This is a genomic window from Ruegeria sp. CE9 (genome assembly GCF_056537425.1).
The window spans coordinates 280,802-338,472 of the sequence record NZ_JBQFRO010000003.1 but is presented as its reverse complement, the minus strand read 5'-3'; the positions used below and the strand labels follow the sequence as shown (position 1 = coordinate 338,472).

50 protein-coding genes, 1 tRNA gene and 1 pseudogene (1 of these 52 cut by a window edge) are annotated in these 57,671 nt (G+C 56.8%); 34 read left to right on the top strand and 18 right to left on the bottom strand.

Going from position 1 to position 57,671, the window contains the following annotated elements; genetic code table 11:
- Positions 1 to 562 carry the 3' portion of a phosphorylase family protein gene (locus ACR0B3_RS08775; RefSeq protein ID WP_480808722.1) on the top strand. Its footprint begins 200 nt before the window's first position, so the window shows 562 of its 762 coding nt (coding positions 201-762); the start codon falls outside the window, past its left edge; its stop codon occupies positions 560 to 562.
- Between the two features lie 16 nt (positions 563 to 578).
- Here the strand turns inward: ACR0B3_RS08775 and ACR0B3_RS08770 are convergent, their stop codons facing one another.
- Genes ACR0B3_RS08770 through ACR0B3_RS08760 form a run of 3 tightly spaced genes read right to left on the bottom strand, consistent with a single transcriptional unit; the run spans position 579 to position 3,792 of the window.
- Positions 579 to 2,258: an acetate--CoA ligase gene (locus ACR0B3_RS08770; RefSeq protein WP_480808721.1), complete on the bottom strand. Its 1,680-nt coding sequence runs from the start codon at positions 2,256 to 2,258 to the stop codon at positions 579 to 581.
- On the bottom strand, positions 2,255 to 2,626 hold the full coding sequence (locus ACR0B3_RS08765; RefSeq protein WP_480808720.1) for a Zn-ribbon domain-containing OB-fold protein: 372 nt from the start codon (positions 2,624 to 2,626) through the stop codon (positions 2,255 to 2,257). The genes ACR0B3_RS08770 and ACR0B3_RS08765 overlap by 4 nt, the downstream gene beginning before the upstream one ends.
- Entirely contained in the window at positions 2,623 to 3,792 is a 1,170-nt protein-coding gene (locus ACR0B3_RS08760; protein WP_480808719.1) for a thiolase family protein, read from the bottom strand. The genes ACR0B3_RS08765 and ACR0B3_RS08760 overlap by 4 nt, the downstream gene beginning before the upstream one ends.
- An 84-nt stretch (positions 3,793 to 3,876) precedes the next feature.
- Here ACR0B3_RS08760 and ACR0B3_RS08755 point away from each other — a divergent pair, with 84 nt between their 5' ends.
- From ACR0B3_RS08755 to ACR0B3_RS08685, 15 genes and pseudogenes are all read left to right on the top strand, one after another.
- Positions 3,877 to 5,022 (top strand): MFS transporter, encoded by a 1,146-nt coding sequence (locus ACR0B3_RS08755; RefSeq protein WP_480808718.1) that lies wholly within the window; start codon positions 3,877 to 3,879, stop codon positions 5,020 to 5,022.
- Between the two features lie 64 nt (positions 5,023 to 5,086).
- Positions 5,087 to 5,932 carry a sugar phosphate isomerase/epimerase family protein gene (locus ACR0B3_RS08750; RefSeq protein ID WP_480808717.1) on the top strand — a complete coding sequence of 282 codons (846 nt, stop codon included), beginning with the start codon at positions 5,087 to 5,089 and terminating at the stop codon, positions 5,930 to 5,932.
- Positions 5,922 to 6,452 carry a DAK2 domain-containing protein gene (locus ACR0B3_RS08745; protein ID WP_480808716.1) on the top strand — a complete coding sequence of 177 codons (531 nt, stop codon included), beginning with the start codon at positions 5,922 to 5,924 and terminating at the stop codon, positions 6,450 to 6,452. The genes ACR0B3_RS08750 and ACR0B3_RS08745 overlap by 11 nt, the downstream gene beginning before the upstream one ends.
- On the top strand, positions 6,449 to 7,471 hold the full coding sequence (locus ACR0B3_RS08740) for a dihydroxyacetone kinase subunit DhaK (protein WP_480808715.1): 1,023 nt from the start codon (positions 6,449 to 6,451) through the stop codon (positions 7,469 to 7,471). The genes ACR0B3_RS08745 and ACR0B3_RS08740 overlap by 4 nt, the downstream gene beginning before the upstream one ends.
- Complete coding sequence (locus ACR0B3_RS08735) at positions 7,468 to 8,364, top strand: tagatose 1,6-diphosphate aldolase (RefSeq protein WP_480808714.1); 897 nt, start codon at positions 7,468 to 7,470, stop codon at positions 8,362 to 8,364. The genes ACR0B3_RS08740 and ACR0B3_RS08735 overlap by 4 nt, the downstream gene beginning before the upstream one ends.
- A complete protein-coding gene (locus ACR0B3_RS08730; RefSeq protein WP_480808713.1) occupies positions 8,361 to 9,089 on the top strand; it encodes a GntR family transcriptional regulator in 729 nt (242 codons plus the stop codon). The genes ACR0B3_RS08735 and ACR0B3_RS08730 overlap by 4 nt, the downstream gene beginning before the upstream one ends.
- A 16-nt stretch (positions 9,090 to 9,105) precedes the next feature.
- Positions 9,106 to 10,530 carry an L-fucose/L-arabinose isomerase family protein gene (locus ACR0B3_RS08725; protein WP_480808712.1) on the top strand — a complete coding sequence of 475 codons (1,425 nt, stop codon included), beginning with the start codon at positions 9,106 to 9,108 and terminating at the stop codon, positions 10,528 to 10,530.
- Positions 10,527 to 11,570, top strand: coding sequence for an ABC transporter ATP-binding protein (locus ACR0B3_RS08720; protein WP_480808711.1), 1,044 nt, complete (start codon positions 10,527 to 10,529; stop codon positions 11,568 to 11,570). Before ACR0B3_RS08725 ends, ACR0B3_RS08720 begins: the two co-directional genes overlap by 4 nt.
- Positions 11,571 to 11,595: 25 nt before the next feature.
- The gene (locus ACR0B3_RS08715; RefSeq protein WP_480808710.1) at positions 11,596 to 12,939 is read left to right on the top strand and encodes an ABC transporter substrate-binding protein; all 1,344 of its coding nucleotides are present in this window, start codon (positions 11,596 to 11,598) and stop codon (positions 12,937 to 12,939) included.
- Positions 12,940 to 12,990: 51 nt separating this feature from the next.
- Complete coding sequence (locus ACR0B3_RS08710) at positions 12,991 to 13,899, top strand: ABC transporter permease (protein ID WP_480808709.1); 909 nt, start codon at positions 12,991 to 12,993, stop codon at positions 13,897 to 13,899.
- 2 nt (positions 13,900 to 13,901) lie between these two features.
- Positions 13,902 to 14,768 carry an ABC transporter permease gene (locus ACR0B3_RS08705; protein WP_480808708.1) on the top strand — a complete coding sequence of 289 codons (867 nt, stop codon included), beginning with the start codon at positions 13,902 to 13,904 and terminating at the stop codon, positions 14,766 to 14,768.
- 12 nt (positions 14,769 to 14,780) lie between these two features.
- Positions 14,781 to 15,893, top strand: coding sequence for a nucleoside hydrolase (locus ACR0B3_RS08700; RefSeq protein WP_480808707.1), 1,113 nt, complete (start codon positions 14,781 to 14,783; stop codon positions 15,891 to 15,893).
- A 434-nt stretch (positions 15,894 to 16,327) separates the two neighbouring features.
- Positions 16,328 to 16,582 carry a DUF3489 domain-containing protein gene (locus tag ACR0B3_RS08695; RefSeq protein ID WP_480808706.1) on the top strand — a complete coding sequence of 85 codons (255 nt, stop codon included), beginning with the start codon at positions 16,328 to 16,330 and terminating at the stop codon, positions 16,580 to 16,582.
- Positions 16,583 to 16,854: 272 nt separating this feature from the next.
- Complete coding sequence (locus tag ACR0B3_RS08690; RefSeq protein ID WP_480808705.1) at positions 16,855 to 17,004, top strand: DUF2924 domain-containing protein; 150 nt, start codon at positions 16,855 to 16,857, stop codon at positions 17,002 to 17,004.
- Positions 17,004 to 17,624: pseudogene (locus ACR0B3_RS08685) on the top strand (recombinase family protein); the annotation flags it as partial. The gene ACR0B3_RS08690 and the pseudogene ACR0B3_RS08685, both read left to right, overlap by 1 nt.
- A 614-nt stretch (positions 17,625 to 18,238) precedes the next feature.
- On the opposite strand, the gene ACR0B3_RS08680 reads toward ACR0B3_RS08685, so the two are convergent.
- Positions 18,239 to 18,949, bottom strand: a complete 711-nt coding sequence (locus ACR0B3_RS08680) for a class I SAM-dependent methyltransferase (RefSeq protein WP_480808704.1) — start codon at positions 18,947 to 18,949, stop codon at positions 18,239 to 18,241.
- 49 nt (positions 18,950 to 18,998) lie between these two features.
- Here ACR0B3_RS08680 and ACR0B3_RS08675 point away from each other — a divergent pair, with 49 nt between their 5' ends.
- The 3 genes from ACR0B3_RS08675 (at position 18,999) to ACR0B3_RS08665 (ending at position 23,036) form a co-directional block, all read left to right on the top strand.
- A complete protein-coding gene (locus ACR0B3_RS08675; RefSeq protein WP_480808703.1) occupies positions 18,999 to 19,931 on the top strand; it encodes an HTH domain-containing protein in 933 nt (310 codons plus the stop codon).
- The gene (locus tag ACR0B3_RS08670; protein WP_480808702.1) at positions 19,918 to 21,510 is read left to right on the top strand and encodes a hypothetical protein; all 1,593 of its coding nucleotides are present in this window, start codon (positions 19,918 to 19,920) and stop codon (positions 21,508 to 21,510) included. The genes ACR0B3_RS08675 and ACR0B3_RS08670 overlap by 14 nt, the downstream gene beginning before the upstream one ends.
- A 353-nt stretch (positions 21,511 to 21,863) precedes the next feature.
- Positions 21,864 to 23,036: a tyrosine-type recombinase/integrase gene (locus tag ACR0B3_RS08665; RefSeq protein ID WP_480808701.1), complete on the top strand. Its 1,173-nt coding sequence runs from the start codon at positions 21,864 to 21,866 to the stop codon at positions 23,034 to 23,036.
- 208 nt (positions 23,037 to 23,244) lie between these two features.
- On the opposite strand, the gene ACR0B3_RS08660 is transcribed toward ACR0B3_RS08665, so the two are convergent.
- Positions 23,245 to 23,319 (bottom strand) — tRNA-Gln (locus ACR0B3_RS08660).
- Positions 23,320 to 23,679: 360 nt separating this feature from the next.
- On the opposite strand from ACR0B3_RS08660, the gene ACR0B3_RS08655 reads away from it, so the two are divergent.
- On the top strand, positions 23,680 to 24,195 hold the full coding sequence (locus ACR0B3_RS08655; protein ID WP_480808700.1) for a ferritin: 516 nt from the start codon (positions 23,680 to 23,682) through the stop codon (positions 24,193 to 24,195).
- A 22-nt stretch (positions 24,196 to 24,217) separates the two neighbouring features.
- Here the strand turns inward: ACR0B3_RS08655 and ACR0B3_RS08650 are convergent, their stop codons facing one another.
- A complete protein-coding gene (locus ACR0B3_RS08650) occupies positions 24,218 to 24,700 on the bottom strand; it encodes an SH3 domain-containing protein (protein ID WP_480808817.1) in 483 nt (160 codons plus the stop codon).
- Between the two features lie 176 nt (positions 24,701 to 24,876).
- On the opposite strand from ACR0B3_RS08650, the gene ACR0B3_RS08645 reads away from it, so the two are divergent.
- The 4 genes from ACR0B3_RS08645 to ACR0B3_RS08630 all read left to right on the top strand — a co-directional run bounded on the left by ACR0B3_RS08645 (position 24,877) and on the right by ACR0B3_RS08630 (position 31,351).
- Complete coding sequence (locus tag ACR0B3_RS08645; RefSeq protein ID WP_480808699.1) at positions 24,877 to 25,863, top strand: 2-hydroxyacid dehydrogenase; 987 nt, start codon at positions 24,877 to 24,879, stop codon at positions 25,861 to 25,863.
- Between the two features lie 27 nt (positions 25,864 to 25,890).
- Positions 25,891 to 27,288 (top strand): FAD-binding oxidoreductase, encoded by a 1,398-nt coding sequence (locus ACR0B3_RS08640; RefSeq protein WP_480808698.1) that lies wholly within the window; start codon positions 25,891 to 25,893, stop codon positions 27,286 to 27,288.
- An 86-nt stretch (positions 27,289 to 27,374) separates the two neighbouring features.
- A complete protein-coding gene (locus ACR0B3_RS08635) occupies positions 27,375 to 28,703 on the top strand; it encodes a DUF1068 domain-containing protein (protein ID WP_480808697.1) in 1,329 nt (442 codons plus the stop codon).
- Positions 28,704 to 28,843: 140 nt separating this feature from the next.
- A complete protein-coding gene (locus ACR0B3_RS08630) occupies positions 28,844 to 31,351 on the top strand; it encodes a GcvT family protein (protein WP_480808696.1) in 2,508 nt (835 codons plus the stop codon).
- A gap of 127 nt (positions 31,352 to 31,478) precedes the next feature.
- Here ACR0B3_RS08630 and ACR0B3_RS08625 read toward each other — a convergent pair whose 3' ends face one another.
- Both ACR0B3_RS08625 and ACR0B3_RS08620 read right to left on the bottom strand, forming a co-directional pair.
- Positions 31,479 to 32,132 (bottom strand): DUF938 domain-containing protein, encoded by a 654-nt coding sequence (locus ACR0B3_RS08625; RefSeq protein WP_480808695.1) that lies wholly within the window; start codon positions 32,130 to 32,132, stop codon positions 31,479 to 31,481.
- The gene (locus ACR0B3_RS08620; protein ID WP_480808694.1) at positions 32,132 to 33,196 is read right to left on the bottom strand and encodes an NAD(P)/FAD-dependent oxidoreductase; all 1,065 of its coding nucleotides are present in this window, start codon (positions 33,194 to 33,196) and stop codon (positions 32,132 to 32,134) included. The genes ACR0B3_RS08625 and ACR0B3_RS08620 overlap by 1 nt, the downstream gene beginning before the upstream one ends.
- 203 nt (positions 33,197 to 33,399) lie before the next feature.
- Here ACR0B3_RS08620 and ACR0B3_RS08615 point away from each other — a divergent pair, with 203 nt between their 5' ends.
- The 3 genes from ACR0B3_RS08615 to ACR0B3_RS08605 all read left to right on the top strand — a co-directional run bounded on the left by ACR0B3_RS08615 (position 33,400) and on the right by ACR0B3_RS08605 (position 36,429).
- The gene (locus ACR0B3_RS08615) at positions 33,400 to 33,810 is read left to right on the top strand and encodes a hypothetical protein (RefSeq protein WP_480808816.1); all 411 of its coding nucleotides are present in this window, start codon (positions 33,400 to 33,402) and stop codon (positions 33,808 to 33,810) included.
- Positions 33,811 to 33,813: 3 nt separating this feature from the next.
- Positions 33,814 to 35,046 (top strand): HlyD family secretion protein, encoded by a 1,233-nt coding sequence (locus ACR0B3_RS08610; RefSeq protein WP_170723713.1) that lies wholly within the window; start codon positions 33,814 to 33,816, stop codon positions 35,044 to 35,046.
- Positions 35,047 to 35,289: 243 nt separating this feature from the next.
- Positions 35,290 to 36,429 (top strand): serine hydrolase domain-containing protein, encoded by a 1,140-nt coding sequence (locus ACR0B3_RS08605; RefSeq protein WP_480808693.1) that lies wholly within the window; start codon positions 35,290 to 35,292, stop codon positions 36,427 to 36,429.
- A 74-nt stretch (positions 36,430 to 36,503) separates the two neighbouring features.
- Here ACR0B3_RS08605 and ACR0B3_RS08600 read toward each other — a convergent pair whose 3' ends face one another.
- From ACR0B3_RS08600 to xdhA, 7 genes are all read right to left on the bottom strand, one after another.
- Positions 36,504 to 37,577, bottom strand: a complete 1,074-nt coding sequence (locus ACR0B3_RS08600; RefSeq protein ID WP_480808692.1) for a BMP family ABC transporter substrate-binding protein — start codon at positions 37,575 to 37,577, stop codon at positions 36,504 to 36,506.
- 31 nt (positions 37,578 to 37,608) lie between these two features.
- Positions 37,609 to 38,529 (bottom strand): ABC transporter permease, encoded by a 921-nt coding sequence (locus ACR0B3_RS08595; RefSeq protein WP_170686863.1) that lies wholly within the window; start codon positions 38,527 to 38,529, stop codon positions 37,609 to 37,611.
- 1 nt (position 38,530) lies between these two features.
- On the bottom strand, positions 38,531 to 39,613 hold the full coding sequence (locus ACR0B3_RS08590; RefSeq protein WP_480808691.1) for an ABC transporter permease: 1,083 nt from the start codon (positions 39,611 to 39,613) through the stop codon (positions 38,531 to 38,533).
- 63 nt (positions 39,614 to 39,676) lie between these two features.
- Positions 39,677 to 41,194 (bottom strand): ABC transporter ATP-binding protein, encoded by a 1,518-nt coding sequence (locus ACR0B3_RS08585; RefSeq protein WP_480808690.1) that lies wholly within the window; start codon positions 41,192 to 41,194, stop codon positions 39,677 to 39,679.
- Positions 41,191 to 42,126, bottom strand: a complete 936-nt coding sequence (gene xdhC / locus ACR0B3_RS08580; protein WP_480808689.1) for a xanthine dehydrogenase accessory protein XdhC — start codon at positions 42,124 to 42,126, stop codon at positions 41,191 to 41,193. Before xdhC ends, ACR0B3_RS08585 begins: the two co-directional genes overlap by 4 nt.
- Positions 42,126 to 44,528, bottom strand: a complete 2,403-nt coding sequence (xdhB, locus tag ACR0B3_RS08575) for a xanthine dehydrogenase molybdopterin binding subunit (protein ID WP_480808688.1) — start codon at positions 44,526 to 44,528, stop codon at positions 42,126 to 42,128. Before xdhB ends, xdhC begins: the two co-directional genes overlap by 1 nt.
- Positions 44,525 to 45,886 (bottom strand): xanthine dehydrogenase small subunit, encoded by a 1,362-nt coding sequence (gene xdhA, locus ACR0B3_RS08570; protein WP_480808687.1) that lies wholly within the window; start codon positions 45,884 to 45,886, stop codon positions 44,525 to 44,527. Before xdhA ends, xdhB begins: the two co-directional genes overlap by 4 nt.
- Before the next feature lie 342 nt (positions 45,887 to 46,228).
- Here xdhA and dnaE point away from each other — a divergent pair, with 342 nt between their 5' ends.
- From dnaE to ACR0B3_RS08555, 3 genes are all read left to right on the top strand, one after another.
- A complete protein-coding gene (gene dnaE / locus ACR0B3_RS08565; protein ID WP_480808686.1) occupies positions 46,229 to 49,729 on the top strand; it encodes a DNA polymerase III subunit alpha in 3,501 nt (1,166 codons plus the stop codon).
- Between the two features lie 72 nt (positions 49,730 to 49,801).
- Entirely contained in the window at positions 49,802 to 50,014 is a 213-nt protein-coding gene (locus ACR0B3_RS08560) for a YMGG-like glycine zipper-containing protein (RefSeq protein WP_480685424.1), read from the top strand.
- 2 nt (positions 50,015 to 50,016) lie between these two features.
- Positions 50,017 to 50,379, top strand: a complete 363-nt coding sequence (locus ACR0B3_RS08555; protein ID WP_480808685.1) for a hypothetical protein — start codon at positions 50,017 to 50,019, stop codon at positions 50,377 to 50,379.
- Between the two features lie 23 nt (positions 50,380 to 50,402).
- Here ACR0B3_RS08555 and ACR0B3_RS08550 read toward each other — a convergent pair whose 3' ends face one another.
- Positions 50,403 to 51,092 (bottom strand): imm11 family protein, encoded by a 690-nt coding sequence (locus tag ACR0B3_RS08550; protein WP_480808684.1) that lies wholly within the window; start codon positions 51,090 to 51,092, stop codon positions 50,403 to 50,405.
- 7 nt (positions 51,093 to 51,099) lie between these two features.
- The gene (locus tag ACR0B3_RS08545) at positions 51,100 to 51,294 is read right to left on the bottom strand and encodes a SlyX family protein (protein ID WP_480808683.1); all 195 of its coding nucleotides are present in this window, start codon (positions 51,292 to 51,294) and stop codon (positions 51,100 to 51,102) included.
- Positions 51,295 to 51,419: 125 nt separating this feature from the next.
- Here ACR0B3_RS08545 and hisS point away from each other — a divergent pair, with 125 nt between their 5' ends.
- From hisS to hisG, 3 genes are read left to right on the top strand one after another with little or no spacing between them, the layout of a single operon-like run.
- Complete coding sequence (hisS, locus tag ACR0B3_RS08540) at positions 51,420 to 52,907, top strand: histidine--tRNA ligase (RefSeq protein ID WP_480808682.1); 1,488 nt, start codon at positions 51,420 to 51,422, stop codon at positions 52,905 to 52,907.
- A gap of 3 nt (positions 52,908 to 52,910) precedes the next feature.
- Positions 52,911 to 53,999, top strand: a complete 1,089-nt coding sequence (locus ACR0B3_RS08535; RefSeq protein WP_480808681.1) for an ATP phosphoribosyltransferase regulatory subunit — start codon at positions 52,911 to 52,913, stop codon at positions 53,997 to 53,999.
- The gene (gene hisG / locus ACR0B3_RS08530) at positions 53,996 to 54,685 is read left to right on the top strand and encodes an ATP phosphoribosyltransferase (protein ID WP_480808680.1); all 690 of its coding nucleotides are present in this window, start codon (positions 53,996 to 53,998) and stop codon (positions 54,683 to 54,685) included. Before ACR0B3_RS08535 ends, hisG begins: the two co-directional genes overlap by 4 nt.
- Here hisG and ACR0B3_RS08525 read toward each other — a convergent pair.
- Positions 54,682 to 55,113, bottom strand: a complete 432-nt coding sequence (locus tag ACR0B3_RS08525) for a DUF1489 family protein (protein ID WP_480808679.1) — start codon at positions 55,111 to 55,113, stop codon at positions 54,682 to 54,684. The genes hisG and ACR0B3_RS08525 overlap by 4 nt on opposite strands.
- A gap of 129 nt (positions 55,114 to 55,242) precedes the next feature.
- Here ACR0B3_RS08525 and ACR0B3_RS08520 point away from each other — a divergent pair, with 129 nt between their 5' ends.
- Complete coding sequence (locus tag ACR0B3_RS08520) at positions 55,243 to 57,525, top strand: adenosylcobalamin-dependent ribonucleoside-diphosphate reductase (RefSeq protein WP_480808678.1); 2,283 nt, start codon at positions 55,243 to 55,245, stop codon at positions 57,523 to 57,525.
- Positions 57,526 to 57,671: the final 146 nt, after the last annotated feature.

The window sequence follows — 57,671 nt, the reverse complement described above, 5'->3', positions numbered from 1 at the left end:
TTATTGCTGTGCGTACGGTGCCGCTCGGGCTGTCGAACCAAGCCAGATTTTTGCGCAGCTTGGCACCTCCTTGATCATCCAGATCGGTACCTGCGGTGTTATGACGCCTGGAATTCCAGCGGGTGCTGTAACTGTCCCGCGCCACGCGAAGGCGCGCGATGGAGTTTCGCAATATTACGGCGCAGGCGACGAGGTCGAGTTCGATGCGGACTGGTGCACACGGGCTGATGCGATTTTGCGAGAGGCAAATTGCAATGTCCTGAGCACACGCCACGTAACCTGGCCCAGTCTCTTTGCACAAAGCGAAGAGATCTGTTCCGGCTGGGCGCATGAGGGGTTGCAAACGGTGGATATGGAAGCCAGCGCCGTAGCAGCCGTCGCGGCACGGTACGGTTGCGCCAGTTTGGCCCTTCTTTGCACATGGGATCTGCTGTCGGACGGTCGCACCTTTCTGGACCCGCTGCCAGATCACAGTCAGGCAGAACTTAAGCATGCAAACACCGCCACTTTTGACGCAGCTTTGCAGCTTGCCTTGGAGGTCGCACGTAGAGGCCTGAAATAGAGGTGACCAGCGCCTGCTATTCCGACTGAGGGCTAGTGGGATTCCTCCGCGCCTCTTCAGCCTCGCGCAAAGCGCGGCGGCTAATCTTGCCAGAAGACGTCATCTTGAACTCGCTGACGAATTCGACCTCGCGGGGCGCTTTGTAGCCCGCAAGGCGGGTTTTCACGTGCTTCTTCAACGCATCCGCCAACGCCTCATCCGCCGTTACATATACACGGGGCTTAACCACCGCTTTGACAATCGACCCTCGGTCCGCGTCTGGTTTGGCAATCACAGCAACCTCTGCCACGCCGGGATGCGAAAGAAGGCATTCCTCGATTTCCGCAGGTCCGATCCGAAAGCCCGAAGACTTGATCAAATCGTCGGATCGTCCCTTGTACCAGAAATACCCTTCCGCATCGCGCACGGCGAGGTCATGAGTGCGCCAGTAAGATCCCAGTTTCATCTCTTGGGTCTTTTCCGTGTTGTTGAAGTAGCCAAGGAACTGGGTTGGTGAACCCAGAGGCGTCACAACTTCACCCGGTTCGCCATCGGCAACCTCCTGCCCGTCGCCATCCACCAGCAGGACCTGATGGCCGGGATAGGCCCGGCCCATCGATCCCGGCTTGCGCGCAAAAAGCGCGGCGCAATTTCCAATCAGATGGTTGACCTCGGTCATGCCGTAGAACTCGTTACAGACCACACCCAGCCGCGTTTCCGCCCATGTAAGGGTTTCAGACGCCAGTGCCTCGCCCCCGGTGCAGATCACGCGCAGGGCCAGATCAAAGTCGTCCCTTGGGGCCGGATGCTGCGCCAGCCGTTTGATCGCGGTCGGGGCCAGAAAGGTATGCGTGACCTTGTGGCGAGCCATGAAGCCATAGGCATAGTCCGCCGTAAACCGTTCCAATGACGTGGCGACGGGACGCCCGGCCATCCAGGCGGGAAACAGCATATCCAGAAGGCCACCGACCCAGGCCCAATCGGATGGCGACCAGAACACGGCATCAGGGTCGTCCAGCGACAGGTTGAAGAACAGGTTGATCGACGGTGTATAGGCGGCAAGAACCCGATGCCCGTGCATGATCCCCTTGGGCTTGCCGGTCGAACCTGAGGTGTACATCAGCAGCGCGGGATCATCCGCGCCGCCGAACTCTGGTTCAAAAGCGTCGGGCACATTACGCATTGCTGCATCCAGATCGATGTCGCTTGGGCCCGGATCACGCATCAGCACATGGGCCAGATGCGGAAAGGCCTCATCGCGCAAAGGCTCCCATGCGGATCGGCTGGTCAGGATCACCCGGGCCTGACAGTCATTCAACGCATGGGCCAGTGTGTCAGGCCCGTAAAGCTGCGACAGCGTGACCGCGATCGCACCGATTTTGGCAATCGCCATGTGACCGATCGCCGTGTCGGGATGTTGGCCCGTGTGCAATGCCACCGGGTCGCCCTTACCATAGCCAAGCGCGCGCAGAGCGGCGGCAAGACCCGTGGCCGCGACGTCCACCTCGGCAAAGCTTATCCTTAAGGTGATGCCGTCGGGCGCTTCGTAGATGATCGCAGCCTGGTCCCTGTCATTGGGTCCCAGAAACCGGCCGACTGTCGCGCGATAGATGTTGTAATCCGCAGGCCAGGTGATCTTGTGTCCGCCGTCCTTGATTGGTGCCAGATGAAGGGCAGCCAACTGACCCGGGTCCAGGGATTGCAAATAGTCGCTCATATGTCCGGCTCCGGTTCAAGCTGCAGGATAGGCGGGCCCTCGGGGCACGCGCGCAAACGCCCCTGCGTCGCATCGGGTGGCAGTTCCGCGCTTCGCAGCACGGTTGCGCGATGTGCGCCCTCAAATCTGACCATGGCAAAATCACCATCCGTGCCCGAGGTCCGCCATTGGATCACAGCCCGCCCCGACAAAGTGACCCAGCCATCCGACGGCGTTCGGCAATCAGGGCAGACCCGCAGGGGTGGGAATTGCGCAACGCCGCATGCTTTGCAATGCGATGCGACGGCTTTGCCCTGCCGCATCCCGTCGACCCACGGGGCAAGCCATCCTTCGGCCAGGGAATACTCAAGCGACACCTGATGTTTCATGCCTGCCCCCCTGCCTGCAGCACGGTCACGGCGCAAATTGTGCCGACGCCGCCATGCGTGTCGGCCAAGGCATGGCCCGGCGGACGCTCTGGTTGCAGCCCCTTATGATATCGGCCCTCCAACATCAGTGCACATGTGGCGGCTTGTCCGACCCCGGTTGCCCCCACAGGCGCACCTTGCCCTAGCAGCCCGCCGGAAAGGTTAATCGGGCACGCTCCCTCCGCATCAAACCGGCCATCCCACAGATCCGCGATCGGGTTCCCAGACAGGCCAAGCGCCGCAATCGCTTGCAACTCAGCGCCTGCATAGGCGTCATAAACCTCTGCTAGATCAATATCCGAGGCACCGATGCCCGCCATTTGAAACGCACGGTTTGCCGCAAGCGATTTGGCCTCGAACCGACCCGGAGATTTGCGATGGCCCAGACCGGGCAAATCGGATGCGGCCCCGATCCCGATGATCGATGGCGTACGGGTTTGCCGCGCGGCAGGTGCTGCTTCGGGCGCAGACAGGATCAGCACCGCCGCTCCGTCACTGAGAGGCGAGCAATGCAGGCGTTTGTACGGCGATGCTATCACCGCTGAACTTTCAAACTCGTCCGCCGTGTGTTTTCGAGGCAAATGCGCACCGGGATTTTCACAGGCGTTCAGACGGTTCTTTGTAGCGACGCGGTCCAGATCGGCCCCTGCAGCACCATATTCGGCCGCAAAGGCCTGCCAGGACAAGGCATAGAGGCCTGTGGCAGTGACGCCCGAAAGGCCATCGGTCCAGAAATCGAAAGAATAACCATAAAGCTCCCGAATGCTGTCGCCGCTCAACGCACTGGCTGATGGATCCACGCCCAAAACAGCGACCCTCTGCGCCCGTCCGGACAGGATGCGTTCCACACCCGCGTGAACCGCGTATTGACCCGAGCCTCCACCGCCCTCAACCCGCAGCGTCGCCGCGCCGCATAGGCCAAGGTCCTGTATAAGAACAGATGCCGGGTTGAGTTGGAGCGTGAAAAAATCGCTTTCCGAAGAAACGATCAGTGCGTCAATATCGCCTGGCTCCAGCGCGGCCATCTCCAGTGCATCACTGAACGCCTGCGCGGCCCAATCGCGAAAGCCCGACCCGTCGCGCCGCCGGTTGAAGGGCGTCAATGCTGCACCGATGACCAGAACCAATAGGTGATCCTCCCTGGTGGAAGATTGACTCAGTAAATTTGTTCATACAAGTCTGTAATAGCAAATTGTTGAAAGGGCCGCGCGTTGACGACTCGGAATGTCCATTGGCTTAGCCAGGCCCTGCCGGTTTTGGGATGTTTTGGCGGCGGCAGTCTTTATGGCTGGTCCGGCCTGTTGCCCGCCGTTCAAAGCGCGTTTGACGTCGGCAACGCGTCGGCATCCATGGTGTTCTCGTTTGCGCTGGTCAGCTTTACGTTTGGTGTTCTGATCGGCCCGGCCCTGTTGGCCAACCTGCCAACGCGCGCGCACTTGCCTGCTATCGCAGGCTTGGCGGCTGCAAGCCTGACGCTGTCGGTGCAGGCGCAAGCTTTTGAGGCGTTTGTGCTGGGCTATGGCATCGGCTTTGGGTTTGCCGCGGGGGCGCTCTACAATCATGCACTTGCCATTGCGGCAGCTTCGCGACTGCCAAAGCTCCTTGTTCCCGTCAGCGTCGCCTCGTTCGGATTGGGCGGCGTTGTCTTTGGCCCCATGAATGTCTGGCTGACCGGGCTGGGCTGGTCGCTAAACGCGTTGCTGCCTGTGTTGGGGTGCATGGTTCCTGTCGCTGCAGTTTCGTCACTGACAAAACCCGCGTTCAGCGCCAATACGATCCGCACAACCGCGCAGTCAGGAGTCATCAAACCAAACCGCGTGATCCTTATGCTTTGGGCTATCTTCGCCACCAGTTCCTGCGCCGGTCTGATTGTTCTGGGCCTTGCCCCAAAACTGCTGCCATCTGGCGCACAGGGTGCTGGAATGGCGGTTTTCGGTGTTGCAACGGGCAATACGCTGGGGCGTCTTTCGGCCGCCGGTGTTGCAACCCGCTTTGGGCCGCTGCACGGCTTTGTCGGTGCGGTGCTGCTGTCAATGGCGGCTTTGTCGGCTTTGCTGGTGCCTGGCGTTTCAGAGATGCTGATGACGGTGCTGATTTTTCTGGTGGCCCTGTCCTATGGCCAGATCGCCGCACAAATTCCTTTGTTGGTGTCCGCACGGGTTCCAGCCTCGGCGTTTTCGGGTGCATTTGGCTGGGTTTTCACCGGGTGGGGCGTTGCCGGCCTGCTGGGGCCATGGAGCGCGGGCTGGCTGTTCGACCAGACTGGCGATATGCGGCTGACCCTTCTGGCGTGCATCGGTTTTTTGTTTCTCAGCCTGCTGCTGATCACACGACTGGCTGCAACAGACCACGGCTAGCGATCTGTTGACATGATCAATTTGTTACTACTAATGTGACTGCAACACTGGGGGAGGAGTTGGCGTGAAGTTCGGTATCCATTCGGGACTGTGGATGAAGGCCTGGACCGACGATCCGGACCCGATCTTCGAAACTGTTGCGCAAATCGGCTACGACATTGTCGAACTGTCGCTGCTTGGTGTGGGCCTTGATCGTGCCGACACGATCCGGGCAAAGGCCGATGACTGCGGGTTGACCGTGACGTGTTCCACGGGCCTCGGGACGGATGCGGACCCGACCTCGGAAGACCCGGATGTCCGTGACAACGCGGTTACCGTCCTGACCGATGCGATCCGAACGACGGCGCGATTGGGCTCCCAAAGCCTTGCTGGTGTGGTTGCCGCACCTTGGGGCGTTTTCGATCCCGCCAACAAACCCGCCCGCGCGGCCCGGTCAGCGGAAACTCTGGCGCGTGTTGCCCCGGTTCTGCAAGCCGAGGGTGTTTTCCTCGGAATCGAGGCGCTCAACCGGTTCGAAAGCGACCTGACCTCGACCGCGGCAGAGACCTGCGCCATAGCCCGCGCGACAGGATCGGATCACATCGGCGTACTGCTCGACAGTTTCCACATGAATATCGAGGAGAAAGACCCACCCGCCGCCATCCGCGCGGCCGGCGACACGCTGGTGCACTATCATGTGTCGGACAATGACCGGGGCCAGCCGGGGTCGGGCCGCTATGATTTTCCCGCTGATGCGCAGGCGTTGAAAGACATCGGGTACAAGGGCTGTATCGTTGCCGAAATGTTCGTGATGGCCGGACATGCGTCAAGCCGCGATCTCAACATCTGGCGTGATATCGAGCCCGACCCGACCCGCGCCGCGGTGAACACACTGGCCTATCTGAAAAAGGTCTTTGGCGATGTCAGCTGACCGTTTCTTTCAGCTGCTCCAGGCCCGTTATGCCCGTGAAGCCGACCATCTCAACGCGCTGGATGCGGCCATCGGGGACGGCGATCACGGCACGACCATGCTGCGCGGTCTGACAAAGGCAGCGATGGTAGCGGATGGCAAACGCGCCAAAGCTTTCATGCGGGCCTCGGGCGGGGCATCGGGCACACTATTCGGCCTGATCCTGCTTGAGATCGAGGCACATCTGGACACGGGCGCCCCCCTGAACCTGGCGCGGGCATGCGACCGGATTTGTGACTTGGGAGACGTGGCCCCCGGTGACAAAAGCATGGTCGACGCTCTGTCCCCGGCACTTGCCGCGCAAGGCAGCGGAGTGGCGGCAATGATCTCTGCCGCGACAGTGGGACGTGATGCCACTGTGGATATGTCCGCCCGCAGGGGCCGTGCGCAATATGTCGAAAACGCTGGGCGCGGGCATATGGATCCCGGTGCGGCCTCGGTTGTGATTTTTCTGGAGACCCTTGCAGAGGTGTCGGCATGAAAAAATTGTTCAACAGCCCTGAGACGATGGTCGACGATATGCTGGACGGCTTTGTCAGCGCCTTTCCCCAGGTGCAGCGCGGCCAGAGCGATCCGCGCGTGATCATTCGTGGACCGGTAGATCGCAAGAATGCCGATGAAAAGGTTACACTGCTGATCGGCAACGGCTCGGGTCATGAACCGATTGCCATGGGTTTTGTCGGGGCTGGGTTGCTGGATGCCAATGTCGTGGGCGATGTTTTTGCTGCACCGTCTGCGGATCTGATCCTGGATGGGATTTCCGAAGTGACCGGAAAAGCGGGTTCAATCCTGCTGATCTCGCAGCATTCCGGCGACATGATCAACGGGCGCGCCGCCACCATGATGGCCGAGGATTTGGGCATCCGCAGCCTGCCCTTACCGATGTATGACGACATTTCCGCAGCACCGCCCGAGCGCAAACAGGACCGGCGCGGCGCCCCGGGAACGATGTTCATCTACAAAATTCTGGGCGCCGCGGCCGAAGACGGCCAACCGCTCGAAGCGTTGATGGCCCTTGGCAAAGCCGTGCGCGACCGGCTTGTGACGCTGGCTGCGGCGATCACGCCGCCCGTGTCGCCCCTGACGGGGAAACCTATGTTCCAATTGCCCGAGGACGAGATTTTCCTGGGCATGGGCGTTCATGGCGAACCCGGGGTCGGGCGCGTCAAAACCGGCCCTGTGCGCAATCTGGTCCGGCAGATGGTTGACGCTCTGCTGGCCGACCGCCCCATGCAAAAGGACGTGCAGGTCTGCGTGATCGTCAACGGAATGGGCGGCACCACCTTGATGGAACAGCTGACCGTATGGGAGGAAACCCGCACCGCGCTGGCCGAACACGGCATTCGCGTGATTGCGCCGATGATCGGCAGCTATGTCACAACCCAGGAAATGGGCGGATTCTCGATTTCCTTCCTGGAACCCACGGACGAGATGTTGCGGTATTGGCTGGCGCCCTCCGACACGCCATTTTTCCCGCAGATCAGGATGGAGGCCACATGAGTATCTTCGATGGTCCTGTTTTTGGTGTCGCCGTTGATCAGGGCAGTGGGCTCGAGGCTGCCCTGCACGAGGCCCGCGGTGCTGACGCACGTCCTGATGATTTATTGGACTTCAAACGCATCACCGTTGAAACGCTCAGCCCGTTTGCCACAACGATGCTGGTCGATGCCTCGCTGGGCCGAGAGTTATTGCCCTCTTTTGACGCGAACTGCGTCAAGATGCTGGCCTATGAGGCGGACGTGTATCACATCTCGGATGATGACCGGATGACCAAATTGCCGGATAACCTGAGCGTTGCTGAATATCCCACTCTGGGTGCTGAGATATTGAAGTTTTTTCTCTACTACGGACCAAACGATCCGGCAGACCTGAACCAGCGCAAGCAGGATCTGGTGGCGCAGATCGGGGCTGAGTGTCGCGAACACGGGGTGACCTTTCTGTACGAACCGCTCGTTTATGATCGCGACATACCCGACAGCGGCTCTGCCGAATATGCGATTGCCAAACCAAGGCTCGTCGGATCGGCCATCCGAACATTTGCCGCACCGGAATTCAATATCGATGTCCTGAAGGTCGAAATCCCAATCAACATCGCGAAAATCGGCTCCACCATGTCCCAAGCCGAAGCCATGGCAGCCTTCCGCGAAGCCGCCGCAGCGGCGGGTGATATCCCGCTTTTATACCTCAGCGCAGGGGTCACATTTGAGCAATTCCGCGACGCGCTGACCTTGTCACGCAAGGCGGGCGTAAATGCCAAGGGCTTTATGTGCGGGCGCGCAATCTGGAGCGATGCAATCGCCATTTTTGGCGCAGAAGGCCCTGCCGCGATGGCCCGATGGATGCGGTCAACCGGCCGTGAACGTCTGGATGCACTGAAGGACGCGCTGGCATGATGGACGTTGTGAAATACAAGCAGGTCCACGATGAGATCCTGAACCGGCTTCAAACCGGACAATATGCCATCGGCATGCGGCTGCCCACCGAAAGCGAGCTGTCTAACGCCTTTGGCGTCAGTCGGGTCACCATCCGCAAGGCGTTGGAAATTCTGGTTCGTGACGGATACCTCACGTCGCGCCAGGGCAGCGGATACAACGTCGCGACGTTGTCGCCGCCAACCTCGACCTGCCTTGTATCGTTCACCGACAAGGTTCTGCGCGAAGGCCGTGTGCCCGGCGCGCGGCTGCTGCGCCTTGAGGTCCAGGCCGACACCGTGCCGCCTGCCGTCAGAGAATTCTTCAATGAGCCGCTGGCTCTGGTTGAACGGCTGCGTACAATCGATGACGTGCCAGGAATGCTGACCCAGACATGGATACCCAGTCGGCTGGTGCCGCATATCTCGGCCGATCATTTCCCGGAAACCGGGCAGAGCCAGTCCATTCTCAGAATATTGCAGCAGGTTTTTGATCTGGCCTGGACCAGTGCGTGCGAAACGTTGGACAGCCTGCTTGCCGAACCGGCAATTGCCGAGTTGCTGAACATACCCGCCGGTACCCCGATTCTGTCACAGGCCTGTACTGCCTTTGACGCCGACGGGGCCCCGGTTTTCTTTGATCAGGTGTTCCGTCAGGGACCCATCAGTTTTGATCTGGCCGGGGCTGCCCCGCGCCAGACCGCATAGTGGAAGGGCGATACGCATGTCGCTGACAATCGGTCTGATAAACGCCTCATTGCCAAGCTACTTCCCCGTCAAGCACGGCGTGTTCGAGGCTTGCTCTGATTGGCTTAGGAAATTTTCCGCCTCTTACGGTACCTCGGTGGTGGTGGCCGAAACCATCCCTATGAACGGGGTCGAAGCCCGCAAGGCGGTGGATGAGTTGCGCGCGAAAGGCGCGGATTTCCTGCTGCTTTTGCACGGGGGCTTCACTATGGGTGACGTGGTGCGGGAAGTGGCGCGGGAAAACCTGCCCATGGGGGTCTGGGCCACGCCCGAACCCACGCTGACCGAGGACATACAGCTTAACAATTTTGTATCGCTGAACATGTCGATGTCGATCCTGCGCGGTGTGCGGGACACGCGTAAATTCCCGGTGCAATGGTATCTGGGCGCTCCCGACGAAGAACATCTGGAACTGCGTATGGGTCAAACCATCCGCGCGTTGAGTGCGCGCAAGGCTTTAGATGGTGTGCGCATCGGCGTTGTCGGCGGATTGGCCATGACCTTCTACAATATGGAGGTTTCATCCGACACATTGCTCCGCCAGCTTGGCGTCTGGACCGAACATGTGGATATCCACCGCATGACAGATCTGATGGCTACGCAATCCGACGGGGATGTGGCCGCAGAGTTGTCAGCCATGACCAAAGCTGCCGAAGTGCGCGGGGTTTCGGATGATCAGATGACCCTGACCGCCCGGGCGGTGTTGGCCTTACGGCAAATCGCAGCAGAGGGCGGCTATGATGCGCTTACCGTGTCCGACTGGCCCGCCTTGCAGGATCATCCCGGAATGCATCCCGGTGCGACCTTCAGCTGGCTTGAGGAAAATGATGCGCTACCCATCGCGTCGGAGGGCGATGTTCTGGGTGCCGTCACCCAGCTGGTGGTCAAGTCCTTGACTGGTCGGGTGGGTTGTTTGCTGGACATGACCTCACCCGATTTCGACCGCGACCAGATCCTGATGTGGCATGGTGGTGGTGGGCCGCTTTACATGGCGGACAAAGGGGTTGCGTGGATCAACCACCCGATGATCGGGCGCGGCACCGAGGCCGGGCCAATTCACGGTGCCATCGCGGATTACGAGTTTGCCTATGGCGAGTGCACGATCCTGCGCGTTTCGCGCCACGGTACGGCGCGTTTTGCGCTGGAAGGCGCAGTGGCCGAAGGCCCCGCACCGGGCTTTACCGGGTGCCGCGGCTGGATCGGTGATTTTTCTGACGCAAAGGGCACCTGGTCAGCCCGCGACGTGGTGACCACGGTTCTGGAACACGGGCTCGAACATCACTTCATCCTTATCCTCGGTCGTCACCGCGCCGTTTTCGAGGAATTCGCCCAATGGTGCGGCATGACCGCGCTGCCGATAATTCCGTCCCATGACGGCCTGCCGCAAGGAGCTGACGTTTGACGGCCGTTCACCTCAAAGGTGTCCGCAAGGACTATGGCAGTTTCACCGCCATTTCCCATATCGATCTCGATATCTCGTCCGGCGAGCTGGTGGCTCTGCTGGGCCCGTCTGGCTGCGGTAAAACCACGACGCTGCGGATGATTGCAGGGTTGGAAATCCCGACCGCTGGGCAAATATGCTTTGACGGCAAGGATGTCTCCGAAGTGCCGGTGCAAAACCGCAATGTCGGCATGGTTTTCCAGCGCTACGCCCTGTTTCCTCATATGTCCGTGGAAAAGAACATTCTGTTCGGGCTCAAGGTGCGCGGAACCGACAAGGCCGAGGCCGAAGACCGGTTGGAGCAAATTCTGGACGTCGTGCAACTTCAGCAATTCCGCCATCGATTTCCGGCGCAGCTGTCGGGCGGGCAGATGCAGCGCGTGGCCATCGCGCGTACGTTGATTACCAACCCGTCGGTCCTGATGATGGACGAACCGTTGGCAAATCTCGACACCAAGCTGCGTGGCGAAATGCGTCGCTTTATTCGGAACCTGCAGCAGCGGCTGGGAATAACGACAATTTTTGTGACCCATGATCAAATCGAGGCCATGGAACTTGCCGACCGGGTTGCCGTGATCTTCGATGGCAATCTGGCCCAATTTGACGAGCCGGATGCCTTGTACAAGCACCCCAAAAGCGTTGAGGTTGCTGATTTCATGGGGGCCACAAACGTCTTTGCCGCGCAGATCAAGGACAAGACCGCAACGCTGGATTTTGCCGTGCTGAGCTTTGAAGCCCCATCGCAGAATGGCACTAGCACAGTCATGTTACGCAGCGAGGCGATCGACCTGCATCTGGATGAACCAACGGATATGCAAAACGTCTTTCGGGGCACGATCGCGACCCGAGATTTCTTTGGCGCCAATATCACTTACGGGGTCACCTGCGGCCAAGAGACTGTTCAGGTCACCGAACAATCCCGCCGCATTATCGATTTAGGGCAAGACGTCTGGCTGACCATCCCGCCCGAGCGGATCTGGGTCATTCAGGAATGCATTTAAGGGAAAGAAATCAGAGGAGGAGACCATGAAGAAAACACTTCTTACGTTATCCCTGCTTGGAGGGTTGGTAGCCAGTGCATCCTATGCGCAAGATGTCGAGGCGTTCCGTGACGCCGTGACATCCGGCTCTGCGACTTGGGAGGATATTCAGGCCCGCGCCAAGGAAGAGGGTGAAATCAACCTCTACTATTGGGGTGGCAGCGATCAGATCAACATCTGGATGGATCGTTTCGCCGCGCCGGGGCTTGAGGCCGAGGGCGTCAAGCTCAACCCGGTTCGCATCACTGGCACCAAGGACGCGGTTGACCTGGTTCTGGCCGAACTCGGCTCGGGCAAGGGTCTGGGCCAAGGCAGCGTTGATGCGATCTGGGTGAACGGGGAGAACTTTGCCACGCTCAAACGCCAGAACGCCCTGTTCGGGGCCTTTGCGGACAAGCTGCCAAACAGCGCGAATATCGAGTGGAATGCCGATGACCCGCGCGCGTTGCTGAACCTACGCGACTTTGGTGTCGAAACCAACGCGTCCGAGATGCCGTGGTCAGGCCAGCAATATGTGTGCTCGGTCAATACCACGCGGGTCGCGGAAGGTGACATCCCAAGCACGTTTGCGGACCTCAAAGGGTATCTTGAGGCAAATCCCGGCAAGTTCGCCTATGTGAAGCCGCCCCATTTCATCGGCAACACTTTCGTTCAGGCCGCGATCTATGCGCATAACCCGGACGGCAATGGTGCGGTTCCGTTCCAGAATTCGGTTGAAGATCTGGGCGCCGCAGAGCTGGCGCGGCTGATCACGCCGGGCATGGAATACCTCAAGGAACTGGACGGAATGTTGTTGGGGGCGTCAGGAAGCGGCGCAAGATATCCTGAAGACCCGTCGGCCCTGAACGGCTTGTTCCTGAACGGCGAGATCGATTTCTCATGCCAATTCGGCCTTTACGGCGTCGCAATCGGTTTGCGGGACGGTACTTACCCTGAGGGGGCGGAACAGTTTATCTTTCCCGAAGGCAACATGATCAAGAACAAGAACTATCTTGTCATCCCCGCGAACGCGCCAAACCCGGCCGCCGCGCTGGTCATGGCCAACTACATGGCCTCGGTCGAGGCTCAGGCGTCCAAGCTTGAGGTGGCTGGTATGCCTCCTGGCATCGACCCCTGGCGTTTGTCCGATGACGACGTTGCTAAGCTGACCGCAGCCTCACCCGGGTTTGTCGGCATCACGCAGCAGGAGTTGGACGCAAACACCGCGCCCGACACCAATGCAACGCTGGTTGATGTGATCGAGGCCACATGGCTGGAGTACATCGAACGCAAAAGCACGGACTCGATTGATGTGATCGTGGAACGTGCGGTTGCCAACCTGAACCAGTGACACCCAACCAGAGCCCCCGCGCCTTGCGGGGGCTCGAACAAGGATTTGACGATGGGTGGTTCCGCATCAAACGAACTTGCAAGGCTGCGTCGGGAACGACGGCTGATGCTGTTGCAATTGCTGCCGGTTGTGCTGGTCCTGACGGTGCTGTTTGGCGGCGCCCTTGTGCTGGGCGTGATGCAATCGCTGGGCTTTGCGCCCTGGTTCGGTGTGAACACCTTTCCCGATTTTTCCTATTTCGGCGCGCTGTGGAGCCAGGCTTCTTTTTGGCAATCTCTCTGGCTGACGCTGTATTATGCCGTGGCGGCGACCATTCTTTCGCTGGTGCTAGGCATTTTGCTGGCGCTTGCGCTGGTGCGGACCTTTCCGTCCAAAACGCTGTATAAATACCTGTATAAACTACCGCTGATGATCCCCTACACAGTCGGGATTGCGCTGGCCGTAATTATGTTGGGTAACGGCGGAATGCTGTCGCGGCTGATGGCTTTCGCGGGTCTGATCGACGACCCGGCGCAGTTTCCACAGATCCTCAAGACGCATATGGGCTGGGGCATTATCGCCGTCTATGTCTGGAAACAAACCCCGTTTGTTGCCCTGACCATCTATGCCGTTCTGCTGGGCGTCGGGCGCGAGACGGAAGAGGCCGCGGCGATCCTGGGGGCCAACAAGCGGCAGATTTTCTTTTTGGTAACGCTGCCACAGATCCTGCCGGGGATCATTTCATCGACACTCATCATCTTTGCTTTCAACATCGGCGCGTTCGAGGCACCGTTCATCCTTGGCGGTGGCTTCCCTGACACGCTGCCGGTGGTTGCCTGGCGATATTTCAACGACGCGGATTACACGCTGCAGCTGCAGGGGATGGCAACGGTTGTGTCCATCGCCCTGATCGCTGGCGGTATCCTTTACAGCTACCTTGCGATTTACCGGCGCTATGAACGCCGTATCGGGAGGCAATGACAATGGCGCGTCGGAATGCCAAAGCCACAGCCCTAAGCGAACGGCTTTCACCCTTTCAGAAAGTCTATTTATGGCTTATCGCAGGGTTCATTCTGGGCCCCTTCATCCCGCTGATCATCCAGAGTTTTGCGTTCCGCTGGGCCTGGCCTGATCTGTTGCCCAGCACATGGTGGCTGGAGCAACGCGAGAAATCCGTGCTGCCGCTGGCCTGGGACTACGTGATCTCACCCTATAGCCAGGTGTGGGAGGCGACGCTGAACACGGTCTTCATCGGATGCGCGGTAACGGTGATCTGTCTGATTATCTGCCTTCCTGCGGCCCGCGTTCTAGCGCGCGAAAGCTTTCGCGGCAAACCGGCCTTTGAGTTCTTCCTGTCTATGCCCCTGATCGTGCCCGATGCCGCCATAGGCATCGCGCTACTGATGATCTTTATACAGATCGGGCTCGCCGGGACATATACGGGAATCATCATTGTCCACCTCATCCCGACGATCCCTTACATGATCCGCATGCTGACCGCTGTTTATCAGGGACTGGGACGTGACTTCGAAGAACAGGCGATGATCCTTGGCGCATCGCGCTGGCAGATTCTGCGCATGGTAACCTTGCCAATGCTGCTGCCGGGCGTGGTCGCAGGGGCGCTGTTCACGTTTCTGGTCTCCACCAACATCTTCCTTCTGACCTTTTTCATGGGTCAGGGCAAAATCATCACATTGCCAACGCTGCTATTTTCGAAAATCGCTGGCGGGACGCTGGATGCATCTGCGGCGGGCATCACGCTGGTTGTGACCGTGCCCGGTATCATCCTTTTGGTCATAACCGAGCGGTTCATCAAAGAAGAGGCATTTGGCAAAGGCTTCGGCAATTAGAAAGGCAACGACATGATGACTTTGAGAGAGGCCGTAGAACGGTTCACCCCGCTTGATCCTGAGTTGATGAAAGCCCGGCTGGACCGACCGGGCCCAATGCCACGCGTTATCATCGACACCGACACCGCCAACGAGATCGACGATCAATATGCCGTGGCCTGGGCGCTGTTGTCGCAGGACCGCCTGAACCTCGAAGGTGTTACAGCCGCACCCTATTCATTCCTGCACCATCGAGATGGACTTTATGATGCGGTCGCTGCCCTGCAAAAGGGCGGCGGAACAGACCACGACAGCAAGTTTGTGGGCCCTTTCGCAGGATGGGCGCAGCGATTGCTGGCCGATGGGCGAACAGCGGATGACATTGAATTCGTGACACCAGACGTTGGCGAGGCGCGCTCGTACGATGAGATCATTCGCGTATTTGACGCTTGCGGTGCCTCCCACAACGGTCGCGTGTTCCATGGCTCGACACAGCACTTACCGTCCTATGACGCGCCGGTGGATTCCGATGCCGCCCAGTTTATCATCAAACAGGCGCGTAATCGCGAAGATGGGCCGGTTTACGTTCTTGCAATGGGAGCGTTGCCAAACATCGGCTCGGCCTTGCTGATGGCGCCTGACATCATTGACAATATTGTTGTGGTCTGGACCTCTGGCTTTCCCAGCTATGCCCCGTTTTGCAATGAACCCTCACTGAACCTTGTGCAAGACCAGCTATCATCGCGCCTTTTGTTCGAGTGTGGCGTGCCGCATGTGTATCTGCCAGGCTATCATGTCGGCGCGCAGCTGACGATTTCCAAGCCGGAAATGGAGGCATTTGTTAAGGGCCGCGGCGCAATTGGTGACTATCTTTGGCATCTCTACACCAACAATCCGTTGCACGTGAAATACGCGATATCAGAGCCGGATACAAAAACATGGGTGATCTGGGACATTATCAATGTGGCCTGGATGCTTGATGCCGCCTATGTACCGACCCATCTGACAACCTCACCTCATCTGAGCGCCAATCTATACTGGGAAACCGACCCATCCCGCCACCTGATGCGCGAAGCCTATGACGTTGCGCGAGATGCAATTTTCGAGAGTTTTTACCACGCGCTTGCAAAAGGCAGTTCCGATTGATTGCTGCCCACAGGCCGGCTGAGCAATGTTGATCATGTCACACGAACTCGGCCACAAAATACTTCACTACTGAAAGCGTGAGATCCACCTTTCCCGGCTTGTTCAGCGAAGATCGCGATCCTCGTCGCTGGCCAACTGAACTAGGTTTTGGTTCTCCTGAAACAGGAGGCACACATCGGGTGGCTACCGCGTCAAAGACTTAAAGAGCGGTCTTGGTGAATCCAAAAGGGTTAATCGAATGTCCGCTCGGAAGGTTTGTTCAATTGTCTTTAGCATTCGCAGCGAACTTCCGCTTCCCGCCCACTTACAGTAAACAACTGGACTTTGGCTTGTACGGAAGCGGTACTGACGACGGTTGAGATTCGCCCGGGGCACCCGGGCTCCACTCAGTACAGGGCGCAGGATGAGCCTGTGCCCGCAAAGTGGAGAAGAAAATGACCAAGGCAGTCAACCTGGAAATCAAAACAACGCCCGCCAAACCCGCCCGGAACAACCTGACGCGACAGCAACAGTTGCAGAAACTGTTGTCCCGCAAGGCTGGTGCAACCATTGCGCAGTTTCAGAACGCCTTTGGATGGCAACCGCATTCCGCGCGCGCGGCGATTTCGATGTTGCGCAAGGCGGGACATACTGGTGAGCGATCTGGATCTGGCAAAGGTACGCTCTACCGGATAGTGAAGTTGGTGTGATCGCCGTGGATCCTATGCGCGCGGATCGTGACCTTTCGAAGACATTTGACGACATTGAACACCTGGATCGCCCCGGCTGTCTTGACCGATGGCGGGAAGTGTTCGGTCGGTCGCCGCCAAAATACCTGTCCCCGCAGTTCATGAAGCGGGTACTAATCTGGGAACTACAGAACCGGGAATTTGGAGGGTTGTCTGCGAAGGCAGAACGCTGACTGCAGAATATCGCGTTGGGAAAAACGCCGCCTCCTAGTCTGAAGCCGGGGTCACATCTGGTGCGGGAATGGAACGGACGCACCTATCAGATTGACGTGGTTGATCGTGGGTTCGTCATGGACGGCAAAACATGGCGTTCCCTGTCCGCCATAGCAAAGCACATCACCGGAGCGCACTGGTCCGGGCCGCGGTTCTTCGGGGTTCAGTGATGCGACGCATCCGCTGCGCCATTTACACTCGGAAAGGCTCGGAGGAGGGGCTGGAGCAGGATTTCAACTCACTCGATGCCCAGCGGGAAGCCTGCGTAGCATACATCGCGAGCCAGAAGCATGAGGGTTGGGAGTTACTGCCGGATCACTATGACGATGGTGGCATCTCGGGCGGTCATTTGGACCGCCCCGCACTGCAGCGGCTGATGCAGGCCGTTTACCAGAAACGCGTGGTTCAGATTGTTGTCTACAAGATTGACCGGCTGACGCGCTCGCTGGCTGATTTTGCAAAGCTGGTCGAACGTCTCGACGCGGCCGACGCATCGTTTGTGTCCGTTACCCAGTCCTTTAATACGTCGACCAGTATGGGTCGCCTGACACTCAACGTGCTGCTCAGCTTCGCTCAGTTCGAACGGGAAGTCGCCGCTGAGCGTATCCGGGATAAAATTGCTGCCTCAAAATGCAAGGGTCTTTGGATGGGCGGGAACGTTCCACTTGGGTATCAGGCTGACGGCCGGACACTCAAAATCGACGAGGAAGAAGCTGAGATCATCAGGACGCTTTACGATCTCTATCTGGAGCATCACACCATTCTTGACGTGAAAGAGCAGGCGGAAGAGGACATTTCCAAACGCCGCGTTCCGGATGTGGTCGATCTGGCCATGCTGGCGCCTGATGTTCTGGATGCCATCGCTGCAGGCGAGCAACGTGTCGGCCTGACCACGAATTTCCTAATCAAGTCCGGCTTCCCAGCGATCTGGTCAGAACAGCGCCAGCAGTTCGCTGCGCTCTGATCTAAAGACTTTTCAAAACACACTAAACTCGTACCGTCGGTTTCGCGAACTGAGACTGCGGCCGGAAATCGGCTATTGTTGTGCTCACGTTCGCGTCTCAGCTCAAATCGTCAAAAACTAAGTCCCTTAAAATTGGCCACATTCGGCGACCAATTATTCAGTGTGTGATTAAATGGAAAATCATGGCTGGGGTGGTAGGATTCGAACCTACGATACACGGTACCAAAATGTAAGTATACGTGACACGAGGCGAGAATCCCTTGCCTTTTTTTACTTTAAGTTCAGTTCCTTACGATCCACTAACCTGCGACATGTGCGGATTTGCTAACACTTGCGAGCATTGTGCAAGCTTTCTCTTTCCTTGAACATCATGGCGCATCAGAAAGCATCATCTACTGTGGTAAATTTCCACAGTAAATTGAGGTAGGCGACGATCCGAATCATGCGGGATGTCGCTCAGGTTTCCTGCAGCCAATCAGCAGCACCGAAGGTGAGCTTCGGTTTTCAATCCCTCTTACCGAGTTTAGGTGATCTTGAGGCTGCGGTTCGTCCAACTCGAGCAAAGTAAATCCTGCTGAAACTACGGCTGAAATGACCTCCGATATAGTGCGATGGCGATACGGTACTTCGTAGCCAAGCCAACGATAGGTTCTTGGACCGATGTCAAAGTAGCCAGAGACGTTCCAAGACGGCTCTTTACTAGATTCATCGCCGCCGGTGGGATTTGCTGTTCGAATTGGATGCCTTTGGCTAAACAAAAAAACACCACCCGGTTCCAGCCACTCATATACTGAAGCGCACAACCTGTTTAAGTCCGCGACTAAGTGCATCGCCATTCCCGAGACAACCATGTCGGGGCTTACTGTCGGTCGGAAGCTCTCAAATGGCTCACAAAAGAGTTGAACATTGCTTTTATTGATGGCTGCGCGCGTACGAGCAATCATGGCGGGTGATTGGTCAACTGAAACAACTTCAGAACACAACTCGGCCAATGCCGACGTCAGACCACCAGTTCCGCAGCCAAGCTCAACAACACGTCGAGGTGCGAACTTTTGTACTCTCGCTATGATAGCGGGTTCATCTATACAAGAGTTCACGCTATCCTCTTCATTGCGCCTTCTGTTGAAGCGTCCCACGAATGCCTCGTCCATGAAGGGATCATCCGACGTCATTGCTTAATTCAACCTTTCCAAACTGTTAATGTCAGACTCCTATCTAACATTGGCCGAGAAGGCCATCAGACACTCGCGTAGGCCGCTTCATCCGAAAGAAATTCTGGATGTGGCGTCGCAGCAGGGCATTGTGCCTGAGCATCTGTACGGCAAAACGCAGTATAAGACGCTTGCTGCTAGACTGAGTACAGAGATCAGGGAGCGAGCTGCCAAGTCTCCGTTTTATCGGACTGCAGCAAATCGCTTCTTTCTGCGTGATCTGGAGACAGAACAGTATGCAGAATACGAAGCACCTCGACGAGAGAAGACGCTTCACAATGAGCACGTGCTTACGCTTCCGGAGATATTCTTAAGAAAAGAGGAAGCTGATGGGTTGTTGCTGGAAATTGACTCGGTCATCGAAAGTGCAGATAGGGAGGAAGCCTTTCGCTATGTTGTGAGGAAAGACGCCGAACGCCGGTTCGACATCAAACAAATCATATCTTACGCAATCATCTTCCAAGACGGAAAAGTTCTGACCTACCGGCGCGGTGTATTTAATACTGCAGCGGACGAACTGCAGGGGATGAGGAGTATTGGTTTTGGGGGCCATGTTTCCGATCAGGACCTAAATCTGTTTGACTCTTCCGGTCATGGGATCGTTGAGAATGCAAGGCGTGAGCTTCGTGAAGAACTTGTTTTTGATCAAGACGAGACCGAAAGGTTGGAGCGCCCAGATAGTTTCAAAATTCTTTGCGGGATTAATACGTATGAAACATCTGAAGCGCGCAAGCACATTGCTGTAGTGATCGTCTATTTTTGTTCGCGCGAATTCGAGCCAAAAAAGAACGAAATGTCCATCAACGACCTCCGGTGGACTAATCTTTCTAATCCAGAAAATGACCTAAGCTCCTTTGAGCCTTGGTCGAAAACGATTCTATCTGCAATTTACTCAGGTGAGCTGTCTATTGAGAGAAATTAACTCTTCAGAATACACGGATCACCCGATATTCCTTCACATTCTAAATCGAGAACTGCACGATGCAATTGGGAAGCCAATAGACGTCGATGAAATTCTTGCGACTATACAGATATTTTCGGTCGTATCTGCCCAAACCATTTTTTGCAATGCCTCTCAAATCCACGAAGTGCTGTATAATCGTGCGGACATGCTTCAGGAAATCTTACAACTTTCTAAGATTGGACGGTTCGTAGATCACTCGGATTATGGTTCCTACGAGGAGTTTCGAGAAAGCCGCAAGGAGAAGTTTTCTCACTCGGCTCACTTACATCCTGGCTTCTTTTTGGCCCCGCAGCCAGAGCTAAAGAAACTTCTGCATGGTTCGATGGGTAATGCAGTTTCTACGACAGGTCATATAGAGAAGAACCTGAATCTTTGGCTCGAAGATAAGCCGATTAGCGCGTTGAGCAGTACGCTGTCGCAAAACGATGCGCGAATATTAAGGGCTAACGAGGAGTGGATCGGTCGTACTCTAAGGCAGCGCGATCAGAAGGCGTTGACGTTCGATGTATTTGAGCAAACTGCGTCGCGTACAATCGAGCCGAGATCGGAAGGAGCCATACGCCGTTCGTTGACTGAGCTCTACATAGATAGCTACGTCAACTCCTTCGATGCCCGTTGTATTTGGGGTTATCGTGGAAAAAACCATTTCGAGAGAACCAAACTTCTCGCTGGGTTACACATACAATTTGCCGTTACGGTTCTCGAACAGGTTGGGATCACTGAAAACCTGAAGAAAACGGATGCGTTCGGGCGGATTAAGAGGATCACGTCAGATAAAGACGACGCTGCCGCATACTTCCGTCAAGGGTACGCAGAGTATGCTGCCTCAATAGACTCACGTTTCGACGATCCACTGTCTTGGCATAGCTGCAATGCAGTCATTACTGCTTCAATTCATCAAGCCCGGTCCAGTGGAATACTTAGACCACAGCGTACGTCACACTCCTACAAGGACCTGTTGTCTCGAGGTGGAGATATTCTCACAGAAGCTGCCCGCAAAAGTGCTGGCTCTGTTCCCGCGCAAGTGAACCAAACCTATGCTTCTACCGCATTGCCAGAAGTTCAGAATGTAATGCCCAGCACGCAATTCAATGTGAACATACAGGTGTCTGCACCACACCAAAAGGTCTTGCCGCAACAGAACCATCCTTGGTGGCAGAGTTATGTAGTTCTCGTCTTAGTAGGAGGACTTCTTAGCGGGGTCGCGAGCTATTTGGCCTTGCCGATGTTTTTTGAATGGTCGAGTGGCGGGCGCGCGATTGCGTCCATTTTGGCTGCACTGGCCGCAGGAGCAGTTATATTTTGGTTCCACCCCGATAACTACTATCGGAGAATGGCGCTATTAGGTTTGGCTGCCGCCGCTGCAGGTGGTTTGAGTTACCGGCTCGAGTTTCAGAGCTGGCTTGATCAGGTGACTGGTAGCTTTGAGGTTGGAAATCTTCCATCAAATCTGTTGATTGTTGGCGGTCTACTTTTTGCATGTTTGAATATAATAATTGATGCAAAAACTCGTTGGAATCGTGAAGGCGGGCGGTGATCAGGGATGAGCAAAAGTCGTACAGCGTCTCCCGAAAATCCCAAACTCATGCCAAAAATAGCGATTTGAGATTTCATTTTTTCGAGCTGAAGAATCGCCGCATTCTAAAGTCAGTTTGAATTGCTGATTTTTGGCACGTTTCCATTGCCAGATTTTCGCAAATTTTTGTCAATTCTGCACTTGAAGTATCTTTTTTGTGCAAAGTGTAATTCTAAATGACATTGGGCGACGTATTGCATCGAATTCTGGTGTGTTGATATTTGGAATTTTATCATATCCCTTGGGTGTTTAACAGACTTTAAATCTGGATATTTCTCCTCAATGTAGCGCTCCTCAACGACAAGGAGAAACAGATGGCTGCGCTTTATAAGAGGAAAATGGAACAAAGAACGGTTTATCGGGTAGTTGGTAAACCAGTGGGTGGAAAACGGAAAGAAAAAACTTTCCGGTCGCGAAGTGAAGCTAAAAAGTGTTTAGCGTCTCTAATCAGAGCTGAAGAGCGAGGAGAAAGTTGGATTGAGCAAAAAAGTTTCTTGGAATTGGCAGATGAGTATATGCAAGCGTCTGCTGTCGGCCGAGATGGGAAAAGACCGTTAGAGGTTTCGACCCTGCATGCTTATAATCATTATCTCAATGCGTTCATTTTTCCAAAAATTGGAAAAATTCCAATTGGTGATCTGAATCGGGACAAATTAATTGAGTTGATAATTCTGTTGAAAGCTGAATGTAAGTCCGTCAAGACAGCAGAGCACGCACTAAACCTTGTAAAAGCAATTCTTAATTGGGGTGTCGACCGCGACTTGATCCCCAAGCATTTTGCTCGAAACCTAAGCGTTCAACCGAATACTAGAGGGCCAAGGAAAACTCCGGGCGCGTTTTCAGATGATGAAATGCGGAGGATATTTTCCAGCCTTCGCGACCTATGCACATATGGTACTCCGCGCGACGTGGACAGGTGGCGTGGTTACGCGTCGTTGGTTATGCTGCTGGCTACAACAGGAGTCAGAATTTCAGAAGCCTTAGGTCTGCGTTGGGAAGATTTCACAGAGAACTATTCTCACGTGTCAATTTCGCGGCGCGTCGACACCTTGAGAAGAGGGATGACACAAGAAGACCGAATAGGGGACTTGAAGACCGCGAACTCTTACCGAAAACTAGCAGTAGTTCCTGAGCTGCGCGAGTTATTGTTATCAAAGCTGCGAACAAGTCAGAGTCCTTGGGTCTTCGCCTCGAAATCTGGCTATCCAAAGCACTACCATTCGGTCCGCAATCACTGCTGGGTTCCGCTGCTTAGACACGCTCGTGTGGAGCACAGAGGGTTTCATTGTCTTCGGCACTATGTTGCGTCGTCGGTGATGTTGGAAGGGAAGTACCTAGAAGCCTTCAAAATGCTCGGACACCACACCGCAAGTTTTACGATGACTCAGTACGGTCATGTAATCGATGATGGCTCAGATCGCTTTTGCGAAATCTCTAGTGGTTTGCTCGACAAATTTAAGGGGCAACGCTCAGAGGCGATCCTTTGATGGTATTTGCTAACTACAAGAAGGATAGCGGAACCGTGATCCGCTATCCAAATCCGAACGTCGAAGGCTTGTTAAACGAAGCGAATTTCTGTGGATTGGGCGTTGGTTGGAGGAGAATCTACCACAAAAAACGTGGCAAACCTTGTCCCTTACTGCACGCATCGACAGAGCGAGCCGCGATTAAATATCAGAAAACATTACAGAAAATTGGCTGGGGTGGTAGGATTCGAACCTACGATACACGGTACCAAAAACCGCTGCCTTACCACTTGGCTACACCCCAACGGTGAGCGGCTATCTACGACTGTTGCTTGCGGGGTTCAAGGGCTTTTTTGGACAAAAACTATATCGATCTACAAAAAAATTTCTGAGGTCAGATGGCGGTCTTTGATTTGCTCTTACAGGGTAATAAGCGAGAGGTTCATTGGTTTCCAATGTATGATGTTCTTCAGCGTCTATTGGTTCTCCGGATATTGCGATGCCACATTAATCCCGCAGTGGAATTTTGCATGTGTTTTGGCTTTGGCGATGCCTGATCTCGCGTAATATGCTGATAGGTATCGAAAATTACTTGCGAAGATTGAATTTTTCAGATGTGAAGTTAACTTGGACACAGTCATAATCCGGTAAATAGGAGCGAGCCATGAAACTGAACTCATCGGTCGCAGATGCCCTGAATCGGCAGATCAACAGCGAACTTCATGCTTCATACACCTATCTTGGAATGGCAGCATATTTTGAGGCGCAGGATCTGCCTGGTTTTGCCAGTTGGTACCGAGAGCAGTCCGCCGAAGAGAATACGCACGCGATGCGCATTTTCGACTTTATCGCAAAGCGTGGTGGGCGGATTGAGCTTGACGGTATTGCAAAGCCGCGAACGGAATATGACTCACCCGTTGATGCGCTTGAGCAATCCTTGGCGCAGGAGCAGGCGGTAACGGGGCAGATAAACGCACTGTTTGAGTTGGCACATGAGGTCAAGGAATTTGGCACACAGAACATGCTGAACTGGTTTCTGAACGAGCAAGTTGAAGAAGAAGATCTGTTCACAACGATTCTGGATAAGGCAAAAGCCGCAGGTAGTGATCGTTGGAACCTTTTGCTGCTGGATCAGGAGCTTGGCAATCGCGGCGGTGGTGAGGCTGACCCCGAAGCTTAGGGTTGCTAGTCGGCGCTGCTTTTCACTCGCGAATTTCAGCAGGATCGACGCCCCAAAGATTGCTTTTGAGAGTCCAGCCGCGATAGCCACCGGCAGAGATGCGACACCAGTCGGGCGAGCACTTTTCTAGTCGCGCGACGACACCGGTCTCGAATTGTGCGTTCACTTGTGATTGCGGGTTGGGCATGGCGTATACCGGCAACAGATCGGATTCGATCAGAACGGTCCGCACACCAGAGAGCAAGGCATAGTGCACCCAGCCTCCGGCACCATCGCGGTCCTGCACTTTGCGCCAGTTTCCGTATTCGGCTGTGATCTGCAAGGGCATACCACGCCGCTTGAACACCCAATCGATTCGATGAGTCAAAGAGGGACCGCGCCGCACATTGCCTTCAGCCGCTTTCATTGACACGTACCGGGGAAGCGGAAGGTTTGTGACTTGCCCACGCGTTTCTTGCCCATAGGCCGCCAAGGCGCCGAACACGGTAAGGAACGCCGAAATCATCGCCACAAAACGGCGGTTCACTGAAAAACTAGCACTCACTGCCTGTCTGCTCTTATGCCTGTCGATCGTACGCAAAAAAAGGTTGAGACGATGCCTCTGGGGTTCTTGTGCCCCGTGTAATCCTGCGCCACGATGCCATGGAGCGCGACTGTTTGCAAAGCGGTAGGAGGGTCGAGGTGCCAAGAGAACGTCTGAGTGTTGTTGTTACGCGACGGTTGCCCGAAATGGTGGAAACACGGCTGAGTGAGCTGTTCGATGTCAAGCTACGCGACACCGATGACCCCATGACACGAGAAGAGCTGGTGGCGGCTGTTAACGAGGCGGATGTCCTGGTTCCGACCATCACGGATACCATCGATGGCGGTATTCTGGGGCAGGCGGGCGATAACTTGCGTCTGATCGCGAACTACGGAGCGGGCGTCGATAACATCGATGTGGCGACGGCGCGACAGCGGGGCATTCTGGTATCGAACACTCCGGGTGTGTTGACTGATGATACAGCAGATATGACGATGGCGCTGATCCTGGCGGTTACACGGCGTATCCCCGAAGGTCTGGGCGTAATGCAAAAAGGTGATTGGGCCGGTTGGGCCCCGACCGCATTGCTGGGTGGCCGGGTAAGTGGGCGCCGTTTGGGTATTCTGGGGATGGGTCGGATCGGACAAGCTGTTGCTAGGCGTGCCAGCGCCTTCGGGATGCAGGTGCACTATCACAATCGCCGCAGACTCCGCCCGGAGACCGAACAAGAATTAGAGGCAACCTATTGGGACAGTCTGGACCAAATGGTGGCACGGATGGACGTCATTTCGATCAATTGCCCGTCCACGCCTTCGACCTTTCATCTGATGAATGCGCGGCGATTGAAATTGATGAAACCCTCGGCCGTGATTGTGAATACGTCTCGCGGGGAAGTTGTCGATGAAAATGCCCTGACACGCATGATCCGAGCGGGGGAAATCGCAGGCGCAGGCCTTGATGTCTATGAGCAGGGAACGAACGTAAATCCTCGGCTTCGGCAGTTGCCAAATGTCGTGCTGCTGCCTCACATGGGCTCGGCCACGCTCGAAGGGCGGATCGAGATGGGCGAGAAGGTTATCATCAACATCAAGACATTCGAAGACGGTCATCGCCCGCCTGATCAGGTCGTGCCCGCAATGCTATAGGTTCCGGTCTGGGAAAAGGAAAAGTTGATGGTGCAGGCAGCCGCTTTGCCGCGAAATGAGGCCGGGATTGAAACGGCGATCGGGATATTAAAGCAAAGGTTCGGGGATCGGTTGCACACCGGGGCCGCAATCCGTGAGCAGCATGGACACACCACAACGTGGATCGAGAACCAAAGCCCGGATGCGGTCGTGTTCGTTCAATCCACTGAAGAAGTGGCAGAGATTGTTAAAACCTGTGCGGCGCATAAGGTGCCGGTCATACCGTTTGGCACAGGCACGTCGCTTGAGGGTCATGTGAATGCCCCCGCCGGCGGCATCTCTGTCGATCTGAGCCAGATGAACAAGATTTTGGCGGTCAATGTTGGTGATCTGGATTGCGTGGTTCAGCCGGGCGTCACTCGTGCCGATCTGAATACCCACCTTCGGGACCAGGGTCTGTTCTTTCCGATAGATCCGGGTGCCAACGCATCACTGGGCGGCATGGCCGCGACGCGCGCGTCCGGCACAAATGCTGTTCGGTATGGGACGATGCGGGATAATGTGCTTAGCCTTGAGGCGGTCATGCCAGATGGGCAAGTGATCCGAACAGGTCATCGGGCCCGTAAATCCTCGGCCGGATACGATCTGGCGCGTTTGTTGATCGGCGCAGAGGGCACTCTGGGCATCATTACCGAGATTACACTGCGTCTGCATGGTATCCCCGAGGCTATCAGTTCGGCCCGGTGTTCGTTCCCAACGGTGGACGCGGCCTGTCAGGCGGTGATGATGACCATTCAATACGGCATCCCGGTCGCACGGATCGAACTGCTCGATCAGATGTCGGTCAGGGCGGCGAATGCGTATTCCGGGCTGGATCTTCCTGAGACACCGCTGCTGCTGCTTGAATTTCATGGCTCGGAAAGTGGTGCGGTAGAGCAGGCAGAAACCTTTGGTCAGATCGCTGAAGAGTTCGGTGGAAACGACTTTGCGGCGACTTCAACAACCGAAGAGCGTAACAAGCTTTGGCAGGCGCGACACGATATGTATTGGGCTTGCCTACAATTGCGCCCCGGTTCCAGCGGAATTTCAACCGATGTCTGCGTTCCAATCTCGCGCCTGGCCGAGTGCGTGTCGGCGGCTCAGGAAAAGGCCACTGAATTGGGCCTGATAGCCCCGATTGTGGGCCACGTGGGTGACGGAAACTTCCATACCCTGTTGTTGATCGACATGGATAATGCTGCCGAAGTTGCGAATGCAGAGAACTTTGTCGGATGGCTGAATGATCTTGCGATATCGATGGAGGGGACCTGCACGGGTGAGCACGGGATTGGGCAGGGCAAGCGCCCTTATTTGGTGAAAGAGCTTGGCGCGGCGACGGATTATATGGCGGCGATCAAATCTGCGCTGGATCCTGATAACATCATGAATCCGGGTAAGATTCTCTGAATTCATCTTATCGCGCAGTCATAACAACGCCTCATTTTTGTGTGAACAAACTGGGTCAGAGCAGTATTTGATTCCGAGGTTGAGTTATGGGCGCGTTGCGATTCATTGGATTCCTATTGGTTGCCGCCGTAGTTATCGCAGGTCTGGACTACTACCAGCAGGATAAGAAAACCGACAGCAGGTTATCCTTCAACGGGTATGTGGATACCATCAACGATCGGTTCAACTTATATCAGGCTGAACTCGCTGCCGAAGAAGTTGAGCAAGCGCGGCAGAAACGCTGGAAGGAAGGGCCCAAGCCGCATCTTCCTGCTTCGGGTGAAACCTGGGTGCGTCGCGCAATCGTTGATGCTGATTATGCCCGGGATGCACGCGAGGGGGTTCTGCAAGATGGTATAAGCGAAGCCGCCCAGCCACTGGCTAAGAAACTTGCCGTACAGGAAGCCCAGCAATTGGCCATCAAACTTGATCGCACCAGCGCAGTCTATGAAGATGGCAAGCATACAGTATGGTTGCAGATGCGTTTCAGACAAAACGCCAAGTCCAATACTCTGGTCGGAAACATATCGATGACCATGGACGGCTTGGGTACGGGAACACGAGACTATACGCCATTCGGCCTGATCGGTGGCGTCGCGTATTTTCAGTTTGCGCGGAACAAATACAGCCCCATCACAGTGGATGATCGTTCTTTTTGGTCGATGGTCACCGCCGGTATCACCGATCTGAAAGAAGAGCCTAGCTTTGATATCTACAAAGCGACAATTGGATTGGGCGAAGAAATTCGCCTGCAACTGTATTCAGATGCACCGGCATCAAAGCTGCGCGGTTTTTTGGAGCAGTTGGACTATGATCAACTGAACGCTTTGCTCAGCATGCCAGTGCCCGGGGTTGGCAATGGGGCAAATTCTGACCCGGAGCGCGAAGGGGAACTGGCCGCAGAGATGGCCGGATTGCGCAAAGAATTCGTCAAATTGCGCCGCGAACTGGCTCAGCTGCGTCTTGAGAACATGGATGAGCTTTCGCTGATGGCAAATACGCTGGCCGGTCAATATGGCCTGCCGAATGACGCGTTCGATCTAACCGCAAACAGGATCGATTCATCAGAAGATCTGGTTCAGGTTGGATATCGGAAAGGCCTCGCAGATATCCTGGAAGGCGAGATTCAGAAGTCCGAGTCTGATGGCGGTGGCGTACTCGGGCGGCTCTTTGCGAAGATTGGCAGAGATTCTGAAATCGAGGGTGAAGCGCCAGCGGGCGAGGGCGGCGGGTTTCTAGGCGGGCTGATGTTGGTATTTTCCGGATCGGGAGGCGACACAGAGACAGTGGTCCGCGTCAACAAGGGCGGTTCGGGGTCAACTAGCGAATGCCAGTCTAAAGGGGTATTCAAGCGCTGCACACTCGGAGGGGGCTAAGACTCTCTGTCAGAGGGCTAAAAACGATCCGGTACAATTGTCGGGTCGTTTTTCTATTATCACTGGTCGGATGAATGTCGCGGCGGGTACCGCAAATGCGCCATATGGTGTCAACAGAATCCAAGGGGAGACACCCGGCTATGAAAACCCAAGTCAAAGCACTGGTCGTTGGCGGCGGCGCCGTTGGGACCTCGATCGCCTATCACCTGGCCAAAGCAGGCTGGGACGATGTCATGCTGATCGAACGGGACGAGCTGACGTCCGGGTCCACATGGCACGCCGCTGGCCTGCTGCCGCTGTTCAACATGTCTTATGCGACGACCCATATCCACAAATACTCGGTCGATTTCTACAAAACGCTTGAGGAAGAAACAGGCCTGAACGCGGGTTTTGCTGTGGTCGGGAACCTGCGCATGGCACAGACGCAGGATCGTATGGACGAATACATGCTCTATGCGTCGACCGCTGAAACCTGCGACGTTGCCTATGAATGGCTGACCCCGGATCAGATCAAGGAACGCTGGCCGCTGATCGAGACCTCGGACCTGAAAGGCGCGATCTATCACACCGAAGATGGCTACATTAATCCCGCAGACGTGACCCAGGCGATGGCCAAAGGTGCCCGTCAGCGCGGTGTTGAGATCGTGCGCAAGCTGCAGGCCGATGCCTTCCATTGGAACGGCACCCACTGGGAGGTGACCTGTACCAAGATGGTGGAAAAAGGCGGCAATCTGGTCGAAAGCGACGAGCAGGTGGTGATCACCGCTGAACATGTCGTAACCGCATCCGGCAACCACGCGCAGCGCACCGCCAAAATGCTGGGCATCAAGATGCCCGCGATCCCGGTCGAGCATACCTTCATCGTCATGGACAAAGACCCTGAACTGGTCAGATGGCGCGAAGCGGGCAACCCCGAGCACCCCGTTGTCCGTGACGCCGACAACGAATCCTACGCGCGTGAAGAGCGTGGCGGCTGGATATTGGGCATCTACGAACACGGCGCGCCCGCGCGTTTTGAACATGGTGTGCCAGACAGCTTCCGCGCCGACCTGTTTCCGCTGGATCTGGACCGGATTGCGGATCAATACATGGCGATGGCCGAACGCGTGCCGTCCTGTGCTGAGTCCGGTCTGAAAGACGATTTCAACGGCCCGATCTGCTACACACCTGATGGCAACCCGCTGGTCGGTCCCGCTCCGGGTCTGCGCAACATGTGGCTTGCTGAAGGCTTCAGTTTTGGCATCACCGCTGCGGGCGGCACCGGTTATTATCTGGCTCAGATGATGGTCGATGGCGAAGCCGAGATCGACATGGCTTCGCTGGACCCCAAGCGGTACTCGTCCAACTGGATGACCACCGAGTTCGCGGCACGCAAGAACGAAGAGTGCTATGAGCACGTCTACATCCTCCACCACCCTGACGAAGAGCGCGAAGCCTGCCGTCCGCTGCGTACCGTTCCGGCGTACGACCGCCAGAAAGCACGTGGCGCACAGTTCGGCTGGGTGAACGGATGGGAACGTCCGAACTATTATGGCCCGCTGGATGCAGCGGACAATTTCGATAAGGAAAGCCGCAGCTTCCGCCGCAGCGGTTGGTGGCAGTATGCGGTCGAAGAGGCCAAAGCGATCCGCGAAGGCGTTGGCCTCATCGACGCCTCAGCCTTCACCAAGCACGTTGTCAAAGGGCCCGGTGCGACCCAGTTCCTCGACTGGTTTACCTGCAACAAACTGCCCAAGGTCGGACGCATCAACCTGACCTATGCGCTGACCTCGCACGGCACCACTCGCACTGAATATACCATCGTTCGTAACGGCGAGAACAACTACTACATCGTCTCTGCCGGTGCCTGGACCGAGTACGACGCGGACTACCTGCGTAAGGCGGCCGAGGACAAGATGGAGGAGTTCGGTTACATCGAATTCCAGGACGTGACCACTCAGTGGGGCGTCTTCGCCATCGCAGGGCCTAAGTCGCGCGACGTTTTGAAAGAGGTCATCAAGGACGCCGATCCGGAAACCGCGCTGTCCAACAAGCGCTTCCCGTGGTTGTCGGCCCGTCAGATCGAACTGGGTATGTGCCCGGTCAACGCGATCCGCGTGGCCTATACCGGTGAGCTGGGTTGGGAACTTCACCACCCGATCGAGATGCAGAATTACCTGTTCGATCTGTTGGAGAAGGCCGGTGAAAAGTACGGCATGAAGCTGGTCGGTGCACGCGCCCAGAACTGGCTGCGGCAGGAGAAATCCTATCGTGCCTTCGGCACCGAACTGGGTCGCGACGCGACCCCGCTGGAAGCCGACCTGCCGCGCTTTGTCGACCTGTCCAAGGACTTCCACGGTAAGGCCAAGCTGGAAGAGACCGGCGTGCGCGTGAAATGCTGTACTCTGCTGATCGACGGACCGGGCGACGCCGATCCGTGGGGTCGCGAGGCGCTGTATACGCCAGAAGGCCAGCGCGTGGGGCGTCTGACCTCAGGCGGATATTCTGTGGCGTTCGAGAAATCCATCGGCATGGGCTACGTCAAGCCGGAGCTAGCGGTCGAAGGCACCAAGCTGCAGGTCAAGATGCAGGATAAGTTGTGGGATGCAGTCGTCACCTGCGACAGCCCTTATGATCCAAAAAACGAAGTCATCCGCAAAGACGGCTGATGTTTAGACAAGGCGGTGCTTATTCGGACCGCCGCTAGAAAGCCCGCCAGTGGCGGGCTTTTTATTGCGCTCAACACATAAAATAATAAGCATAGTTGTCGAAGCTGGGGGCCGACGATGACCTTAATCAGGATATCGAATTTTGCGCAACAAATGCCAAATTATTCGCTGGCATCTGGACGATTTCTATGAGCTCGAGGCCATTCTCGGCCAATAATGCCGTGATCTGGGTATCATCCTTGTACCCAATCTCTGGGTCCTGTTGAACCAAGGCGTTGTGAAACTGTAGGTCCCCCTTGCTGGTCAGACGTCCATCTCGTTTGAAGGGGCCATACAGAACCAATCTCCCGCCCCGATTCAGGACGCAGGCAGCTTCGGCAATCAGGGTTTCGGCCTCGGGCAAGCTGATCAAATGCAAGAGGTTGACCAGAATAACCAGATCCTGCCTCGACACTGCTTTGTCCCAACCAACCGCGGTTGCATCCAGGTGAATCGCAGGGGAAGTGTTTGCCAAGCCATCCGTATAGGCATCAATACTCGCACGCCGTTCAGAAGTGATTTCGCTGGGTTGCCAATGCAGTCCGGGTATTCGCCGGGCAAAGGCCGAGATATGTTGACCTGTGCCGCTGGCCAACTCCAACGCACGGCCCGACGATGGCGCCACGCGCACCAATAGTTCACAAAGAACTGCTGCATTTCTGCTCGCGGCTGGGGCGATCAGTTTGCTGCCAGCGCCTTCGGTCGCGACGCTGGCATTTGGGGGTAGGTTGCGTTTGGTCATCAGCGCAACCTTTCCGGGGTTAACGCCTGCACGCTTGCTGCATCGAGATCAGGGGCCGCACCCGTCATAAGATCAGCAACCAGTTGTGAGGCCGCTGGAGCGGTTTGAAATCCGTACCCGCCCTGACCAGCCGACCAAATGAACGAGGGCTCAGATGGATCAGGCCCAAGCACCAATGTACCATCCGCAACAAAAGAGCGAAGCCCGGCCCAATTGCTTTCAACGCGCGTCACGGGTTCGCTGACCATCGCTTCGTATCGGGCTAATCCTTCGGCAAGCACCATGTCATCCGCGAAGCTGTCGTGCGGAGTCGTCGGGTCTGCCTCACAAGGCGAAACCAGCAGCATTCCGGCGTCCGGTTTGGCATACCAGGCTTCGCCAACGCCCAGCATCATCGGCCAGCTTCGCAAATCATGCCCGCCCGGCGCCGGAATGCGCGCCATTGATCGACGATACGGCGTAATACCAATCGGTTGTATCCCCGCCATCCGTGCAACTTCATCAACCCACGCCCCGGCTGCATTCACCAAATTTATGGCTTCAAAGGTTTCGGAGGCTTCCACAATCCAGCGATCAGATTTTCGGATAGCTTGAACGCTCTGGCGTGTCAGGACTGTCCCACCATTGTGCCGGATGGTCCGGGCAAAGTCCTGAAGCATGCGATCCGTGTCGATATCCAATGCATTGTTACTGAGTGCCGCATAGCCAACGACTTCAGGGTTCAGGATCGGGATGCGGCCAAACGCGTCATCCACCGAAATCTCTTGGACTCCAAGGTCATGGGCGTCCTTAAGGAACAATGACCGTTGATCTTTCCCGCCAACAAGCATCAGACCCCGGTGTGTAAGATATGAACTTGCCTCAAAAAAATCGGCACTTGCTTCGTTCAGCGCTTTGACCGAAGTCGGGCCATACCCTTTTTCGAACAGGGCAGCCGATCGGCCTGATGCGTGATATCCCAGCGCATCCTCAGCCTCTAGAACCGCGACCGTACCGTGTTCAGAAAGGCGCGCTCCTGCGCTCAGCCCAGCTATTCCGCCGCCAATCACCAGAAAATCAATCATACGTTTCTTCCAATTTCGATCATCCAATGAACGCTGCCGCGAATTCTAGATCTGACCCTCAGGGCGGACCTTCGCATGCGCATCGCTGAACGAAAAGGCACAAGCTGCAAGCAATGGAAACTTGATCGCAGGCGACCAGCCTGCTTTTAGTGCGAACGACGCAAGATTCGGAGGCGGACGTGAACGCGGCAGACATTCACCCGATGGCAACGGGGCACATACCCTCGTATGTTACGCAGGCAGACGGTAGCGATTTCCTTTTCACATTCATGGTTGTTTTCACCGTTGGGATGGTCGTGTTGATCGGGGTCGCTTACTTTACGCTGCACTCGATCCCTGAAAAAATGGCGCATGAAACCAACCACCCGCAATTCCAGCTTGTTGGAATTCTGGCACTTCTGGCTTTGTTTACGCATAACGGTATTTTCTGGATCGCGGCTATTTTGGTGGCTGGCTTCCAGTTTCCGGATTTTGCCGCACCGCTACGCGCGATTGCAGATGCCATCCGATCGTTGGCGCCAGGGCAGGACAAGGAAGAGGTCTCAATCCCGCCTGAGCCGGACAGCGATCCCGAACCGTCTGATCCTTCCAAACCGGCAACACAGGGGCACTGAACCATGATTGAGACAATGCTGTGCGCCCTGATCACCGTGTTTCCCGATTATCTGTTCCGCCGCTTTGTTCAAGGCAAACGGATCGGGCATGAAATCACGCTGTTCACCATGTGGTACGAATTGCGTTGGGGGCTGACGACCTGCGCCATACTGGCACTGACCGTGATCACCACGCTGTTCTACTTTCACCCGGCCAGCAGCACTGCTGCGTCCTATTTTCGTACCGTGACGATCCTGCCGCAGTTGGGGGGGCGCGTGTCCGAAGTCTATGTGCGCAACAATGAGCAAGTGACAGCAGGGCAGCCGATCTTCCGAATCGAGGATTTTACGCAAACTGCACAGGTTGAGGCGGCCCATGCGCAGATCGCGCAGGTTCAGGCTTCGTTGAAAGTGGCTGAAACTGATCTGGCCGAAGCCGAGGCCGGGATCGCGGGTGCGCGCGCGGCTCTGGATCAGGCGCTGGAGGATCTGGAGCGCAATACCACGCTACGTGACGAAGGCTCCAGCGCGGTGCGTTTGGCCGAGATTGACCGGCTGGAGAATCTGGTTGCTGAACGTGAAGCGCAGGTCAATGCCGCTGTTTCCAAACGCGCAGCCGTCGTGCAACAGATTGAAGAGCTGATCCCGGCGCAGCTCGCCAGCGCCAATGCGCAGCTGGATGCCGCATTGACCGAGCTGGACAAAACCGTTGTCAGCGCAGGGGTGACGGGAAGGGTTGAACAATTTGGTCTTCAAGTCGGCGACTACGTCAGCCCGTTGCTGCGCCCCGCAGGGATACTGGTGCCGTCCTCTTCTGGACATGATCGGTTCCAGGCGGCGTTCAGTCAGCTTTCGGCACAGGTGATCAAGCCCGGCATGATTGGCGAATTGGGTTGTATGACCAAGCCGTTTACCGTGATCCCCGTGGTTGTGGTCGAGGTGCAGGATGTGATCCCGTCGGGGCAAATTCGCCCGTCGGATGAGTTGCGGGACGTACAGAACAACACCAATCCGGGATCGATCCTCGTCTACCTTGAACCGCTTTATAAAAGCATGGCCGATGATGTTCCGCCCGGCAGCAACTGTCTGGCAAACGTCTATACGGACAATCATGCCAAGCTCGAGGATGAGAACCTTGGCTTCTGGGAAAAGTCATTCCTGCATGTGGTGGATACGATTGGCGTCGTCCACGCGGCGGGTCTGCGCTTGCGCTTGATCCTGATGCCGGTGAATACGCTAGTGCTGACGGGGCATTGAAGCCTCTCAATGCTCTGACCGGCGACGTTGCCTTTCGAACGACGTTCATTCTAACGTCTTGTACCGCGACCCCGATCGGCCGGTGCAAAGCGAACGCGTGCCTAAGGCTGTTGCAGTTTACGTTGCTAATGTTCTGCCGGTCCGATTTGTAAGGCGTAGTTGTCTCTGTTCCGAACTACGCGACGTGGTGGCGGGTGCGCACGGCTAACGTCAACGCAGGGATGCAAATGGGAGGAAGGCAAGATGTCAAAAATGGACGAAGTTCTTAATGGCGCAGTCGCTGCGGGGGATGTGCCATTCGTTGTTGCAATGGCGGCCAATTCCAATGGAGTCACATATTCTGGCGCTGCTGGCCAAGCGTCCGAGAGTCGTGCCGCAAGTGAAGACACCGCGTTCCGCGTCTTTTCGATGACCAAAGCGGTCGGTTCGGTTGCTGCGATGATCCTGATCGATCGGGGAAAACTCTCTATGGGCACATCTGTTGCAGATATCTTGCCCGAGTGGAATGACCTGCAGGTGCTTGATGGATGGGACGGAGACACGCCGATCCTGCGGCCGCAGCGCACAACGGCGACGATCCGACATTTGGCGACCCATACCAGCGGGCTGGAGTACGAGTTTTGGAATCCGGACATGGCCAAATACCTTGAGGTGGCCGAGGCTCCGTCGATCCTGACCGGTACGAAGGCAGGGATGATGGCACCCTTGATGTCCGATCCCGGCACGCGCTGGGGATACGGGATGAGCATTGATTGGCTGGGACAAATTGTTGAAGCCGTAGACGGTAGATCGATTGTGGATTTCTGTCAGGAGGAGATATTTGATCCGCTCGGTATGCATGACACTGCATTCGAGCCCGATGCGCTGACCGAGCGTCTTGCCGACGTCTCCATCCGCGGAGAGGACGGAGTGCTGAGCCCATTTGAAATTGCGCCGCCGTCGCAGCCTGAAGTCTATGGTATGGGGCACGCGCTTTATTCCACCGCGCCAGATTATCTGTCCTTCCTCAGGATGGTTCTGAACGGGGGCCAATTGAACGGGAATCGGGTCCTCTCAGAAGTTGGAATGGAGCAGATGTTGGCTGACCAGATGCAAGGCTTGAAATTCCAGCGGATGGCGACGGTGGCGCCGCCCCTGACGGCAGATGTGGATCTTCCTGATGGGACCAGCCACAGCTTCGCATTTGTTCGTTTCGAGAATGATGTACCAGGAGGGCGGCGCTCTGGATCACAAAGTTGGGCAGGTGTGTGCAATACGCACTACTGGATTGACCCGGCCTCGGATGTGGCCGCTGTCATCATGACCCAGTCACTACCATTTGTCGAAGAGCCATATATGCGGACCTACCAAGCATTTGAGCAGGCGATTTACGCCAGCCACTAAGGCCATAAGTCAACTGGGCACGCAAACAAAAAAGGCCCGCTTAAATCGCGGGCCTTCTTATTGTGATTCTGCGCTTACTGCGGGATTTCGCCTTCCAATCCTTCGACATAGAAGTTCATGCCCGCCAGAGTGCCGTCATCGGCGGTTTCGCCTTCGGCCAGCCAGTCGCTGCCATCCTGCTTTTTCAGTGGGCCGGTGAAGGGGTGATATTCACCAGATGCCATTGCAGCTTTCATTGCCAGCGCTTCTTCTTTCACATCAGCCGGAACGCGATCAGAAATCTCGCCGATTTCAACCATGCCTTCGCGGATGCCGTCCCAGGTGTTTACGGTCTCCCACGAGCCGTCCATCACCGCCTGCGTGCGCGCGATGTAGTAAGGCGCCCAGTTGTCGATGATCGACGAGACGCGCGGGAAGGGGGCGTATTCGCTCATGTCTGAGGCCTGGCCAAAGGTCACAACATTGCCGGCCTCTTGCGCAGCCGCTTGTGGTGCGGTCGAGTCGGTGTGCTGCAGGATCACGTCCGCACCTTGTTCGATCAGCACGGTGGCGGCGTCAGCCTCTTTCGCCGGATCAAACCAAGTGTAGGCCCAAACGATTTTGAACTCGACATCCGGGTTTACCTTTTTGGCGTGGATATAGGCCGAGTTAATGCCACGGATCACTTCGGGGATCGGGTAGGAGCCGATATAGCCGATGATGTTCGACTCGGTCATCTTACCAGCGATATGGCCCTGTACAGCGCGGCCTTCATAGAAGCGCGCAGAATAGACCGAGACGTTGTCGGCGGTCTTATAGCCGGTCGCGTGTTCGAACTTCACGTCCGGGAATTTCTTGGCGACGTTGATGGTCGGGTCCATATAGCCGAACGAGGTGGTGAAGATTAGGTCTGCGCCTTCCAGCGCCATCTGGGTCATTACGCGCTCGGCATCCGGGCCTTCTGGAACGGACTCGACAAATACGGTTTCGACCTTGTCGCCAAAGTGCTCTTCCACGGCCAGACGGCCTTTGTTGTGCTCATAGGTCCAGCCACCGTCGCCGACCGGGCCGACATAGACGAAGCCGACTTTGGTCTTGTCGTCGGCCATGGCCCCCGAGGCCAGACCCAGCGCCATAGCAGCGCTTGCCAAAAGTGTAGTGATTTTCATGTGTTACTCCCCAAGTTGGTTCAGTTGGCCCCTAGTGCGAGGCATGGAAGGTCCGGCCCAATGCGGCAGGTGCGCTGCTCTTGTCGGCCGAAAGGATCACAAGCACAAGGATCGTGATGATGTAGGGCGACATTGCCAGATACTCGACAGGAATGGCAACGCCCGCTGCCTGCAAATTAAGCTGCAACACGGTGATGCCGCCAAACAAATAGGCACCCAGCAAGGCGCGCCATGGCTTCCAGCTGGCGAAGACCACAAGCGCCAGGGCGATCCAGCCAACACCGGCGGTCATACCCTCAGTCCACTGCGGCACGCGGATCAGGCTGATGTAAGCGCCGCCAAGACCTGCGCAGGCCCCGCCGAACAGGATCGCCATGATACGGATTTTGATAACTTTGTATCCAAGTGCGTGCGCCGCATCGTGGTTTTCACCCACCGCACGCAGGATCAGACCGACGCGGGTGTATTTCAATGTCGCCCAGACGGCCGCAGTCAGAGCAATTCCGACATAGAGTATGGGATCATGCTGGAACAGGATCGGTCCGATCACTGGGATATCGCTGATTACGGGGATATGGATGTCAGCCATATCAGGAGGTTTGACGCCAACATAACTTTGGCCCATGAGGGCGCTGAAACCCAGTCCAAACAGCGTCAGTGCCAGCCCGCTGGCCACCTGATTGGCCAGAGCGACCTGTGTCAGCAACACGAACAGTAGCGATAGCACGGCACCGCCTATGGCGGCTGCAATAAAACCTAGCCAGGGTGAGCCGGTTTCGACCGAAATCGCAAAGCCACTGATTGCACCTACGATCATCATGCCCTCGACGCCAAGGTTCAGAACGCCTGCCTTTTCGACAACAAGCTCTCCGATCGCAGCCAGCAGGAGTGGAGTTGCGGCCACCATCAGCGAGGCAACCAGAAGGACGGGGTTAATTTCACCAAGGTCCATATCACGCTACCTCGCTACGGGCCGCACGGATGCGGTAGTTTGTCAGAAGATCGAATGCCAGCAGGAAGAAAAGCAGCATCCCCTGGAATACTTGAATGGCGGCGGCAGGTAGACCCAGCTGAGACTGCGCGATTTCACCGCCGATATATGTCAGCGCCATGAGGCCACCGGCGAGCAGAATACCCACCGGATGCAGGCGGCCAAGGAAGGCCACGATGATCGCGGTAAAGCCGTACCCGACGTTGAAATCAATGCTGACAACGCCCGAGGGGCCCGAGACTTCGAACATCCCCGCCAGACCGGCCAGCGCGCCGGACAGGCCAAGGCAGAATAGGATCAAACGGGCAGGGTTCACGCCTGCAAATTTGGCGGCCCGAGGGGCTTCACCCGTAAGACGGATATGAAAACCCAGCATGTGCCGGTTCAGCAGGACATAGGCAAAGATCACGGCGATCAGGGCGGTTACCACGCCCCAATGCATCCCCGATCCAGCAATCAGCTCGGCGTTATGTGCACTGTCATAGGATTGCAGATTGCGAGAGCCGGGAAAGCCGAACCCTTCAGGGTTTTTCAACAGGCCCAGAGAAACCGAGGCCAACATCTGCTCGGCCACATAGACCAGCATAAGTGACACGAGGATTTCGTTGGTACCAAAGCGAACCTTCAGGAAGGCCGGGATCATCGCCCACAACCAGCCTCCAAACGCTCCCGCGATCACCATGATTGGAAAGATGTAGAAGGCGTCCAGAGGGTAAAAGGCCAAGCCCGCACCAGCGCCAAAGATGGCGCCCATGATGTATTGACCCTCGGCCCCGATATTCCAGATACCGGCGCGAAAACCCAGCGACAGGCCAATGGCGATCAGCACCAGTGGTGCGCCTTTTACCAGCAGTTGTGGGCGGTAATAGAACGCAAACTCTCCGAACAGCGGTTCCCAGAAGATGGTGCCTATGGCTTCGACAGGGTTCTTGCCCAGAACAGCGAACAGGATGCCGCCAAAAAACATGGTCGCCAGCACCGCAACCAGAGGGGTGGCATAAGACCACGCCTTGGACGGCTGTGGCCGTTTCTCCAACACAATCATCTGCTCGTCCCCCCAAGGTCTTCATCTTTTTGTAAATACTCTCGCCGAAGGCGTTGCGACCGATCACACATGCGCCACCTCCATGCCGTGGGCACCGCCCATCATCAGACCGATCTCATCGACCGTCAGGCCCGTGGTTTCGCGCGGTGCGCTCAGGCGCCCTTCGTTCAGCGCGGCAAAACTGTCTGAGATTTCCATTAGTTCATCCAAATCTTGGCTGATGCAGATGACTGCGGTTCCTTTGGCCGCCAAATCCAGAATGGCCTGCCGGATCGAAGCCGCCGCTGCAGCATCCACACCCCAGGTTGGCTGGTTCACGACAAGAACATCCGGGCTTTGCAGCACTTCGCGACCGATCACAAATTTCTGCAGGTTCCCCCCAGACAGCGAGCGTGCCGCGTTCTCAGGCCCCGGCGTTCGCACGTCAAATGCGCTTATGATCTTTTCGGCAAAACTCTTGGTTTCTGCCCACTTGAGAAATCCATTATTCTCCAACCCTTCGCGTACCGATCCGGTCAGCAGGGCATTTTCCGTCAGGCTCATATCCGGTGCCGCCGCGTGGCCCAGCCGTTCCTCGGGCGCGGTCAATACGCCCAGTTTGCGGCGCGCGGTGGGGCCAAGCTTGCCAATAGGCTGGCCGTTGAATTTGATCGCATCGGCAGTCGTGGGGATTTCACCCGACAGCACACCCAGCAACTCGTCCTGCCCGTTGCCAGCGACACCACCAATGCCCAGAACCTCACCCTTGCGGACAGTCATGTGGACGTTCTTCAGCGCCGTTCCGAATTCAGACGGCGACGGCACCGACAAACCGCTGACATCCAGCGCAACCTCGCCGAACTCGCGCCCCGACCGTTCAGGGGTCTGCAGGGTTGATCCCACCATCATCTCAGCCATGTCGCGCGCCGAAGTTTCAGCCGGAACGCATTCACCCACATTTTTGCCCAGACGCAGGATCGTGGCGTGGTCACACAGAGTGCGGATTTCTTCCAGCTTATGTGAGATATAAAGGATCGAGGTACCCTCGGATCGCAATTTGTTCAGCGTCTCAAAGAGGATATCGACCTCTTGCGGGGTCAGAACCGAGGTCGGTTCATCCATGATCAGAAGCTTGGGGTCCTGTAGCAGGCAGCGAATGATCTCAACTCGCTGACGCTCACCTGCAGACAGATCGCCGACAGTGCGAAACGGGTCCAGTGGCAGACCGTAGGTCTCGGACACTTCGCGGATGCGCGAGGCCAAGTCGCCCATAGGAGGTGGGTTCTCCATCCCCAAAGCAATATTCTCGGCCACGTTCAGTGCGTCGAACAGCGAGAAGTGTTGAAACACCATCGCAATCCCATCGCCGCGTGCTGCACGCGGTTCGGGGGGCGCAAAAGACTGGCCGCGCAGAAGCATCGTGCCGCTGTCAGGTTTCACCAACCCATAGATCATCTTGACCAGCGTGGACTTGCCCGCGCCATTTTCGCCCAGCAGGGCGTGAACCTCGCCTTCACCGATGTCAAAAGACACCTGATCATTGGCCACGACGCCGGGATAGGCTTTGGTCAGCCCTTGCAAGCTTAACAGTGGAGTGGTCACGCGCTCAGGTCCTTCTTCAATTCGTTCTGCCGGGCAGGGCGCAGCATATCGGCTGCGACACCAACGGCGATCATTTGCGGGTGTTTGCCCAAGCCGGGATCGCCGATGGGGCAGGTGATCCGGCTGATGCGTTCGGGTGAATGCCCAAGCGCGGTCAGCCGCGACCGGAATCGCGCCCATTTCGTAGCCGAGCCGATCAGCCCCGCAAAGCGGAAATCGTGCGAAAGCAGCCGGTTGCACAGTTCTAGATCCAGATTGTGTGAATAAGTAAGCACAAGGTGCTCGGCATCTATCGGCGCATGGCGAACCAGTGCTGCGGGTTTGGCCGCCGGAACTGTTGTTACACCCGCAGGGACCGAGGCTGGAAAACGTTCAGCGCCTGTGTCGACCCATGTGATCGCAATATCGGGCAGCGGAGAGAGCACATCCACCAACGCGCGTCCAACATGACCTGCGCCCCAGATCCATAGGTTCCGGGTTGGCTTGTGGACCGGTTCAACCATCCATCCATCGATCAGTTGCGGTTCAGGGGCGATCCCTTGACCGCGCGCAGTTGCCTGCAACCGTTTCACCGATAGTGGTGCTTCGCTTTCTGATGCTGACCTTGCAACGACTGTATTGTCGAGCGCATCAACTGCCCTGAGATCATAGACCTCACTATACAGCGAAACGGCCCCGCCACAGCATTGGCCCATCTCCGGGCCAAGCGCGTGGTGTGTCAGCCGGGCCCGCGCTGTTTGCGTTCGCGCAGCCTCGGCTGCTTGAAATTCCAGCGTACCGCCCCCGATTGTGCCGCTTTGCCCGTTTTTCCAAACCAGCATTGCCGCACCGACCTCACGCGGAGATGACCCCTTGATCGCTGCGATGACAACGCGAGTGACTGTCCCGTGGATTTTGACCGCCTCCCTCAAAGCCTCCAAGTCAAATCCCATCAGATGCCTCCCTTCATCCTTTGGACGCCACGCCAGACCTCTTCCGCCGTGGCAGGTGCATCCAACGCCGGGTAGCTGTCACCACAAGCCGCAACTGCATTGGACAGGGCCAGCCAAGCAGAGATGCCCAGCATGAACGGGGGCTCGCCCACCGCTTTTGAGCGATAGATCGTGTCCTCGCGGTTTTCGCCATCCCAAAGTGCGACGTTGAAGATGTCAGGCCGGTCCGAGCAGGCGGGAATTTTGTAGGTCGAGGGCGCGTGCGTTCGCAGGTTGCCCTTGCCATCCCAGACCAGTTCTTCGGTTGTCAGCCAGCCCGCACCTTGCACATAACCGCCTTCGACCTGCCCAATATCCAGTGCTGGGTTCAGCGATGCGCCTGCGTCATGCAGGATATCCGTGCGCAGAATGCGGTTCTCGCCGGTCAGTGTGTCGATCGCCACTTCGGTGACGGACGCACCATAAGCGAAGTAAAAGAACGGACGACCGCGCCCGGCGATCCGGTCCCATTCGATCTTAGGGGTTTTGTAAAACCCGGTTGCCGACAGGCTGATGCGCCCCTGATATGCCAGCGCGGCCGCTTCTGCGAAGGTATAACGCTCTTCGCCGATAGATATGTGGCCGCCCTCGAAGGTCACCGTCGATGGATCGGCTTGATGCCTTTCGGCCAAATAGTCCGCCATGCGATCTCGGATGGTGTCACACGCAGCTTTCACCGCCATACCGTTCAGGTCACTGCCTGATGACGCCGCCGTAGCCGACGTGTTGGGCACCTTGGCTGTATCCGTCGCAGTAATCTTGACCATCTCAAGCGGGATACCAAAACGCGAGGCCGCCACCTGCGCTACCTTCTGGAACAGGCCCTGACCCATCTCGGTTCCGCCATGGTTCAGGTGGACCGAGCCGTCCTGATATACATGCACCAGTGCGCCCGCCTGATTCAGGTGGGTCAGCGTGAAGGAAATCCCGAACTTGACCGGAGAGAAGGCGATGCCTTTCTTGATTACGCTGTTCTCGGCGTTCCACTTTTTGATGGCCGCCTTGCGCGCGGCATAGTCGCTGGATTTCAGCAGAGCCTCGGTCATGCCGTGCAGCTCAAAATCGCTGACCTCCATGCCGTAGGGTGTGGTGTTGCCACCTTCGGGCAAAGGATGCACCGGAGCATCCCCCATCTCTACCGCGCCACGGCTGGTCAGGTCTTCGCGCGGGTCGGGGTGGCCCAGGGGTTTCTCGGCTGGCTCAACCTCAGCGACCTTGTGCGCCGGTTCGTAGTAGTTGCGTCGACGCAGCTCGACCGGATCCATTGCCAACTCATGTGCGGCGTGGTCCATAACACGCTCGATCCCAACCATGCCCTGAGGGCCGCCGAACCCGCGATAGGCGGTGGCGGATTGTGTATTGGTCTTTAACCGGTGGCTTTCGATCCGCGCATTGGGCAGCAGATAGGCGTTATCGGAATGCAGCATCGCGCGGTCGGCGACGGGCAGAGACAGGTCCTGCGCCCAGCCACAGATTGCGTATTGGTGGAATGAGACGCCCTGAATATGACCGTTTTCGTCAAATCCGGCCTTATAGGTAATACGGAAGGCGTGGCGCTTGCCGGTGATGATCATGTCATCGTCGCGGTCATAGCGCATCTTGCAGGCCTTGCCGGTGGCGCGGGCAGCCACGGCGCAGGCGACGGCCAACGCGTTACCCTGGCTTTCTTTGCCACCAAAACCGCCACCCATCCGACGGGTCTCAACCCGAACGGCGTGCATGGGTACGCCCAATGCGTCCGCCACTTTGTGCTGTATCTCGGTTGGGTGCTGGGTTGAGCTGTGCACCAGCATATCCGCGCCTTCATTCGGCACGGCCAATGCAGCCTGACCTTCGAGATAGAAATGCTCCTGCCCGCCAAGCTCAAAGGTTCCTTCGATCACATGAACCGAGCTTGAGATGGCAGCGTCCGCATCACCCTTGGCATAGATACGGGGACCATCTTCAAAACGACTGTCGGCGGCCAAAGCCTCTTCGACGGTCAGGATTGGCGTTTCCTCTGCGTAATCGATCTTGCCGAGCCTTGCGGCCTTACGGGCGGCCAAATGACTGGTCGCGACAACAAGAAACACGGGCTGGCCAATATAGTGAACCGTTCCGTCCGAAAGCAGCGGCTCATCGTGGATCGATGGCGAGACATCATTGGCAAAGGGCAAATCCTCGGCGGTCATCACCATCACGACGCCCTCGGCAGCTTTTACCGCGGAAAGGTCCATCGACGCGATCTTACCCTTGGCAATCGGGCTCTGGCCGAAGGCCAGATGCAACGAGCCTTTGGGTGTTGGAATGTCGTCCACATACCGTGCCGCTCCGGAAACATGCAAAGGTGCCGCATCGTGAGGAAGTGGTTTGGTCACGCTCATGCTGAAACCTCCAGCACGTTGGTCACAATGCCCTGATCCTCAAGGAAATACCTCTCAAGCATCGCTTTGGCGGTTTCCAGTCGATAGGTTGCCGAGGCGCGCATGTCCGTGAGTGGTGAATAATCATCGGCAAAGGCAGGAAGCGCTGCGTCGATCGTCCCGCGCGTCCACGGTTTGCCGATCAGTGCGGCCTCGACATGGGTTGCCCGTTTCGGAGTTCCGGCCATGCCGCCAAATGCGATACGCGCCAGAGTGACCGTGCCGTCCGCAACGGTGATATTGAAACACCCGCACACGGCTGAGATATCCTGATCGAACCGTTTGCTGAGTTTGTAGGCTTTCAGGCGGTCTGCCTGGCACGGAAAGCTGACGGCCTCGACAAATTCGCCGGGCGTGCGGTCTTGCTGGCCATAGTCGATGAAGAAGTCTTCCAGCAGGATGGCCCGGCGTGTGTCGCCCTTGCGCAGATGCAAGGTTGCGCCCAAGGCAATCAATGCAGGAGAGTTGTCGCCGATGGGTGAGCCGTTCGCGATGTTGCCCCCAATCGTCGCAGCATGACGTACCTGAACACTGGCGTAACGGCGTATCATCTCGGCATACGAGGGGTGGAGATCAGACAGCGCCTCACCCATCCGGTTCATATCGACCATGGCCCCAAAGCGGATATCGTCATCGGTGATGGTGATTTCTTTCAGATCTTCACAACGGTTGAGAAAGATCACCGGGTCCAGATCGCGCAATTGCTTGGTGACCCAAAGACCAACGTCTGTTGCTCCGGCAACCAGAGTTGCATCGGGGTTTTCGGCATAAACGGATGCCAATTCGTCACACGATCCGGGAAGCATCGGCGACGCCGCAGATGTCGCAACAGGTTTATCCTTAACCCAAACCGGCACGGGTTGTTCTTCTGCTGCTTTTGCCGCGCGGATAATCGGCGCATAGCCGGTGCAGCGGCACAGATTCCCGGCAAGCTGCGTGTCGTGATCCGTCGCGCCGTTCGCGTGGCTCGCGACCATCGACATGACAAAGCCCGGGGTGCAGAAACCGCATTGTGAGCCATGCAGATCAACCATCGCCTGTTGCACCGGGTGCGCCTCTCCATCAGGGCCACTGGCCCCTTCGACTGTGCGCACAGCTTTGCCATGTAGCTGAGGCAGAAACAGGATGCAGGAGTTCAGCGCCTTCGCGCCATCTTCATCCGTCACCATAACAGTGCAGGCCCCGCAATCGCCCTCATTGCAGCCCTCTTTGGTGCCGGTCAGGCCACGATCTTCGCGCAGCCAATCCAGCAGGGTCGCCGTCGGATTCACATCCGTCAGCTCCACTGTCTCTCCGTTCAGAAGAAACGTGATATTCATTCGAGAAACCCGTCGCCTTACCCGGTTGCGCCCGATCGGCCCTCCTTCGATGCGACGTAGAAAGAGTGGCGGGCGTTAGCTTGCCCTAAGATGTTAGAAACAGCGTGACCGATCTGGCAAGAAAAACTGCCTGAGCGATACACCATTTAGCCCGTTTGGTGGTGATATGCCCTTCACGTGTAATACTCAGCTGATTGAAACTAAAGTATTTTATGGAATGGGGGTATCGCGCCTTCGGAAGCACCTTCTGAAAAAGCCGAATAATCGATGGCGATTTTTTAGGCGCTTCAATGCAACGGTTCCTACTTTTTCACCGGAGCTGGCTGAGGTAGCGTGCCGGGTATGAGCAGTAATCCTCGATTCATTCACCTCCGCGTTCACACTGAATATTCTCTGCTGGAAGGCGCTGTGCGGCTGAAAAAGCTATCTGGCCTTTGCGAACAGCTGGAGATGCCTGCCGTCGCCGTGACAGACACCAACTCGATGTTCTCGGCGTTGGAGTTTTCCGTCACGGCCAGTGGGGCGGGGATTCAGCCGATCATGGGCTGTCAAGTCGATTTGACCTACCTGCAACCGCAGCCGGGGGAGAAACCCAAAGCGCCCGCGCCCTTGGTTCTGCTGGCGCAATCCGAGGTGGGGTATGAAAACCTGATGAAGCTCAGTTCTTGCCTTTACGTGGACAAGGGTGGGCAGTTGCCGCAGGTCACGTTGGAGGAATTGGCAGACCGATCAGATGGTCTGCTATGTCTGACCGGTGGTCCTGATGGGCCGGTTGGCATGCTGTTGCAGCAAGGCCAGCGCCCCGCAGCCGAGGCGTTGATGGATCGCTTGGCGGGCATTTTCCCGGATCGCCTGTATGTTGAACTGCAACGCCATCCCGGCGAAGACGGACAGCCCGAAGCCGAACGCCTGACCGAGCGTGGCCATGTCGAGATGGCCTATGCCAAGGACCTGCCGCTGGTTGCCACCAATGACGTCTACTTCCCGACCTCGGACATGTACGAGGCGCATGACGCGCTAATCTGTATCGCAGAGGGTGCTTATGTCGACCAACAGGAAGGCCGGCGGCGCCTGACTGCGCAGCACTATTTCAAATCGCAGCAAGAGATGGTGACTCTATTCGCCGACCTGCCCGAAGCGATTGAGAACACGGTCGAAATCGCAAAGCGCTGCGCTTTCATGGCTTATCGCCGCGATCCAATCCTGCCAAAATTCGCCGATGACGAAGTGGCCGAACTGCGCCGTATCGCCAACGAAGGCCTACAGAAACGTCTGGCGGTGATCCCGCATGCGGTGACGCCCGAGGAATATCAGGAGAGACTGGATTTCGAACTCGACATCATCGAAAGCATGGGGTTCCCGGGGTACTTCCTGATTGTTGCGGACTTTATTCAATGGGCAAAGGACGAAGACATCCCGGTGGGACCGGGGCGTGGCTCGGGTGCGGGATCTCTGGTCGCCTATGCGCTGACAATCACTGACCTTGATCCGCTGCGCTATTCGCTGCTGTTCGAACGGTTTCTGAACCCGGAACGTGTATCGATGCCTGACTTCGATATCGACTTCTGCATGGACCGCCGCGAAGAGGTGATCCGCTATGTGCAGCAGAAATACGGGCGCGATAAGGTGGGGCAGATCATCACCTTTGGTGCGCTTCTGTCGAAGGCCGCCGTGCGCGACATCGGACGGGTGCTGCAGATGCCCTATGGGCAGGTGGATCGCTTGTCCAAGATGATTCCGGTTGAGGGGGTGAAACCCGTTTCAATCGAAAAAGCGCTGAAAGATGAACCGCGCCTGCGCGAAGAAGCCCGCAGCGAAGAGGTTGTGGAGCGTCTGCTCACCTATGGCCAACAGGTCGAGGGGCTACTGCGTAACGCCTCAACCCACGCGGCGGGGGTTGTGATCGGGGACCGCCCGCTGGACGCGCTGGTGCCTTTGTATCAGGACCCGCGTTCTGATATGCCTGCCACACAATTCAATATGAAGTGGGTGGAACAGGCCGGGTTGGTGAAGTTTGACTTTCTGGGCCTGAAAACGCTGACCGTGATCCAGAACGCGATGGATTTGATCTTCAAATCCGGGCGCGATTTGCACATCGCGGCAGATGGTACAGAGCTTTACGAACCCGCCGAAGGTGCCGAAAACCAGATAAACGCCATCCCACTGGACGATGAGGCGACTTACAAACTTTATTCCGCCGCCAAGACCGTCGCAGTGTTTCAGGTGGAATCCTCGGGCATGATGGACGCGCTCAAGCGGATGAAGCCGACATGCATCGAGGATATCGTGGCGCTCGTGGCGCTGTATCGTCCCGGTCCGATGGAGAACATACCGACCTATTGCGAGGTCAAGAATGGCCTGCGGAAAATCGAATCCGTCCATCCTCTGATCGACCATATCCTTGAGGAAACCCAAGGCATCATCGTCTATCAGGAACAGGTGATGCAAATCGCTCAGGTCATGGCCGGGTATAGCCTTGGCGGCGCCGACCTGTTGCGTCGTGCGATGGGTAAGAAGATCAAAGAGGCGATGGATGCCGAGCGCCCGAAATTCGAAAAGGGCGCTGGCGAGAATGGCGTGGATGCCAAAAAGGCCAGCGAAGTCTTCGACCTACTCGAGAAATTCGCCAATTACGGGTTCAACAAATCCCACGCGGCCGCCTATGCAGTCGTCAGCTATCAGACTGGTTGGCTAAAGGCGAACCACCCGGTCGAGTTCATGGCCGGGGTCATGAACTGCGATATCCATCTGACTGACAAGCTGGCGGTGTACTTCGAAGAGGTCCGCAAGGGGCTTGAATTGCCGTGCGTGCCGCCTTGCGTGAACCGGTCTCAGTCGACCTTTGATGTCGATAACGGGCATCTGGTCTACGCGCTGGGCGCTCTCAAGAATGTGGGTGTCGAGGCGATGAACCTCGTGGTTGAAGGACGGGCAGACAAACCCTTCGTCAACCTGTTCGACTTTGCCCGCCGTGTTGATCTGAAAAAGGTCGGTAAGCGCCCGCTAGAGATGCTGGCCCGTGCGGGTGCGTTTGATGAGTTGGACAAAAACCGCCGCCGTGTTTTCGAAAGCCTCGATCCGCTGGTGCAATATTCGGCGGCGATCCATGATCAGAAAAACTCGAACCAAGTATCTTTGTTTGGCGAAGCTGGCGATGACCTGCCGGAACCGCGTTTGTCTCCTTCGCCTGACTGGCTGCCCGCAGAACGTCTGAGCGAGGAATTCAAGGCCATCGGGTTCTACCTTTCCGGCCATCCACTGGATGATTATATGCCGGCCTTGAAGCGCAAGCAGGTGCTGACTTTGGATGAGGTCATGGAAAAGGCGCGCTCGGGTCCGTTGATTGCCAAGATGGCCGGTGTTGTTGCTGGGCGACAGGAACGGAAATCTGCCCGAGGTAACCGGTTTGCATTCGCCCAGCTTTCTGACCCCTCCGGTGCCTATGAGGTCACGTTGTTCTCGGAAACACTGGAGAAATCGCGCGAGTTCCTGGAAACCGGCGCGCAGGTGGTTCTGACCGCCGAGGCGACGATGGAGGCCGATCAGCTCAAGCTATTGGGTCGATCCGTCGGCCCGGTCGATGCGGTCGTGGCAGAGGCCGGGGCGACTGGTTTGAGGATCTATCTGGACCAGCCAGATGTCTTGCCGACTGTGGCAAAGGTGCTGGAAGATGCAAGCGCTGCGGCCAAGGGGGCTGGCAAAGGACCGATCCAGCTGTGCCTGCTTGACCCGGCTTTGCCGGGAGAGGTCGAGATGGAATTGGGTCAGGATTTCCCGATCACCCCGCAGATCAAAGGCGCAATCAAGTCGCTGGACGGTATCATGTCGGTCGAAGAGATCTAGCAACCGGGTTTGTTGCCACGGCGTTTTTACGGGGCTAGGCTGATTTGATACGTGATACAGGAGGGCATTGATTTGGCACTTTCAGGTATGGGCTCCAAGGCGTTGGTCTTGGCAGGGGCACTTTCGCTTGCCGTGGCAACTGCCGCATTTGCGGATGACAAAAAGAAGAAGAAGACGCTTGAAGGCGCGCTGATCGGTGCCGGTGTCGGCGCGTTGGTCGGTGACGGCAAGGGCGCTGCGATCGGCGGTGTGGCTGGCGCGATTATTGGACATAACTGGAAGTGAACATGACGCAGCTTAAACCTATTGTTTTCGCCTCCCTTTTGTTTGCGCCGACATTTGCGTTGGCTGACGACGCTGCCGAGCAAATGGTGCAGGACGCCTTGCCAGTGATGCACTACACCTGCGCCTCAATCACCGAAGAGGCCGACGGCAACGAAGCTTTTGTAGTTGAAGTCGTTGGAAAGATGACGGCCCTGTCACTTTACAACCGCCAGATCAACATCGAAGAGCACGCAACCACCGACGCGGAAAAGGCGCAGCTGCGGGAAGCCTTCATCGTTGCGCTATCCGAGGGTTGTGCCGCCGACAAGGATGCCCTTCTGGGCGGGGTGGTCGATAGCGCGGTGAAATCGACGCTGGGGTTGTGAGCGGGTGCTTGGTGTTGCGAGCGTTAGAGTCTGCGCACCGGGCAACGCACAAGGCCCCAGCCTTTGTCCATTTGGGCGTCTTTCAGGCGACGGACGAGACGGTCGGATAAAAAGAGAAGGTTCGGAACTTTTGGGTCCAGCCAGATGTCTGGTCCGCCCAACGCTTCGGGTATAACTACAAGTTGGGCTTCCTGATTGCTTCTAGGAAGGTAGGTTCGACCGTAGCGATTGCTAAGTGGTGACCGCACGTCCCCCTCTGGCCCCAATACATCGTAGTTGCCCATGGATCGTTTGTTGCACACGTTCAGAAAGTAATGCCGCTCGGACGTGGTCAGATGGCTTTCGGTCGAATCCATCAGCGTCAGCGGATGAAACACCGTGTCCCCCAGATCAAACTGTTCCAGTACTGATTTGGCGGATTTGGAAACCAGAGGATAACCACCGCCGCTGATAAACGGCGCGGTGTCGTATTCGGCTTTGGAGTTGTAATACCACAGACTGCCAATTTGCTCTTTGGTCAGCAGCTCACCGCGTTTCCAGCCCAGATCGGCTTCCCGAGACATTCGCTTGGACCATTCAACATCCTCGGGCGACTGCCTTTCACGCCATTGAGGAGTGTATTCCTTTCGGATTACCGCTGAGATGACGTTGATATTGTTCACCGTCGTGGCAATCCACACGCAAGGCGCGTCGCTGTCCTCACTCGCCATCATTTTGCCCTCAGTAATGCGGTGGGCGTTCGTCGCCGAACACGACGCCGCCTGCGCCTTCCTGCGCGCGTTCGGCCTCGCGCTGCAGCAACATCTCGACGCGGCGGGTCAGTCGGTCGATCTCGCTCTGTTGGTTTGTGACGACCGAGTTCAACTCTTCGACCGTGCGGATCAGATGGGCGATCTGTTCTTCCAGATGCTGCATGGGGCTCTCCTTATAGGCGTCTCTTAGCTGCCTCGGCAGCCCGTGACCAGTCAAAGCCCGCCTTGCCCCGAAACAGACCATGGGATAGACCGCGCGCGGAACACTAAATCCCAAGGACACCCCACATGGCCAAGCCCAAGAAACAGCCCCGCCCCAAGGCCGTAACGCCGAAAGGGTTCCGTGACTATTTCGGTGAGGAAGTCACGCAGCGCACCGAGATGCTGCGGACGATTGCGGGCGTGTATCATCGTTACGGGTTTGATGCGCTGGAAAGCAGCGCGGTTGAAACCGTCGAGGCGCTGGGTAAGTTCCTGCCGGATGTGGATCGCCCGAACGAGGGCGTGTTCGCGTGGCAAGAGTTTGATGAGGGCGGCAATGGCGACTGGATGGCGCTGCGCTACGACCTGACCGCACCTCTGGCCCGCGTCTATGCGCAACATCGAAACGATCTGCCGACTCCTTATCGCCGCTATGCGATGGGCCCGGTCTGGCGGAATGAGAAGCCGGGGCCGGGGCGGTATCGTCAGTTTTATCAGTGCGATGCGGATACAGTTGGCACGGCCTCGATGGCCGCAGATGCCGAGATTTGCGCTATGCTGTCGGACACGTTGGAAACCGTTGGCATCCCACGCGGTGATTATTTGGTACGTGTCAACAACCGCAAGGTTCTGAACGGCGTTCTTGAGGCGATGGGCCTGGGCGAAGACGCCGCTGCCCGCAACAACGTTCTGCGCACCATCGACAAGTTCGACAAGGTTGGCGAGGCTGGTGTGCGCGAACTGTTGACCAAGGGCCGACTGGATGCATCGGGCGCGTTCATCGACGGCGTGGGCCTGAGCGATGATCAGGCCGAGCCGGTGCTTGCCTTCCTGACTTCCAAGGCCGCTGATACCTCAGGCACCATAGCGAACCTTCGAGCTGCTGTTGGCGATAGCAAGATCGGCGCCGACGGGATTGCCGAGCTGGAACAGATCGGTGCGCTGCTGGCTGCGGGCGGATACGGCTCGGACAGGATCGAGATTGATCCTTCGGTCGTGCGTGGCCTCGGCTATTATACCGGTCCGGTCTATGAGGCCGAACTGACGTTTGAGATTTTCGATGAGAAAGGTCGTAAACGGCAATTCGGGTCCGTCTCGGGTGGTGGCCGATATGACGATCTGGTCAAACGGTTCACTGGGCAAGAAGTGCCTGCGACGGGTATATCCATTGGCGTTGATCGCTTGCTGGCCGCTTTACGAGAAAAGGGTCGGATTGCGGCGCAAGCCACCGGCCCAGTGGTCGTAACCGTGATGGACCGTGACCGGATGGCCGACTATCAAGCGATGGTGGCCGAGCTGCGCAATGCAGGTATCCGGGCTGAGGTTTATCTGGGCAACCCCAAGAACTTTGGCAACCAACTGAAATACGCGGACAAGCGGAACTCACCCATTGCGGTAATCGAAGGTGGTGACGAAAAGGCCAAGGGCATCGTGCAGATCAAGGACTTGATCCTTGGCGCCAAGATCGCCGAAAGCGCCACGCTCGAGGAATGGAAAGAACGCCCCAGCCAGTTTGAGGTGCCGCGCGGCGAGCTGGTCGCAAAAGTGCGCGAGATTTTGGACAGTCAGGACTGATCGATGCCGAACCGTTCCCAAATACAGGCGCGTGCCGCGATGATGCGCGTCCGGTTCGAAGCCGCGGGTGCGCAGGTCGTCGATACGCCTCTGCTGCAACCGGCCGGTACGCTGCTTGACCTATATGGTGAAGATATCCGTGCGCGTGCCTACGTAACAACAGATGCGTTGCGAGGCGAGCAGATGCTGCGCCCGGATTTCACTCTGCCTGTCGTGCAGATGCACATGTCCGAAGGGGCCGAGCCTGCGCGCTATACCTATTCGGGTGAGGTTTTTCGCCGACAGGAGCATGACCCGGACCGGGCCAACGAATACATTCAGGTCGGGTACGAGGTCTTTGATCGCGAAGATCCGGCCGGGGCAGATGCCGAAGTATTTTCCCTGTTTGCCTTGCAATTGCGCGGTTTGCCTTTGCGTGCTGCGACGGGTGATATCGGTATTCTGACCGCAGCCGTGGCAGGGCTGAAGACAACCGAGCGTCGTAAAGCCGCTCTTATGCGGCATCTGTGGCGTCCGCGTCGGTTCCGCGTTTTGCTGGATCGATATTCTGGCGGTAAGCCGGGCCCTGAAGGACGCGATGCGCTGTTGGATGCCGCTGATCCTCTGGCGATAGACGCGCCGATGATCGGCAAGCGCCGTGCACCCGAAATTCTTGAACGGATCGAGGCGCTGCGCGAAGACCGGGCTGCTCCGCCGATTTCTGACAATGAACTGGCCGGGTTGGAAACGCTGCTGAACGTGCGTGAGACCATGCCCTTTGCATTGGAACAACTGCGCGACGTGGCGGTTGATTTACCGCAGATTACACCTGCTCTGGATCGACTCGAAGCTCGCATTGCTGCGTTACAAGCGCGGGGTATTGATGTGAGCCGGTTGGATTTCGAAGCCTCTTACGGCAGAACCTCGATGGAATACTACGATGGTTTTGTCTTTGGATTTTATGCCGAAGGCCGCCCTGATCTGCCACCGGTCGCAACCGGGGGCCGCTATGATGCGTTGACCCGACAGTTGGGTGGCGGCTCAGAGATTCCGGCGATCGGGGGAGTGATCCGCCCAGACCTGATGCTGGAAGTCGAGGAGGGTGCGCAATGAGCTTGAAACTAGGCGTGCCCTCGAAGGGCCGGTTGATGGACAAGACTTTCGCGTGGTTTGAAAAACGCGGTATCATCTTGTCGCGCAGTGGTTCGGATCGAGAGTATGCGGGCAAGGTCGACGGGATCGACGGTGTATCGCTTATCCTTCTCTCAGCTGGTGAGATTCCGCGTGAATTGGCGGCCGGACGCATTCATCTGGGTGTCACCGGTATCGATCTGGTTCAAGAAAAACTGCCACGTTGGGAACAACAGGTAGAAGAGATCGCACCGCTGGGGTTCGGCAAGGCCGACTTGATTATCGCAACGCCGGCCTGCTGGGTTGACGTCGATAGTCTGGATGATCTGGATGCAGCAGCGGCAGGTTTTCGGAGAGCACACGGACACCGGTTACGGATCGCGACCAAATATCATCGTTTGGTCCGGGAATTCCTGACCGATGCAGGCGTGGCTGACTACACTTTGGTCGACAGCCAAGGCGCGACTGAAGGCACCGTGGTCAATGAAACCGCCGAGGCAATTGCGGATATCACCTCGACGGGCGAGACCTTGCGGGCGAACCACTTAAAAATCCTGTCGGACGGGTTGATCCTGCAATCACAAGCAACCCTGTGGCGCAGCCGTGTCGCGAGATATGATGCGGGTGAAAAGGCGGTTCTGAACGCGTTGTTGGACCGGCTGTCCTAAAGCACCCCTATTTCGGCCAAAGCACGGTTCAGGTCATCGGGCAGGGCATCGTCCTGCTCGCGCGTCTTAGGCAGATCGGCGGGCGTGTCTTCGGGTTTCAGATAGCGCCATCCTTGAAATGGGCGTTTCAAAGCGTTCTGAGTTCGATGCACTTCAGGGTCAAGAACGATGGCGCAGCGGCGAATGCCATCCTCACCGCGCACCTCGTCCAACCGTAGTATACGCTGCCGGCACTGGATCACGCCTTTGATCACCCAATAGATTGATCCGCCGTTCAAAATTTCGGCCTCGCGCTTGGGCCACATGCGGGTGACATGACGCGGGAAGCCGTCCTGATAAAGCGGCTTGCGGCTGTCTTGCCAGGCCATCAGCGTGTCGACGCTTTCCGATCCAACCGAAAGTTTGATGAGGTTTACGTACTTATCCACAGTTTTCCCACAGAGTCGTCCAAAGCTCGGTCTTTATATTGTAGCTCTAAAGGTGATGTCATCAAGGTGTTGTGGTGAAGGTGTGATCTGGGGTAGCCTGAATGCCTCTTTCAGCACAGGGAATCACCAATGAGCCGCTTTGCCGCCCCCATCGCCGAGCAGATCTGGGATATGAAATACCGCTTTAAACAGGCGGATGGTACGCCCATCGATCAGACGGTCGAGGACAGCTGGCGTCGTATAGCCCGCGATCTGGCGCGGGTGGAGAAAGACCCGGCGCATTGGGAAGAAAAATTCTATGAGGCGCTGCAGGATTTCAAGTATCTGCCCGCTGGCCGTATTACCGCAGGAGCGGGCACTGCGCGTCAGGTGACCCTGTTCAACTGCTTTGTGATGGGAACGATACCCGACAGCATGGGCGGTATCTTCGATATGCTGAAAGAAGCTGCGCTGACCATGCAGCAGGGCGGGGGGATCGGCTATGATTTCTCGACCATCCGTCCGCGCGGTGCGGATGTGAAAGGGGTAGCGGCAGATGCCTCTGGCCCGTTGAGCTTTATGGATGTCTGGGACGCCATGTGCCGGACGATCATGTCTGCAGGCTCGCGCCGGGGTGCGATGATGGCGACCATGCGCTGCGACCACCCTGATATCGAACAGTTCATCACCGCAAAATCCGACCCGGCCCGCCTGCGCATGTTCAATATGTCGGTGCTGGTGACCGATCCGTTTATGGAGGCCGTCAAAGCTGACGGTCCGTGGGATTTGGTGTTCGACGGTAAAGTCTATCACACCGTTCAGGCGCGTGATCTGTGGAACAAGATCATGCAGGCCACCTATGGCTATGCTGAGCCGGGCGTGATTTTCATCGACCGTATCAATCAGGCCAACAACCTGAACTATGTCGAAACCATCGCTGCGACCAACCCGTGTGGTGAGCAGCCCTTGCCGCCCTATGGTGCCTGTCTTTTGGGTTCAGTCAATCTGGCGCGGCTGGTGGCCGAACCGTTCGAGGATGCGGCACATCTGGACGAAGAGGCTCTGCAAGAGCTGGTCGGTACTGCCGTGCGGATGATGGACAACGTGGTCGACGCGTCAAAATTTCCTCTGGCCGAACAAGAGGCCGAGGCGCAAGACAAACGTCGGATCGGTCTGGGCGTAACCGGGCTGGCGGATGCGCTGCTGATGCTGGGCCTGCGTTATGGCTCGGACGAGGCGGCGCGACAGACCGAGCGTTGGTTGCACGCGATCGCCCGCGCCGCGTACCTGGCGTCGGTGCAGTTGGCGAAGGAAAAGGGCGCTTTCCCGCTGTTTGATGCCGAGAAGTATCTAGCCAGCGGCACAATGCAGCAGATGGATGAAGATGTGCGTGAGGCAATCCGCGAACATGGTATCCGTAACGCCTTGCTGACCTCAATTGCGCCGACGGGGACAATTTCGCTTTATGCAGGCAACGTGTCATCGGGGATCGAGCCGGTGTTTGCCTATGCCTACACCCGCAAAGTGCTGCAAAAGGATGGCTCGCGCACCGAAGAAGAAGTGGTGGATTACGCCGTGCAGATGTGGCGCGACAAATTCGGTGACGCCGAGCTGCCCGAGTTCTTTGTCAATGCACAGACGCTGAGCCCATCCGATCACGTCAAGATGCAGGCGGCGGCGCAGAAATGGATCGACAGCTCAATTTCAAAGACAATCAACTGTCCCGAGGACATCAGCTTTGACGCGTTCAAGGACGTCTACATGCAGGCCTGGGATCAGGGTTGTAAGGGATGTACCACGTATCGCCCGAACGATGTGACCGGTTCCGTGCTGACGGTTTCAGAAAGCGATGATAAAGCACCGGGTGAAAGCGCGGATGCTCCGCATGAGGTTGATGGCGGCGAAGTGGTCTATATGTCCGAACCGTTGGACCGCCCGCAATCTCTGGAAGGTTCGACATACAAGCTCAAGTGGCCTGACAGTGAACATGCGATCTATCTGACCATTAATGACATCGTCATCGGCGGGCGTCGCCGCCCATTCGAAGTGTTTATCAATTCGAAGAATATGGAACACTACGCCTGGACATTGGCCCTGACGCGGATGATTTCAGCTGTATTCCGACGCGGAGGCGACGTGTCCTTTGTGGTTGAGGAATTGAAGGCGGTGTTCGACCCGCGCGGCGGCGCATGGGTCAAGGGCAAGTATATCCCATCCATTCTGGCCGCTATCGGAGGAGTAATCGAGCAGCACATGGTCAACATAGGCTTCCTTGAGGGCGAAGGCATGGGGCTGAAAGCCGATCCTCAGGCGCAAGTCGTCAACATGGATGCCCCACGCGGTAAAGCTTGCCCCTCTTGCGGACAGTTCGACATGGTCATGATAGAGGGCTGTATGACGTGCCGAAGCTGTGGGCACTCTAAGTGTGGGTGATAGGGTGAATTAGCCTTTTTGATGAACCGCAAGGCAATACGAACCCATTTCGGCGATTTTAGCGCCCATACACAAGGTCATTAGCGCCCACAACTCGTAATTCTTCGGTTTTGCAGGAAAAAAAATGCGCCGGATTTTTGGTCACC

Coding starts and splice junctions, on each gene's coding strand:
- ACR0B3_RS08615 (WP_480808816.1), top strand. CDS start 33,400: ATGGCAACGGGGCACATACCCTCGTATGTTACGCAGGCAGACGGTAGC.
- hisS (WP_480808682.1), top strand. CDS start 51,420: ATGGCCAAGCCCAAGAAACAGCCCCGCCCCAAGGCCGTAACGCCGAAA.
- ACR0B3_RS08520 (WP_480808678.1), top strand. CDS start 55,243: ATGAGCCGCTTTGCCGCCCCCATCGCCGAGCAGATCTGGGATATGAAA.
- ACR0B3_RS08635 (WP_480808697.1), top strand. CDS start 27,375: ATGGGCGCGTTGCGATTCATTGGATTCCTATTGGTTGCCGCCGTAGTT.
- ACR0B3_RS08590 (WP_480808691.1), bottom strand. CDS start 39,613: ATGATTGTGTTGGAGAAACGGCCACAGCCGTCCAAGGCGTGGTCTTAT.
- ACR0B3_RS08650 (WP_480808817.1), bottom strand. CDS start 24,700: ATGATTTCGGCGTTCCTTACCGTGTTCGGCGCCTTGGCGGCCTATGGG.
- ACR0B3_RS08655 (WP_480808700.1), top strand. CDS start 23,680: ATGAAACTGAACTCATCGGTCGCAGATGCCCTGAATCGGCAGATCAAC.
- dnaE (WP_480808686.1), top strand. CDS start 46,229: ATGAGCAGTAATCCTCGATTCATTCACCTCCGCGTTCACACTGAATAT.
- ACR0B3_RS08745 (WP_480808716.1), top strand. CDS start 5,922: ATGTCAGCTGACCGTTTCTTTCAGCTGCTCCAGGCCCGTTATGCCCGT.
- xdhB (WP_480808688.1), bottom strand. CDS start 44,528: ATGAGCGTGACCAAACCACTTCCTCACGATGCGGCACCTTTGCATGTT.
- ACR0B3_RS08620 (WP_480808694.1), bottom strand. CDS start 33,196: ATGATTGATTTTCTGGTGATTGGCGGCGGAATAGCTGGGCTGAGCGCA.
- xdhC (WP_480808689.1), bottom strand. CDS start 42,126: ATGGGATTTGACTTGGAGGCTTTGAGGGAGGCGGTCAAAATCCACGGG.
- ACR0B3_RS08770 (WP_480808721.1), bottom strand. CDS start 2,258: ATGAGCGACTATTTGCAATCCCTGGACCCGGGTCAGTTGGCTGCCCTT.
- ACR0B3_RS08735 (WP_480808714.1), top strand. CDS start 7,468: ATGAGTATCTTCGATGGTCCTGTTTTTGGTGTCGCCGTTGATCAGGGC.
- ACR0B3_RS08680 (WP_480808704.1), bottom strand. CDS start 18,949: ATGGACGAGGCATTCGTGGGACGCTTCAACAGAAGGCGCAATGAAGAG.
- ACR0B3_RS08545 (WP_480808683.1), bottom strand. CDS start 51,294: ATGCAGCATCTGGAAGAACAGATCGCCCATCTGATCCGCACGGTCGAA.
- ACR0B3_RS08740 (WP_480808715.1), top strand. CDS start 6,449: ATGAAAAAATTGTTCAACAGCCCTGAGACGATGGTCGACGATATGCTG.
- ACR0B3_RS08710 (WP_480808709.1), top strand. CDS start 12,991: ATGGGTGGTTCCGCATCAAACGAACTTGCAAGGCTGCGTCGGGAACGA.
- ACR0B3_RS08600 (WP_480808692.1), bottom strand. CDS start 37,577: ATGAAAATCACTACACTTTTGGCAAGCGCTGCTATGGCGCTGGGTCTG.
- ACR0B3_RS08605 (WP_480808693.1), top strand. CDS start 35,290: ATGTCAAAAATGGACGAAGTTCTTAATGGCGCAGTCGCTGCGGGGGAT.
- ACR0B3_RS08610 (WP_170723713.1), top strand. CDS start 33,814: ATGATTGAGACAATGCTGTGCGCCCTGATCACCGTGTTTCCCGATTAT.
- ACR0B3_RS08695 (WP_480808706.1), top strand. CDS start 16,328: ATGACCAAGGCAGTCAACCTGGAAATCAAAACAACGCCCGCCAAACCC.
- ACR0B3_RS08665 (WP_480808701.1), top strand. CDS start 21,864: ATGGCTGCGCTTTATAAGAGGAAAATGGAACAAAGAACGGTTTATCGG.
- ACR0B3_RS08550 (WP_480808684.1), bottom strand. CDS start 51,092: ATGATGGCGAGTGAGGACAGCGACGCGCCTTGCGTGTGGATTGCCACG.
- xdhA (WP_480808687.1), bottom strand. CDS start 45,886: ATGAATATCACGTTTCTTCTGAACGGAGAGACAGTGGAGCTGACGGAT.
- ACR0B3_RS08675 (WP_480808703.1), top strand. CDS start 18,999: ATGTCAGACTCCTATCTAACATTGGCCGAGAAGGCCATCAGACACTCG.
- ACR0B3_RS08595 (WP_170686863.1), bottom strand. CDS start 38,529: ATGGACCTTGGTGAAATTAACCCCGTCCTTCTGGTTGCCTCGCTGATG.
- ACR0B3_RS08640 (WP_480808698.1), top strand. CDS start 25,891: ATGGTGCAGGCAGCCGCTTTGCCGCGAAATGAGGCCGGGATTGAAACG.
- ACR0B3_RS08630 (WP_480808696.1), top strand. CDS start 28,844: ATGAAAACCCAAGTCAAAGCACTGGTCGTTGGCGGCGGCGCCGTTGGG.
- ACR0B3_RS08700 (WP_480808707.1), top strand. CDS start 14,781: ATGATGACTTTGAGAGAGGCCGTAGAACGGTTCACCCCGCTTGATCCT.
- ACR0B3_RS08555 (WP_480808685.1), top strand. CDS start 50,017: ATGACGCAGCTTAAACCTATTGTTTTCGCCTCCCTTTTGTTTGCGCCG.
- ACR0B3_RS08765 (WP_480808720.1), bottom strand. CDS start 2,626: ATGAAACATCAGGTGTCGCTTGAGTATTCCCTGGCCGAAGGATGGCTT.
- ACR0B3_RS08725 (WP_480808712.1), top strand. CDS start 9,106: ATGTCGCTGACAATCGGTCTGATAAACGCCTCATTGCCAAGCTACTTC.
- hisG (WP_480808680.1), top strand. CDS start 53,996: ATGAGCTTGAAACTAGGCGTGCCCTCGAAGGGCCGGTTGATGGACAAG.
- ACR0B3_RS08625 (WP_480808695.1), bottom strand. CDS start 32,132: ATGACCAAACGCAACCTACCCCCAAATGCCAGCGTCGCGACCGAAGGC.
- ACR0B3_RS08705 (WP_480808708.1), top strand. CDS start 13,902: ATGGCGCGTCGGAATGCCAAAGCCACAGCCCTAAGCGAACGGCTTTCA.
- ACR0B3_RS08715 (WP_480808710.1), top strand. CDS start 11,596: ATGAAGAAAACACTTCTTACGTTATCCCTGCTTGGAGGGTTGGTAGCC.
- ACR0B3_RS08535 (WP_480808681.1), top strand. CDS start 52,911: ATGCCGAACCGTTCCCAAATACAGGCGCGTGCCGCGATGATGCGCGTC.
- ACR0B3_RS08730 (WP_480808713.1), top strand. CDS start 8,361: ATGATGGACGTTGTGAAATACAAGCAGGTCCACGATGAGATCCTGAAC.